This is a genomic window from Arthrobacter sp. SLBN-112 (genome assembly GCF_006715225.1).
Taxonomy (GTDB): Bacteria; Actinomycetota; Actinomycetes; order Actinomycetales; family Micrococcaceae; genus Arthrobacter.
Map to the genome: position 1 here is coordinate 2,745,932 of NZ_VFMU01000001.1, position 57,671 is coordinate 2,803,602.

Here is a 57,671-nt window from a genome sequence, read left to right on the forward strand (position 1 = left end):
ACCCCTTGTGGGAGGGAGCTGTCGAAGGTGGGACTGGCGATTGGGACTAAGTCGTAACAAGGTAGCCGTACCGGAAGGTGCGGCTGGATCACCTCCTTTCTAAGGAGCACCTCCAACCTTTTCCTGTCCTGGTGGATGCCGGGGTGGGGGGTTGTCAGGAAGCAAGCCCGCAGCATGGACGTTTGTTCCGTGGCGGGTGCTCATGGGTGGAATATCAACGAATAGGTGCCTGGTGGCACGAATCATTTGTGCTAGTACGGGCCGGCTCCTTTGTGGGTTGGTTCAGGAACGTTGTGTGGTTTGTTCTGCTGGGTAGTGTTTGGCACACTGTTGGGTCCTGAGGCAACAGGACCGTTTGGGGGCCTTCGGCTTTCCTGGACGGGAGTGTTTGTTTCTGGTTTCCCTGCCATGACGTCCCGTGCATGCTAACCCTTTTGGGGGTTGTGTGCGGGGGTGTGTGGTGTGGGGTTGTTGTTTGAGAACTACATAGTGGACGCGAGCATCTTGTATAAGAAGCAATTTCCAAGATTAATGAACCTGGATCTGGCTGCGCTGTTGATGCCCTTTTTTGGGGTGTTGGGGTGTGGTTGGTTTTCGTGGTTCTCTCGAAAATGTTTTTGATCTTTGTGGTCAAGTTTTTAAGAGCACACGGTGGATGCCTTGGCATTAGGAGCCGAAGAAGGACGTAGGAATCTGCGATAAGCCTGGGGGAGTCGATAACCGGACTGTGATCCCAGGGTGTCCGAATGGGGAAACCCCGCCAAGCGCGCGAGTGACTTGGTGACCCGTACCTGAACACATAGGGTGCGTGGGGGGAACGCGGGGAAGTGAAACATCTCAGTACCCGCAGGAAGAGAAAACAATAGTGATTCCGTTAGTAGTGGCGAGCGAACGCGGATCAGGCTAAACCGTTCCATGTGTGATAGCCGGCGGGCGTTGCATGGTCGGGGTTGTGGGACTTTCCATACCAGTTCTGCCGGGCTGGTGGGGTGTGATGTGCGCGCATAGGTGAACGGTTTTGAAAGGCCGGCCAGAGAGGGTGTTAGTCCCGTAACCGTAATGTGTTTGTACCGCCTGTGAGAGTATCCCAAGTAGTACGGGGCCCGAGAAATCCCGTGCGAATCTGTCAGGACCACCTGATAAGCCTAAATACTCCCTAATGACCGATAGCGGACCAGTACCGTGAGGGAAAGGTGAAAAGTACCCCGGGAGGGGAGTGAAACAGTACCTGAAACCGTGTGCTTACAATCCGTCGGAGCCAGTCTGATTCTGGTGACGGCGTGCCTTTTGAAGAATGAGCCTGCGAGTTAGTGTTACGTCGCGAGGTTAACCCGTGTGGGGCAGCCGTAGCGAAAGCGAGTCTGAATAGGGCGTTGCAGTGGCGTGATCTAGACCCGAAGCGAAGTGATCTACCCATGGCCAGGTTGAAGCGACGGTAAGACGTCGTGGAGGACCGAACCCACTTCAGTTGAAAATGGAGGGGATGAGCTGTGGGTAGGGGTGAAAGGCCAATCAAACTTCGTGATAGCTGGTTCTCCCCGAAATGCATTTAGGTGCAGCGTTGCGTGTTTCTTGCTGGAGGTAGAGCTACTGGATGGCTAATGGGCCCTACAAGGTTACTGACGTCAGCCAAACTCCGAATGCCGGTAAGTGAGAGCGCAGCAGTGAGACTGTGGGGGATAAGCTTCATAGTCGAGAGGGAAACAGCCCAGACCACCAACTAAGGCCCCTAAGCGTGTGCTAAGTGGGAAAGGATGTGGAGTTGCGAAGACAACCAGGAGGTTGGCTTAGAAGCAGCCACCCTTAAAAGAGTGCGTAATAGCTCACTGGTCAAGTGATTCCGCGCCGACAATGTAGCGGGGCTCAAGTACACCGCCGAAGTTGTGGATTTCGGATTTTAGCTAAGCCGCCCCTTGTGGGTTGGTTCAGGCGTCCGGAGTGGTAGGGGAGCGTCGTGTGGGCGGTGAAGTCGCGGTGTAAACCAGCGGTGGAGCCTACACGAGTGAGAATGCAGGCATGAGTAGCGAAAGACGGGTGAGAAACCCGTCCGCCGAATGATCAAGGGTTCCAGGGTCAAGCTAATCTGCCCTGGGTAAGTCGGGACCTAAGGCGAGGCCGACAGGCGTAGTCGATGGACAACGGGTTGATATTCCCGTACCGGCGAAAAACCGCCCATGCTGAGCGGGGGATACTAACTGCCCGAAACCTGCCCGACCGTCCTTTGGATGGAAGGGTTTTGGTGGAGCGCAGGACCTGATCCCGGGAGGCAAGCGTATTAACAGGTGTGACGCAGGAAGGTAGCCGAGCCGGGCGATGGTTGTCCCGGTCTAAGGATGTAGGGCGAGTGGTAGGCAAATCCGCCACTCACGTGCCTGAGATCTGATGGGACCCCCGTTTGGGGGGATTTGGTGATCCTATGCTGCCGAGAAAAGCATCGACGCGAGGTTTTAGCCGCCCGTACCCCAAACCGACACAGGTGATCAGGTAGAGAATACCAAGGCGATCGAGAGAATTATGGTTAAGGAACTCGGCAAAATGCCCCCGTAACTTCGGGAGAAGGGGGGCCCCAACCTTGATGGACACTTGCTGTCCGGAGGGGATCGGGGCCGCAGAGACCAGGGGGAAGCGACTGTTTACTAAAAACACAGGTCCGTGCGAAGTCGCAAGACGATGTATACGGACTGACTCCTGCCCGGTGCTGGAAGGTTAAGAGGACCGGTTAGCCGCAAGGCGAAGCTGAGAATTTAAGCCCCAGTAAACGGCGGTGGTAACTATAACCATCCTAAGGTAGCGAAATTCCTTGTCGGGTAAGTTCCGACCTGCACGAATGGAGTAACGACTTCCCCGCTGTCTCAACCATAAACTCGGCGAAATTGCAGTACGAGTAAAGATGCTCGTTACGCGCAGCAGGACGGAAAGACCCCGAGACCTTTACTATAGTTTGGTATTGGTGTTCGGAGTGGCTTGTGTAGGATAGGTGGGAGACGTTGAAGCCCGGACGCCAGTTCGGGTGGAGTCATCGTTGAAATACCACTCTGGTCACTTTGGACATCTAACTTCGGCCCGTAATCCGGGTCAGGGACAGTGCCTGATGGGTAGTTTAACTGGGGCGGTTGCCTCCTAAAAAGTAACGGAGGCGCCCAAAGGTTCCCTCAGCCTGGTTGGCAATCAGGTGTCGAGTGTAAGTGCACAAGGGAGCTTGACTGTGAGAGAGACATCTCGAGCAGGGACGAAAGTCGGGACTAGTGATCCGGCGGTACATTGTGGAATGGCCGTCGCTCAACGGATAAAAGGTACCTCGGGGATAACAGGCTGATCTTGCCCAAGAGTCCATATCGACGGCATGGTTTGGCACCTCGATGTCGGCTCGTCGCATCCTGGGGCTGGAGTAGGTCCCAAGGGTTGGGCTGTTCGCCCATTAAAGCGGTACGCGAGCTGGGTTTAGAACGTCGTGAGACAGTTCGGTCCCTATCCGCTGCGCGCGCAGGAAATTTGAGAAGGGCTGTCCTTAGTACGAGAGGACCGGGACGGACGAACCTCTGGTGTGTCAGTTGTACTGCCAAGTGCACCGCTGATTAGCTACGTTCGGATGGGATAACCGCTGAAAGCATCTAAGCGGGAAGCTCGCTTCGAGATGAGATTTCCATACACCCTCGGGTGTGAGAGGCCCCCAGCCAGACCACTGGGTTGATAGGCCGGATGTGGAAGCGAGGACTAACGACTCGTGAAGCTGACCGGTACTAATAGGCCAACAACTTACACCACACAGATATATACAAAACTCTGCTTGCGTCCACTATGTGGTTCCCAACCAACAACCCGCCACGGGAAACGTGTTGAACGGAACCAACAACTAAATACACAACACCACAATGTTGTAACCACAAGATTTCCCACACCCACCAAAACACCGGGGGTGACGGGTAAAAGGGTTACGGCGGTCATAGCGTGGGGGAAACGCCCGGTCCCATTCCGAACCCGGAAGCTAAGACCCACAGCGCCGATGGTACTGCACCCGGGAGGGTGTGGGAGAGTAGGTCACCGCCGGACACACATTAATGGTCGAGGCTCCAACCACACGGTTGGGGCCTCCCACATTTAACAGCCCAGGACCCGAAGGACCACCCAACACATCCCCCACACCGCAACCCAGGAAACCAGCAGGAGCTGATGGGGCGTGCTTGCGAAACCTGTCAAAGGTGGGTGGGCGCCGCTGTGAAGATGGCCACGATACCGCCGCCAGGGCTTGCACTGTCCCGCGGGATATTGTGGCTCCACTAGAATTGATGAAGATGTACGGACTTCGAAGCGCTTGATTTCGGGTTGCGTAGGAAACGAAACGAGCGGCTGCAGTTGCGCCAGTGGTCGGCTCACAACAGGAGGAATCCATATGGCCGAGCACAACGGGGGCAACCGCGGCAACGACCGTGGCGCGTTCCGCGGCAACAACAACTCCGGTGGGGATCCCCGCGGATTCCGGTCCCGGTCCGACCGCGACGGCGACAACTTCTCCCGTGGTGGTGCTGCCGGCGGTGAGCGGAAGCCGTTCGGTGACCGGGATCGTAAGCCGTTTGGTGATCGTCCGCGCCGTGATGGCGAGGGTGACCGGCGTGGTTTTGGTGGTGGTGCTGCCGCCGGTGACCGGAAGCCGTTCGGTGACCGGGATCGTAAGCCGTTTGGTGATCGTCCGCGCCGTGATGGCGAGGGTGACCGGCGTGGCTTTGGCGGCGGTGACCGTGACCGGAAGCCGTATGGTGACCGTCCGCGCCGTGACGGTGAGGGTGACCGGCGTGGCTTTGGCGGCGGTGACCGTGACCGGAAGCCGTATGGCGACCGCCCCCGCCGTGACGGTGAGGGTGACCGCCGAGGTTTTGGTGGCGGAGCCGGTGGCGGTGAGCGGAAGCCGTTCAGTGACCGTGACCGTAAGCCGTTTGGTGATCGTCCGCGCCGTGACGGTGAGGGTGACCGCCGTGGCTTTGGTGGCGGTGACCGTGACCGTAAGCCGTTTGGTGACCGGCCACGCCGTGACGGTGAGGGTGACCGCCGTGGCTTTGGTGGCGGTGACCGTGACCGTAAGCCGTTTGGTGACCGCCCCCGCCGTGACGGCGAGGGTGACCGCCGTGGCTTTGGTGGCGGTGACCGTGACCGTAAGCCGTTTGGTGAGCGCCCCCGCCGTGACGGCGAAGGCGACCGCCGCGGTTTCGGCGGCGAGAACCGCAAGCCGTTCGGAGACCGGCAGGACCGGGCGCCGCGCAGCTTTGACCGCGGTGACGCACGTGGCGAATCCGGCCGTGGCGGCTCCGGCCCCCGTGGCTTTGGCCGGGACCGCCAGGAGGAGCGCCCTGTCCGGGTGCCCAACGCCGCCGACCTTCGCAGCGCCAACCGTCCTGACCGGGAACGCTCACCAGAGATTGATGAGGACGTCACGGGCAAGGAACTGGACCGCGCCACGCACCACCAGATCAAGACCCTTGAGCCCAAGAGTGCAGAGTGGGTGGCCCGCCACTTGGTGATGGCCGGCCGCCTCATTGATGACGAGCCCGAGCTTGCCTTCCAGCACGCTCTTGCGGCCAGCCGCCGCGGTGGAAGACTCGCTGCCGTCCGTGAGGCCGTTGGCCTGACTGCGTATGCTGCCGGCCACTACGGCGAGGCGCTCCGCGAGTTCCGCACCTTCCGCCGGATCAGCGGTTCCAATGTGCACCTGCCCGTGATGGCCGACTGTGAACGCGGCCTGGGGCGCCCGGACCGCGCCCTCGATGTTGCCCGCTCGGAGGAAGCCCAGGACCTTGACGCTCCCGGCAAGGTGGAACTGGCCATTGTAGCGGCCGGTGCCCGGACCGATCTCGGCCAGCTGGACGCGGCAGTGGCCGAACTTGAAATCCCGCAGCTGGACATGAACCGTGCCTTCTCCTACAGCCCCCGCCTCTTCCGCGCCTACGCCGATGCACTGGCAGCGGTAGGACGCCAGGAAGAATCGGAGAAGTGGAGCCGCCAGGCCGTAGTGGCAGAGAACGCCTTGGGCCAAGGTGCGGACCAGGAACCCGAAATCATCGACCTCGGCTGGGACGAGGAAGAAGAGGCGCGGGAAGAGGCTGAACGGCGCAGGATGCTGGAGCATGCCTCCACAGCTGCCGGGACAGACGCAGCCGCCGAAGCCACTGCAGCAGCTGAACCTGAAAACACCCGCGCCACCGAAGCGGCCGCAGTACAGGACAGCAACCTCGATGACCAGGACGCCGACTACTTCGTCTCGGACGACGCCGAATCGGACCAGGACTCCGTGGAACTCGACGAGCCCGGGACTGCAGCCACTGAGGACGCCGACGCGGAGGGTACCGCTGACGCCCACCACGATGAAGAGCGCCGGGAAGACTGAACAGTCATGAGTGAGGTTTCTCTGGTCTCGCGCTTCGATGCGCTCCTCGCCGACCTGGACGGCGTGGTCTATGCCGGGCCCAACGCCATTCCAGGAGCCGTGGATTCGCTGCAGCAGCTCTCCGGTCTGGGGATCGGCCTCGGCTACGTGACCAACAACGCCTCCCGCTCCCCGGGAGAGGTTGCAGCACATCTCCGCGAGCTGGGTGCGCCTGCCCAGGACGACCAGGTGGTCAGCTCCTCCCAGGCGGCGGCCGAGCTGCTCGCCTCGCTGCTGGCACCCGGGTCAAGGATCCTCATCACGGGCAGCCCGGCGCTTGCCCGGGAAATCGAGCTCGTGGGCCTGGTGCCCGTGGGCAGCCAGGCGGAGGACCCAGTGGCGGTGGTCCAGGGGTTCAGCCCCGCCATTGGCTGGAAGGACCTGGCGGAAGCCACCTATGTGGTGTCTGCTGGGGCGCTGTGGGTGGCCACCAACACGGACATGTCCATTCCCCAGGCGCGGGGCATCGCTCCGGGTAACGGCACCCTGGTCGCCGCCGTCGCTGCTGCCACCGGCCAACAGCCCCGGGTTGCCGGAAAGCCGGAGGCGCCGCTGTTCCACTCGGCCGCCAAGCGCCTCGGAGCCGAGCGTCCCCTGGTGGTGGGCGACCGGCTGGACACGGACATCCTGGGCGGCAACAATGCCGGCTTTGCCACCGTGGCTGTCCTGACCGGCGTCGACACGCGCGAAACCATCCTCGCCGCAAGGGCGGCGGAACGGCCCAACTACATCATCGGAAACCTGACGGACCTGCACCGGCCGTACCCGCAAGTGACGCACGACGACGGCACCTACCTGTGCGGCCAGTCAACGGCGCGCGTGGCCAACGGAGCGGTGGGCATCATTGGCAGCAAGGATCACCTCGACTCCTGGCGTGCCGCATGCGCGGCCTGGTGGGCGGAGACGCCCGATGCCGCAGCCCCCCAGGCGCCCAAGCTGGTGTGGCTGGATCACTAGACTGGTTCAATGACTGAGCTGACCGAACCGGACGACGCCCCAGCCCGGCCGGCACCCGAGTGGCCGCAGCCAGGCGGGCAGGACATCACCGATCCGGAGGTGGCGCAGGCCATCGCCGGGCTTTTCGACCTGCCCGGGCTACCTGTCGAGGACCACGAGACCGTCTACAACGGGCTTCATGATGAACTGCTGGCCGCCCTCAACAGCGATCCCGCAGAGTCCGGTCCCGCCGGGGGTGCAGCCTGATGCCGGTGCGCCTCGACCAGGCACTGGTGGCGCGCGGACTGGCGAGGTCCCGCACGCATGCCGCGTCGCTGATCGGCGAAGGCAAGGTCAGTTCCGGCGGCGAGGTCCTCAGCAAAGCGTCGCTTCAGGTGGACGACAGCCGGGACCTTGCCGTCGAGCACGATGAGCAGGACACCTATGCCAGCCGCGCCGGCCACAAGCTGGCCGGCGCCCTCGACGCCTTCCCCGACGTCTCGGTGGAGGGCAAAAGGTGCCTCGATGCCGGCGCCTCCACCGGGGGCTTCACTGACGTCCTCCTCCGGCGGGGCGCCGCGCACGTGGTGGCGGTCGACGTCGGACACGGCCAGTTGGTGCCGCACCTCCGCAGCGACCCGCGCGTGGACGTCCATGAAGGCATGAACGTCAGGTACATGGCGTCGGCCGACATCGGCGGCCCCGCAGCACTGACGGTGGCTGACCTGTCCTTTATTTCCCTCACCCTCGTAGTCCAGCCGCTGGCGGACTGCACGGAACCCGGCGGCGACCTGGTGCTGATGGTCAAGCCCCAGTTCGAAATCGGCAAGGACCGCCTGGGCCGGACCGGCGTGGTCACGTCGGAGCGCGAGCGGCGGATGGCAGTGGAGAAAGTGGCAAGGGCAGCGCTCGACGCCGGGCTGGACCTGTGCGGCCTGGCGGCTAGTCCACTGCCCGGACAGGACGGAAACGTCGAATACTTCCTGTGGATAAAACGCAGGATCAGCAAAGACTTGCCTAAGATCGAAGAGCGAGAGGCAGCAGCCGCTGCGTTGCTCGGACAAATCTGGCCGAACCACTAGAGAGCGGAACCTGATGAGCAGGCGTGTACTGGTCCTTGCCCATACCGGCCGCGAGGAGTCGCTGAAAGCTGCCTGGGAAGCCTGCGCCCTGCTGCACGCCTCGGGCATGGTTCCCGTGATGCAGGAGTCCGAGCTGGGGGACATGGAACGGTTCTTCGGGCACCTGGCCCAGCCGGTGGAGGTCCTCCACGACCATGTCCAGCTGCCCGATGTGGAACTGGTCATGGTTCTCGGCGGTGACGGCACCATCCTGCGGGCCGCCGAACTGGTCCGCGAAGTGGACGTGCCGCTGCTGGGCGTCAACCTGGGCCACGTGGGTTTCCTGGCCGAAAGCGAACGCGCGGACCTTGCCCAGACCGTCGAATGGATTGCCAGCCGCGAGTACACGGTTGAAGAACGCATGACCATCGATGTGCAGGTGTGGGTCCGGGGCCAGAAGATTTGGCACACCTGGGCTTTAAACGAGGCCGCCATCGAGAAGGCCAACCGCGAACGCATGCTCGAGGTCGTGACCGAAGTGGATGAGCGCCCGCTGACGTCCTTCGGTTCCGACGGCATCGTGCTGGCCACCCCCACCGGATCCACGGCATACGCGTTTTCGGCGGGCGGGCCGGTGGTCTGGCCGGAGGTGGAGGCCCTGGTCATTGTGCCGATCAGCGCCCATGCGCTCTTCGCCAAGCCCCTCGTGGTGTCGCCGCGGTCAAAGCTCGCCGTGGAGGTCCTGGGCCGTACGGACGCCCAGGGCGTGCTGTGGTGTGATGGCCGGCGCTCGGTGGACCTGCCGCCCGGCGCCCGCGTGGAAGTGACCAAGTCCACCACTCCCGTCCGGCTGGCCCGCACGCACCAGACACCCTTCTCGGCCCGCCTGGTCCGCAAGTTCGAGCTGCCCATCCACGGCTGGCGGGGGCCGGTGCCCAAGTCCGATGCCGTGCATACTGGCCCTATTCCCATTGTGCGCACGCCACGGCCCATGCCGCCGCTGCCGGTACCGCATGCGGAGAACCCCGGCAGCGATCCCGATCCGTCGACTGCGAAGTGAATCCATGCTTGAAGAACTGAGAATCCGCGATCTCGGCGTCATCACCGACGCAACGCTTCCGCTCGGCCCGGGACTGAGCGTGGTGACCGGTGAAACCGGCGCGGGCAAGACCATGGTGGTCACCGCCGTCGGGCTGCTCCTGGGTGCCCGTTCGGATGCCGGGGCGGTCCGCAGCGGCGCCAAGAGCGCCACCGCCGAGGCGGTGCTGAAGCTCGACGCCGGGCACCCGGCCATCGCCCGTGCCCTTGATGCCGGTGCTGAGGTGGAGGAGTTCGACGGCGGCGCGGAGCTGATCCTGGCCCGCCGGCTGGGTGCGGACGGACGCAGCCGTGCGTTCCTGGGTGGCCGGGCTGCCCCCGTGGGCGTGCTGGCTGAGATCGGTGAGTCATTGGTGGTGGTGCATGGCCAGTCGGACCAGATCAGGCTCAAAAGCGCCACGGCGCAGCGTGAAGCGCTGGACAAGTTCGCCGGCGACGCCCTGGCTGGCCCGCTGGCCAGTTACCAGGAGCTGTACAGCCACTGGAAATCCAGCCAGGCAGAGCTGGCCACACTGCGCAGCGCAGCACGGGACAGGCTCCGGGAAGCAGAATCGCTCGAGGCGGCCCTGGCGGAGATCGACGGGGTGGATCCGCAGCCGGGGGAGGACGAGCTGCTGAAGGCCGAGGCCGTGAAGCTTGCCAACGTGGAGGAGCTGCGGATCGCCGCCAGCACCGCACATCAGGCACTCATCGCCGAGGACTTCGGCGAAACCGGGGACGCCACCACGCTGGTGGATTCCGCCAAGCGCACACTGGAACACGTGGCGGAGCATGATGCGGAGCTGGGTTCCGCAGCGGCCCGGCTGGCCGAGGTGGGTTTCCTGCTCAACGACATCGCCACCGAACTGGCCAGCTACCAGGCCGGCCTGGATTCCGAGGGACCGGAACGGCTCGCCGAAATCGAGGACCGGCGCGCCGCCCTGGCCAAGCTGGTCCGCAAGTACGCCCCCACCATCGACGAAGTGCTGGAGTGGGCGGAAAAGGCGCGGATCCGCTTCGATGAGCTGCAGGACGATTCATCCCGGATCGAGGCCCTGGATGCGGAAGTGGTCCGTGCAGAAGCAGAACTGAAGAAGCAGTCAGCTGCCATCAGCAAGATCCGCGCCAGGGCCGCCAAGGACCTGTCCGGCCGCGTCAGCGCGGAGCTCAAGGCCCTGGCCATGGCCGACGCCACCCTGGTGATCAACATTGAGCCGGCCGGGCAGCTGGGCCCGCACGGCGCAGACGAGATCAGTTTCCTGCTGCAGCCGCATTCCGGTGCCCCGGCCCGGCCGCTGGGCAAGGGCGCGTCCGGCGGCGAACTGTCCCGCGTCATGCTGGCCATCGAAGTGGTGCTTGCCGCCGTCGACCCCGTCCCCACGTTCGTCTTCGACGAGGTGGACGCGGGCGTTGGCGGCCGGGCAGCCGTCGAGATCGGCCGCCGCCTGGCCATGCTGGCACGCCACGTGCAGGTGCTGGTGGTCACGCACCTTCCGCAGGTGGCCGCCTTCGCGGACCAGCACATCACCGTGACCAAAACCTCAGTCAGGGGAGCCGGCGGCAAAACGGCCACCGGGTTCACCTCAAGCGACGTCCGGCTGTTGGACGGCCCGGAGCGGGTGCGTGAGCTGGCCCGGATGCTGGCGGGCCAGGAAGACTCGGAATCGGCCCGGGCGCACGCCCAGGAACTGCTGGACGACGCCAAGCTCCTGCCGCAGCGGGCCTGACGGAACAGCCACGGGAAGGCGCAATTGATGATAGGCTCGAATTCCGTGGTGCAGCGATCAAATTCCCGTGTAAATTCCCGGTTCCCGGGCTCCTCCAAGACGACCAAGCACATCTTCGTCACCGGCGGTGTGGCGTCCTCGCTCGGCAAGGGACTGACGGCGTCCAGCCTTGGTCATCTGCTGCGGGCACGCGGCCTGTCCGTCACGATGCAGAAGCTCGATCCCTACCTGAACGTGGATCCGGGCACAATGAACCCGTTCCAGCACGGCGAGGTCTTCGTCACAGACGATGGCGCGGAGACGGACCTGGATATCGGGCACTACGAGCGCTTCCTTGACGAAAACCTCGAAGGTTCCGCCAACGTGACCACCGGGCAGGTGTACTCCACGGTGATAGCCAAGGAGCGCCGCGGCGAGTACCTGGGAGACACCGTCCAGGTCATCCCGCACATCACGGACGAGATCAAGCGCCGCATGCGCCTGCCTGCGGAGGGCAAGAATGCACCGGACGTCATCATCACCGAAATCGGCGGCACCGTGGGCGACATCGAGTCCCAGCCGTTCCTCGAGTCCGCGCGCCAGGTCCGCCAGGACATCGGCCGCGGAAACGTGTTCTTCCTGCACGTCTCGCTGGTTCCCTACATCGGCCCGTCGCAGGAACTGAAGACCAAGCCCACCCAGCACTCCGTGGCTGCACTGCGCTCCATCGGCATCCAGCCCGAGGCAATCGTGATCCGCTCGGACCGCGAAGTGCCCGAGGCCATGCGGGAAAAGATCGGCCGCATGTGCGACGTCGACATCGACGCCGTGGTGAACGCCGCCGACGCCCCGAGCATTTACGACATCCCCAAGACCCTGCACAGCCAGGGCCTGGACTCCTACATCGTCCGCGCCTTGGACCTGCCGTTCAAGGACGTGGACTGGACCAGCTGGGACAAACTGCTTGAAGCGGTCCACAACCCCAAGCACCATGTAGAGATCGCCCTGGTGGGCAAGTACATCGACCTCCCGGACGCCTACCTGTCGGTGACCGAAGCGCTGCGCGCCGGCGGTTTTGCCAACGAGGCCAAGGTCAAGATCCGCTGGGTCCCGTCCGATGAATGCGAGACCCGCGAAGGCGCCATCAAGGCGCTCGATGGTGTCGATGGGATCTGCGTGCCCGGCGGTTTCGGCATCCGCGGCCTCGAGGGCAAGCTCGGCGCCCTGAAGTTCGCCCGCGAAACCAAGCTGCCCGTGCTGGGCCTCTGCCTTGGCCTGCAGTGCATGGTGATCGAGTACGCCCGCAACGTTGTGGGCCTGGAGGGCGCCTCCTCCAGCGAGTTCGAGCCGGACTCCAAGTACCCGGTCATCGCCACCATGGAAGAGCAGCTGGAGTACGTTGAAGGCCGCGGCGACCTGGGCGGCACCATGCGCCTTGGCCTGTACGAAGCCAAACTCGACGAAGGCTCGGTCATCGCCGGAACGTACGGCAAGACCACCGTCAGCGAACGCCACCGGCACCGCTACGAAGTCAACAACAAGTACCGCCAGCAGATTGCCGACAAGGGCCTGGTCTTCTCCGGCACCTCCCCGGACGGCAAGCTCGTGGAATTCGTTGAACTGCCGGCCGACGTCCACCCGTATTACGTAGCCACGCAGGCGCACCCCGAGCTCAGCTCGCGGCCCACCCGCCCGCACCCGCTGTTCGCCGGCCTGGTCCAGGCTGCCCTGAACCACCAGACAGCAAACCACCCGAACGCAGGGCAGGCCAGCGCTGCCGACACGGCTGTTCCCGCGGCCGGGGAGCCTGCGGCATCGGGTACCGTTACCGCTAAGTAGTCAAGAGAACAAAAAGGACGGCGCGATGCCTGGTACACCTGAAGCCACCCCTGCCAAACAGGTTTCGGATGCACCAAGCCCGCGCCGTCTTTTGTCTACCGAGAAGGTCTACCAGGGCCGGATCTGGGACGTCGTCAGCGACACTTTCCAGCTCTCTGATTCCGGCAACGCGCTCACCCGCGATTACATCGACCACCCCGGCGCAGTCGCGGTCCTGCCCATGAATGACGAAGGCCAGGTCCTGCTGCTAAAGCAGTACCGGCATCCGGTGGGCATGGACCTCTGGGAGATCCCTGCGGGCCTGCTGGACGTTGAAGGCGAAGACTTCGTGGTGGGGGCAGCGCGGGAACTCGCTGAGGAAGCGGACCTGGCCGCAGGCACCTGGAACGTCCTGGCGGATGTCTTCAACTCCCCAGGTTCCTCCAGTGAGGCCATCCGCATCTACCTTGCCCGTGACCTTACCGAGGTCCCGCACCACGAACGCCACGAACGGACGGACGAGGAATCGGAGATCGAGTTCCACTGGATCGGCCTGGACGATGCCGTTGCGTCCGTCCTGGCCGGGCGCCTGCACAACCCGTCCGCCGTCGTCGGGATCCTTGCGGCTGCTGCCGCCCGCGCCGCCAACTTTGAAGGACTTCGCCCCGCCGACGCCCCCTGGCCCGCGCACCCCAGCCAGCGCTGATGGCAGGTGCTTCGGTAAGCGCGGATCCTTCGGCTGAAGCGGCGTCTGCGGCTGAACCGGTTCCAGGCGAGGGAACCGCTGCCGCTGTCCCCGGGCCGGTGCCTCCCGCGATCGAGCGTGGAATCACCGACTACCTCCAGCACATGGGGGTGGAACGGGGACTGGCCGCGAACACCCTGGCCGCGTACCGTCGCGACCTGGCCCGGTACGCCCGCTACCTGGCAGCGGCCGGTTGCGCCCGGCCGGAGGACATCACCCGGCACCATGTGACCGGTTATGTCCGCGCCCTTTCGGACGGTTCCGACGGCGGCTCCACCCTGGGTGTCCGGTCCGCGGCCCGGACGGTGGTGGCGGTCCGCGGCCTGCATAAGTTCTGGGCCCTTGAGGGCTACACCGCGGCCGATCCCGCCCGCGACGTCCATCCCCCCATGGCCGGTAAGCGGCTGCCCAAGGCCATCAGCGTTGATGAGGTGACCCGCATCCTTGAGGCGGCAGGAACCGACACCGCCGCCGGACTGCGGGACCGCGCCCTGCTCGAATTCCTCTATTCCACTGGTGCCAGGATCAGCGAAGCAGTGGGACTGGATGTAGACGATATCTCCCTCGCAGGGCCGGAAGCCGGGCCCGCCATTGTCCGGCTGTTCGGCAAGGGATCGAAGGAACGGCTGGTGCCGCTGGGCTCCTACGGCGCCCGCGCCCTGGACGCCTACCTGGTCCGCGGCCGGCCGCTGCTCGCTGCCAAAGGCAAAGGCACTCCGGCCCTGTTCCTGAATGCCCGCGGCGGCAGGATCAGCCGGCAGAGCGCCTGGACCATCCTGAAGGCGGCGGCGGAGAAGGCCAACATCATGCGGGACGTCTCACCACATACGCTGCGGCACTCCTTCGCCACGCACCTGCTCGAAGGCGGCGCGGACGTTCGGGTGGTCCAGGAACTCCTGGGACACGCATCCGTGACCACCACCCAGGTGTACACACTGGTCACAGCCGATACGCTCCGGGAGATCTACGCGGCCGCCCATCCCCGGGCGCTCGGCTGAAGTTCTAGAACAGCGCCTCGATGGTCAGTTCCACGGGGCCCAGCAGGAAAGCCAGTACGGAGGTGCCCATACCGGCGAGCAGCATCAATCCCGGGTGTGCCAGGCCAAGCACCACCCGGCGCAGCCGTGGCCGGCCGCGGAGGAACGATTTCGGTACCCGCGAGAGCGTGGGCACCTGCCGCCAGCCGCGAAGCCTCCGCAGGAACCAGGCGCACCTGGCAACAAACGCCAGCCACAGGACGGCCACCACCAGCGGGACCAGGGCCGCCATCAGGGTGAAGCCCAGGGCGGTGACCTCACGCTCGGAGTCACCCGCCACGGCCTGGATGGTGGTTGAGATGGAGGCACTCAGCACCACCGAGATGGCCCAGACCATGAATGCCGCAATGAGGGCCAGGAAACGTAAGAAGAACAGGCCCAAGACCGACTCCCTGGCAGACTTCACCTGCTGCCGGGGCGTCACGTGGAGCACGGCCAGGGTGCTGAGCAGCGTGGGGAGGGCAGCGGCAGCCACCAGCAGGTACCAAGTCCATCCTGCCAGGTTCACGAATTCATCGATGACAATGAGCGCCGTCCAGACACAGGCCCAGGCCCAGCCCCAGTACAAAGGGTTGCGTACCAGCCACTCCGGCAGGCGGGCGTCAACGGTCGAGTTGCGGGCCGGCCGTATCCCGTGTGCTGTTTCGGGAGTCACACGTAGAGCTTGGCATGTCCGCCGCCCAATGGCGCGTCCCGCTGGCAACTTCCGGACCCCTTAGGCTTGAACGCATGACTGCAGCCCGGGTTACTCTTTGCTTCCTGCTCCGCGACGGCGCCGGCGGAACCGAAGTGCTCCTTGGGCTGAAGCAAACCGGTTTCGGCCGCGGCAAGATCGTGGGCGTCGGCGGCCACGTGGAACCGGGGGAGTCAGACGCCCAGGCCGTCATCCGGGAGGTCCTGGAAGAAACCGGCGTAGTCCTGCGGGTCGAGGACCTGGCGGACGCCGGATCGGTCCACTTCGTCTTTCCGGCCCGGCCGGAATGGGATATGCATACAAGGCTCTTCACCGCCCGGACATGGCAGGGCGAGCCCGCACCCAGCGAGGAGATCCTGCCTGAATGGTTCCGCGTGGATACGCTGCCGGTGGACCGCATGTGGCAGGACGCGGACCACTGGCTGCCCGTGGTGCTGGAAGGCCGTACGGTCAACGTGGTGGTCACCATGCATGCCGACAACGAGTCTGTCGCCTCGTCCCGGAGCCTGCTGGAATAATCAGGCAACCGCCAAACAACCAAGCAGTTAAACGCCCGACGGCGGCGCGGGCACCGGTCGCATTCACGAGAAAGGTGCCCGGCCGCCGTCGGACGTTCGTGCCAAAGCTAGGGAAGGTGCCGCTCCTCCGGACCGATGTACTCGCTCAGCGGCCTGATCAGTGAGTTGGCGTCCAGCTGCTCCATGATGTGAGCGGTCCAGCCCGTGATCCGGCTGGCCACGAACAGGGGAGTGAACGTAGGTGTATCAAAACCCATCAGGTGGTAGGTGGGTCCGGCCGGGTAGTCGAGGTTCGGCTTGATGGCTTTCGCCTCATCCATCGCCGACTCCAGGCCGTTGTACAGCCCCAGCAGTTCGGGCCGGCCGTAGTGGGCAATCATTTTGTCCAGTGCGGCCTTCATGGTGGGGACCCTGGAGTCGCCATGCTTGTAGACGCGGTGTCCGAAGCCCATGACCTTCTTCTTCTGCGCCAGGGCGTCTTCCATCCACGCCTTGGCCCGGGCGGCTGCTTCCTCCAGTGACTCCTCCTGCCGGATGCCAATTTCGTCGAACGTGTGCATGACGGCTTCGTTCGCGCCGCCGTGCAACGGGCCCTTCAGGGCCCCGATGGCACCGGTCACGGCGGAATGCAGGTCCGAGAGCGTGGAGGTGATGACCCGGGCCGTGAAGGTGGACGCGTTGAAGGAGTGCTCGGCATAAAGGATCATCGAGACGTTGAAAGCCTCCACCACCTCCGGCACCTGTTCCTCGCCAAAGGCCATCCACAGGAAGTTCGCCGAGTAGCCAAGGTCTTCGCGGGGTTCCACCACATCCTGCCCATGGCGGCGGCGCTGGTCGTAGGCCACTACCGCCGGCATGGCGGCGAAGAGGTCAACGGCCTTGGCCATGTTCGCTTCCCGGGAGGAATCCTCAGCCAACGGGTGCCGTGCCCCCATCACGGAGGCGGCCGTCCGGCAGACGTCCATCGGGTGCGAGGTGACGGGCAGGGCATCAATAACCTGTTTTACCACCGGATCAAGGGCGCGGCCGGCGCGTTCCCGTGCCGTGAACTCCGCAAGCTGGTCCTTGGTAGGCAATTCGCCGTTCCAGAGCAGGTACGCCACTTCCTCGAAGCTGCACCTGGCGGCCAGCTCCTGGACGGGGTAGCCGCGGTAGAGCAGGGAGTTGGTGTCCGGGTTGACCTTGGAAACGGCGGTGTAGTCCACCACCACGCCGGCAAGGCCCTTTTTGATCTCATTTTCAGCCATGCTGAAACTCCTTTGTTCCTAAAGCCTGTTGGTCCGGCCGGAGCCGGGTTTCCGGTTGGATGTCAGGTGCCGGGGATCTGGAAATTGAACACGCCGGTGTCAAAGCGGTTGTAGGCCTCATAATCGACGAGGTCGTAGAGCCTGGCACGGGTCAGCATGCTTGGAACCTGTGCCTCCTGGGTGCCGTCGGATTTGATCGATTCCAGAGTACGCTCAGCAGCGCCCATGGCACTACGGAGCAGCGTGACAGGGTAAATCACCATGTTCACGCCCACCCCGGCCAGCTCGTCCACCGTGAAGAGGTCACTTCTGCCGAACTCGGTCATGTTGGCCAGGATCGGGACGTCTACGGCGTCCCGGATGGCGCGGAACTCGCTGAGGTCCCGCATGGCTTCGGGGAAGATCGCGTCCGCGCCTGCGTCCACGAGTGCCTTGGCCCGCTGCTGCGCGGCTTCCAGTCCGTCCGTGGCGCGGATGTCGGTACGGGCCATGATCAGGAAGTTCTGGTCGCGGCGGGCGTCGGCGGCGGCACGGATGCGTTTGGTGGCGGTGTCCAGGTCCACCACGTTCTTGCCGTCCAGGTGGCCGCAGCGTTTCGGGTTGAACTGGTCCTCGATATGGCAGCCGGCAAGGCCCGCGTTCTCGAGTTCCTGGACGGTGCGCGCCACGTTCATGGGTTCACCGAAGCCGGTGTCGGCGTCGACAATCGAGGGTAGGTCCGTCATGCGGGCAATCTGACCGGCCCGGGTTGCCACCTCGGTGAGCGTGGTCAGCCCGATGTCCGGCAGGCCAAGGTCATTGGCCAGGACGGCGCCGGAGATGTACACCCCGGCGAAGCCCTTCTCCTCGATCAGCCGCGCCGAGAGCGGATTGAACGCGCCCGGGAACTGCTGGATGGTCCCGGAGGCAAGCAGTTCCCGGAACCGGACCCGCTTCTGCTCGGGAGTGGTCTTGGAATACAGCATTTAGAACAGTCCCTTCGGCGCGGCCGAGAGGTCGATGACGCCGGGAGCGGCGGTGATGTTCAGCTGGTCCAGTTCCCCGGCCTTCAGGTGGGGGAGGCGTTCGACGGCGGCAAGGAACCTTTCGATTTCGGCGTCCTCCACGAGCCCGGCGGCGAGGGTGCGGAACTTGTCGACGTACTGTTCCCGGGCAAACGGGCGGGCACCGAGCGGGTGGGCGTCGGCAACGGCGATTTCATCGGTGATGACGGAGCCGTCCTTGAGCGTGATTTCCACGGAGCCGCCGAAGGCCTTTTCGGCGATGTCCAGGGAGTGGTAGCGGCGGGTCCATTCCGGGTCCTCCACGGTTGTCACCTTGTGCCACAGCTCCACGGTGTCCTGGCGTGCGGCGCGCTGCGGGGCGTAGGAGTCCACGTGGTGCCAGGCTCCGTCCTGCAGGGCCACGGTGAAGATGTACGGGATGGAGTGGTCCAGGGTTTCCCGGGACGCCGTGGGGCTGTATTTCTGGGGGTCGTTGGCGCCGGAGCCGATCACGTAGTGCGTGTGGTGGCTGGTCTTGATCAGCACGGATTCGACGTTGGCCGGGTTGGTGACCTCGGGGTGTTCGCGGTGCAGCTTGCGGGCAAGGTCGATCCAGGCCTGGGCCTGGTATTCGGCCGAGTGTTCCTTGGTGTAGGTATCCAGGATGGCGCGCTTGGCTTCGCCGGGGGTGGGGAGCGGGACCAGGTAGGACGCGTCGGGGCCGTCGAGCATCCAGGCGATGACGCCGTCTTCACCTTCGTAGATGGGCACGGGGGAGGTCTGGCCGCGCATGGCCCGGTCGGCGGATTCGATGGCCATCTTGCCCGCAAATGCCGGGGCGTGTGCCTTCCAGGTGGAGATCTCGCCCTTGCGGGACTGGCGGGTGGCGGTGGTGGTGTGCAGCGCCTGGCCCACGGACTGGAAGATGGTTTCGACGTCGAGGCCCAGCAGGGTGCCGATGCCTGCGGCTGCGGAAGGCCCAAGGTGGGCTACGTGGTCGATCTTGTGCTTGTGCAGGCAGATGGCCTTGACCAGGTTGACCTGGATCTCGTACCCGGTGGCGATGCCGCGGATCAGGTCGTGGCCGTTGGCGCCAACGTGCTGTGCGACGGCAAGGATCGGCGGGATGTTATCGCCCGGGTGGGAGTAATCGGCAGCGAGGAAGGTGTCGTGGTAGTCCAGTTCCCGGACAGCCACGCCGTTGGCCCAGGCAGCCCATTCCGGTGCCACCCGTTCCTCGATGCCGAAGACTTTGGAGCCCTTGCCGCCGGTGGTGGGGCCATGGGTCAGTGCCTGGGCACGGGCAGCGACGATGGGAGCCCGGTTCAAGGAGGCGATGGCCACCGAGGCATTGTCGATGACGCGGTTGATCACCATGTCAGTCACTTCGTCAGACACAGCCACAGGGTCCGCCGCAACCTGGGCGATCTTGTACGCGAGCTGGTCCTCACGCGGGAGGTTTTCTTCGCTCCGATAGACGCGGACGTGGTGTTCCTTAACCATGATGCTCCTTTGGGTGGGATGTGTGGGTTGCTTTGACGTGGGAGAGGCTTCGGTGCAGGTGGACGATGGTGGCCGCCTCGGCAAGCCTTGGGTTGCCGGCCGCGATGGCTTCCGCGATGGCGGCATGCTCGGCGGCGGCGGCGGTGAGGCGGCAGGCGTCATCGGCGGCCAGCCGGCGGATGCGGACCAGGTGCACGCGCAGGCTCCGCATGGCCTGGGCCAGGTAGGAGTTGGAGATGGCTGCGTCGATGGCTGCATCCAGCCGGCCCACCAGTTCGTAGTATTCATGCAGGGCAGGGTGGTCGCCGCCGATCAATTCCGGAGCCCGGAGAAGTTCATGCTGCAGGTGCTCGAAGGTATGGGCGTCGCCGCGGCGTGCGGCCAAGGCCGCCGCCCTGCCTTCGAGGGTTTCGCGAAGCTCGAACAGTTCGTCGATGTCTTCCAGGGAAATGTCGCTGACCACCACGCCGCGGCCGCCCGCCGTCGTCAGTCCTTCCGCCGTAAGGCGGCCCAGGGCTTCCCGCAGCGGTGTTCTTGAGACGCCAAGGCGCTCGGACTGTTCCACCTCGGCAAGGACCGTCCCCGGGGCCAGGCGCCATTCGATGATGTCGTCGCGCAGGGCGGCATAGGCTTTGTCGCTGGCGCGCATGCCCGTCTCCTTCCTCGGCTGAGGGCTCCAGTGTATACACAAGTGCAGTTGTTTTGGGAAGAAGCAGGAAAAAAGCGTGAAAGGAGGCTTTTTTGTATACAGAACCTCTTGTTAGCCGCGGAGGGGCCAGCTACCATGAGCTGCATCACAATGTCGTGGACGGGATTACGTTATGGTCAGCAACAGCTATCGGGACACCTACCGGCGCAGCATTGAAGAGCCGGAAGATTTCTGGCTGGAGGCGGCGGAAAAGATCCACTGGAGCGCTGCTCCTGCCCGGGCACTGGACTCCAGCCGGGCGCCGCTCTACAGCTGGTTTCCGGACGGCGCACTGAATACCTGCTACAACGCCCTGGACCGGCACGTCGCCGAAGGCCGGGGGGAGCAGGATGCGCTGATCCATGACTCCGCCATGCTGGGAACCCGGCAGCGTTTCACCTATGCCGAACTGACCGGCCTCGTGGCGCGCTTCGCCGGCGTGCTGCGCCGCCACGGCGTGGGCAAGGGGGACCGCGTGGTCATCTACATGCCGATGATCCCGGAAGCCGCCATTGCCATGCTGGCAACCGCCAGGCTGGGCGCTGTCCATTCCGTGGTCTTTGGCGGGTTTGCGCCCAAGGAGCTCGCGGCCAGGATCCGGGACGCGGCGCCTGCTGCGGTGGTCACCGCCTCAGGCGGGATCGAACCCACGCGCCGCGTCGAGTACCTGCCGGCCGTCGCGGAGGCGCTGGAGCTGGCAGGCGCCCGGGACATTCCCGTGCTGGTCAAGGAGCGGGACGGTTTCGCGTCCAAGGCGGACCGGGCCGGGTGGCTGGACTGGGATATGGAAATGGCTTCTGCGCAGCCGGCCGCTCCCGTTGACGTAAAGGCCACCGATCCGCTTTACATCCTCTACACATCGGGGACCACCGGCACCCCCAAGGGGGTGGTCCGGGACAATGGCGGCCACGCCGTCGCGCTGCGCTGGACGCTGGAGAATATTTACGACGTCGGTCCGGGCGACGTGATGTGGACTGCCTCGGATGTGGGCTGGGTGGTGGGACATTCCTACATCGTCTACGGGCCGCTGCTCGCCGGCGCCACCACGGTGATGTACGAAGGCAAACCGGTTGGTACCCCGGATGCGGGTGCATTCTGGCGCGTGGTCAAGGACCACAAGGTCAACGTGCTCTTTACGGCCCCCACGGCGCTGCGGGCCATCCGCAAGGCCGATCCGGAGGCATCGCTGTTGGGCGGGTATGACATCTCCAGCCTGCGGACCCTGTTCACTGCCGGCGAGCGGCTGGACACTGACACGTTCCTCTGGGCCTCCCGTGTCCTTGGCGTGCCGGTGGTGGACCATTGGTGGCAGACGGAGACCGGCTGGGCCATCTGTGCCAACCCGCGCGGCCTGGAGCCCCTGCCCATCAAGGCCGGTTCGCCGAGCGTTCCGATGCCCGGGTACCGGCTCCGGATTCTCGACGGGACCGGCGGCGGGGTGGCACCCGGCGCCGAAGGCAACATTGTGCTGGGGCTGCCATTGCCGCCTGGCACGCTGGCCACTCTGTGGGGAAACGACGAACGCTTTATCTCCTCTTACCTGACCGCTTTCGATGGCTGCTACGCCACCGGCGATTCGGGCTACCAGGACCAGGACGGGTACCTCTTTGTCATGGGCCGCACCGACGACATCATCAACATCGCCGGACACCGGCTTTCCACCGGCGCGATCGAACAAGTCATCGGCCAGCACCCTGCCGTGGCCGAGTGCGCGGTGATCGGCCTCGCCGATTCCCTCAAGGGCCAGCGCCCCAGTGGCTACGTAGTGCTCAAGTCCGGTGTCGACATTCCTGAAGACGTCTTGGCCAAGGACCTGGTGGCATTGGTGCGCCGGGACATTGGTGCGGTTGCGGACTTTAAGCAGGTGACGGTGGTGGATGCCCTGCCGAAGACGCGGTCCGGGAAGATCCTCCGCAAGACCATGCGCCAGATAGCCGACGGCGAGGAGTACACCGTGCCTTCCACCATTGAGGATCCAGGGGTCATCGACCAGTTGATCGGAGCACTTCGGGTGGGCGGACCGGAAGCCGGCTGAAGGGGAATCCAAGGGCCGTCCAACCCCGATTCAGTTCAGCGGGGGTTCCAGCGGTATTCGTTTTCCGGCCTGCCGGGGGTGCCATAGCGGGCGGTCCGCGAAACAGTGCCGGCATCGGCAAGGTATTCGAGGTAGCGCCGCGCCGTCACGCGTGACATGCCCAGGGCGTCCATGACTTCAGTGGCAGACACTGCTTCCGGCTGCCGGCGAAGAAACTCCTGGACGGAGCCCAGGGTCGAGGTGGAAAGGCCCTTGGGAAGCGGGAGTTCGGACGGCGCCCTGAGGCTGGCAAAGGCCCTGTCCACTTCACTTTGGGACGCACCGCCCTTGCCGGGACCGCCGCTGGAACCACCCAGTTGCTGGCGGAACAGCCGGTAGTTTTCGAGCTTGTCGGAGAACGTGGCGAACGTGAAGGGCTTGATCAGGTACTGCACCACGCCGATTGCCACCGCGCTGCGGACGATCGCCAGTTCACGCACAGCGGTGATGGCGATGATGTCCGCGAGGATCCCCGCCGAACGCATCCGCCGGGCGATGTCCAGGCCATGCAGGTCTGGCAGGTTCATGTCCAGCAGGACCAGTTCCACAGGCTGTCCCGCGGCCACGAATTCGTTCAGCAGCCGCAGGGCAGACTGGCCGTCCGGGGCAGTTCCGGCCAGCTCGAATCCTTCCAGCCTCCCCACATAAGCGGCGTGGGCTGCCGAAGCGATGGCCTCGTCTTCTACGACGAGGACCCGGATGTTGCTCACTGTCTCTGCTCCTTCTCCGCGGACGCTGCGGGCAGGAATACTTCGAACTTGGCGCCGCGCCGGCCGTTGATGGCCAGCGTACCGCCCAAACGCTGCACAGCCTGCCGGACCAGCGCAAGGCCGATGCCCCGGCCTCCGGGCCCCGCCGGCTTCGTGCTGAATCCGTGCCGAAAGATCTTTTCCGTATCGGCGGGGTCGATGGGCGTCCCGGAATCGTTAACGGCGATGTCCAGGCCTTCGTCGTCGGCCTCCAGGGTCAGTTCCACACGCCGGGGCGGCGGTGAATCAGCGGCGGCGTCGATAGCATTGTCCAGCAGGTTGCCCAGGATGGTCACCAGGTCCTGGACGGCCACCCCGGGTGCCGTGCCGGAACCCAGAGTGGACACGTTCAACTGGACGCCGCGTTCGTGCGCTTCGGCCACCTTCCCCATGACCAGTGCGCCCACCACCGGTTCATCGATCGAGCTCACCATGTCATCCGTCAACTGCTGGCTCAGGGCCAGGTCCTGGGTGGCAAAGTCCAGGGCCTCCCCGGTCCTTCCCAGTTCCAGGAGCGAAACCATCGTGTGCAGCCGGTTGGCGTGTTCGTGGGTCTGGGCGCGCAGGGCGTCGGACAGGGTCCGCATGGTCTGCAGTTCATTGCCCAGCGCTTCGATCTCAGTCCGGTCCCGGAGGGTGGCCACGGTGCCGTACACGGGGACTTTTCCGCGCGTCCCGTGGGACTCAGGCCCCCGGGCCGGTCCCTGGTTGACCACCAGCACGCGGGAATCGGTCAGGACCATCTCGTCCTTGGTGGTCCGTCCGGATTCGAACAGGCTGCGCAGTTCCTCGTCCAGGGGAAGGTCCGCCAGCGATGGGGGCCGGGTGGGGTCATTGCTGCCCGTGTCCGCCAGGCCCAGCAGTTCGGCGGCCTGGTCGTTGTACATCACCACGCGCTTGCGCGCATCGATGAGGATCAGTCCTTCACGGACCGAGTGCAGCACGGATTCGTAGTAGGCGAACAGCTGCGCCAGCTGCTCAGGACCCCAGCCCCTGGTTACCCGCCGCAGGTACCTGCCCAGCAGCCACGACGCCAGGGAACCGCCTACCAGGAGGGCTATGCCAACGGCCAGCAGGACGGGAAGACGCCCGGCGAAGGCAATATCGACGCTGCGGACGGTGACACCCACCGCCACGAGCGCCTTGACCGTCCCGGCGGAATCCTTGACCGGGACAATCGTCCGAACGGACGGGCCCAGCGTCCCGGCCGTGACTTCGGTGAATGGCTGGCCCCGGAGCGCGGTGTCAATCGATCCGATGTACGGCCGGCCCAGCTCCTCGTCCCTGGGGTGGGTCCAGCGGGTACGGTCGGGGGCCATGATGGTGACGAAGTCGACGTGGGCCGCGGTGGTCACATCCCTGGCATACGGCTGCAGGAGGGTGGACGGGTCCGGTGTGGCGGCAGCCTGGAGCACCAGGGGATTGGCGGCGATGGAAGCGGCAACTCCTTCCATCCGGCGGCCGGCCTCGTCATAGGTCCGGTCCCGGGCATCCACGTAGGCGGCGGTTCCCACAATGGCGATAAAGGACACGACGATCAGCAGGTTGGCCAGGAACAGCCGGCGGGCGATACTCCAGCGGTGGATCATGCCTGCCTCTCGTTGTCCCTGCGGATGCCGCGACCAATATGAACGCAACGGTGAGCTGGATCACGGCGTAGCCAATGATGGATATCACACCGCAAGGACGTGATGAGCCCAGAGACTGTGCCCCAGCGTCTATCAGATTATCCATAAGGAGACACATCATGGCTTCTCAACGAGGAGAGTCCCTTGACACCGTGAAGACGCGGCGCAAAGGCCTGGACAAATCGCACTACCTTTACATTGCCGTCATCGTCGCCGTGATCCTGGGTGCAGCCGTCGGCCTGCTGTTCCCGGAAGTCGGCAAGTCCCTCAAGCCCCTGGGTGACGGGTTCATCAAGCTCATCAAGATGATGATCGCCCCGGTCATTTTCTGCACCATCGTCCTGGGCATCGGCTCCATCGCCAAGGCGGCCACCGTCGGTAAGGTCGGCGGTTTGGCCCTGGGCTACTTCGTCGTCATGTCCACCTTCGCCCTGGCCATCGGCCTTGTGGTGGGAAACATCATCCACCCGGGTGAGGGCCTGAAGCTGACGCCGTACGACCCCAACAAGAAGGCCGCCACGGACAGCACCGTGGACTTCCTGCTGGGAATCATTCCCGGCGACGTTCCCGTCCTGCCCACCCTGCTTGCAGCTATCCTGGTTGGCTTCGCACTGCAGAAGATGGGCGCCCAGGGTGCCCCCATCCTCAAGGCCGTCAGCTACGGCCAGGCTCTCGTATTCCGCATCCTGATCATGATCATGTGGCTGGCCCCGGTAGGCGCCTTCGGTGCCATCGCCGCCGTCGTCGGTGCAACGGGCTTCCAGGCAATCATCAGCATGTTCACCCTCATGATTGCCTTCTACATCACCTGCGCACTGTTCATCGTGGTCATCCTCGGCGGACTGCTTCAGGTAGTGGCCGGCGTCAACATCTTCAAGCTCATGAAGTACCTGGCCCGCGAATACCTCCTCATCTTCTCCACCTCATCCTCCGAAGCTGCCCTGCCCCGCCTGATCGCAAAGATGGAACACCTGGGCGTCTCCAAGCCCGTCGTCGGCGTCACCGTCCCCACCGGCTACTCCTTCAACCTTGACGGTACGGCCATCTACCTGACCATGGCCTCGCTCTTCGTCGCCAACGCCATGGGAACCCCGCTGGACCTCGGCGCGCAGATCTCGCTGCTGATCTTCATGATCATCGCCTCCAAGGGCGCCGCCGGCGTGACCGGTGCCGGCCTGGCAACCCTCGCAGCCGGCCTGCAGGCCCACCGTCCCGAGCTGCTGGGCGGCGTGGGCATGATCGTCGGCATTGACCGGTTCATGTCCGAGGCCCGCGCCCTGACCAACTTCACGGGCAACGCGGTGGCCACCGTCCTGATCGGCACCTGGGTCAAGGAGATCGACGGCGGCCAGGTGGGCCGGGTGCTCTCCGGCGAAGAACCCTTCGACGAAGCAACCATGATGGTCCACCACCACGGCGAGATGGCTCCCAAGGAAGAGGGCGCACGCGAGGCCGCAAAGGCCTAGCCACCACCCGCACACCTCACCAAACCGCCCCTGCAGCCATGCTGCGGGGGCGGTTTCGCGTTCCCCGCCACATCAACCTTCGACCTCAGCTAGAGGGTCAAGGCTCAACATTCGCGGAAAGTCAAGTTCCGTCGAATACCGTGTCGGGCGCTGTAACCTAGGGAGCAGAACGAACGGCGCTGGTGAGCCAGCGGCAGGAAATCACCGTCATCGAAAGTGTGGACAGATACGTGAGCAGCGAACAGGGTTCAGCAACTCTGGAGGGCACGGAATTCGACCTGGAAAACGCGGTGATGGGGCCCACCGGGCGCCCATACCGGGAGTTCCCGGAACCCGCGCCGCTGCCCTCCCACGGTCCGGCCCGCGTGATCGCCATGGTCAACCAGAAGGGCGGCGTGGGGAAGACCACCTCCACCATTAATCTCGCCGCAGCGCTCGCCGAGTACGGCCGCCGTGTCCTGCTGGTGGACTTCGACCCCCAGGGTGCGCTCTCGGCCGGCCTGGGCGTCAACCCGCATGAACTGGACCTCACCGTGTACAACGTCCTGATGGACCGCAAGGTGGATATCCGCGACGCCATCCACCACACCGGCGTGGAGAACGTGGACCTGCTGCCGGCCAACATCGACCTCTCCGCCGCGGAAGTCCAGCTGGTCAACGAGGTTGCGCGCGAACAGGTCCTGGACCGTGCGCTCAAGAAAGTCGAAGACGATTACGACGTCGTCCTCATCGACTGCCAGCCCTCCCTGGGCCTCCTGACCGTGAACGCCCTCACGGCAGCCCACGGCGTCATCATCCCGCTCATATGCGAGTTCTTCGCCCTCCGCGCCGTGGCGCTGCTGGTGGAAACCATCGACAAGGTCCAGGACCGGCTGAACCCGCGGCTGCAGGTGGATGGCGTGCTGGCCACCATGTACGACGCACGGACATTGCACAGCCGCGAAGTGATCACCCGGCTGGTGGAGGCGTTCGGCGACAAGGTCTTCGAAACCGTCATCAAGCGCTCCATCAAGTTCGCAGACGCCACGGTGGCCGCGGAGCCCATCACCAGCTATGCCGGAAACCACGTGGGCGCCGATGCCTACCGCCGGCTGGCCAAGGAGCTGATCTCCCGCGGCGGCGCACCCTAAGCACGCCGTGGCCGAATCCAAACCCGGCTTCGAGGTGCGGCTGGCCAACTTCACGGGTCCGTTCGACCTCCTCCTGGGACTGATCGCCAAACACCAGCTGGACATCACCGAAGTGGCCATCGCCACCGTCACGGATGAATTCATCAAGTACATCCGGAAACTGCAGCAGCTCGGCGAGGAATGGGCACTGGACGAGGCGAGCGAGTTCCTGGTGATTGCCGCAACTTTGCTGGACCTCAAGGCAGCGCGGCTCCTTCCAGCCGGCGAAGTGGAGGACGACGAGGACATCGCCTTGCTGGAGGCGCGGGATCTCCTCTTTGCCCGGTTGCTGCAGTACAAGGCCTTCAAGCAGGTGGCCGGAATCCTGGGTGAAACCCTGCACCAGGAAGGCCGGCGCTTTCCGCGGCAGGTGGCCCTGGAGGAGCACTTCGCGGCGATGCTCCCCGAACTGGTCTGGAAGCACACACCGGAGCAGTTCGCCGCGCTGGCCGAGGCCGCGCTCCGGCCTAAAGCGCCTGCCCAGCCGCCCCAGGTGGCACTCGGACACCTGCACGGCAGCACCGTCAGCGTCAAGGAAGAAGGGAGGATGCTGGGGCTTCGCCTTCAACGGGAGTCGCCCCAGACTTTCCGTTCCCTGATTGCCGACGCCGATTCAACCCTGGTGGTGGTGGCCCGGTTCCTGGCCCTTCTGGAACTGTTCCGGGACCGGGCCGTCGCGTTCGACCAGCTGTCCCCACTGGCCGAGCTTGCCATCCACTGGACTGCCGAAGGCCGGGACTGGTCTGCAGAAAACCTGAGCGAAGAGTATGAGGAGCAGCCATGAACCCCAAGCCGCAGGAAGGGGCGCCCCTGGAGGACCTGGACCACGGGAGCGACTTTGACGATCTCCCGGGCGGAGCCAAGGCTGCCCTCGAAGCTGTCCTCATGGTCCTTGACGAACCAGCCACCGAGGAGGAGCTGGCTGCGGGAGTGGGGCTGACGGTCGATAGCGTCCGCTCGCTTCTGGCAGAACTGCAGCGTGAGTATAACGGCTATACTGTTAAAGCCCCGGAGATGGAGGATGCCAGCCACGCCGGCATTGGTTCCAGCCCCCGGGGTTTTGAATTGCGGAACATCGCCGGTGGCTGGCGGATCTACTCGCGCACTGAGTTTGCCGACATTGTTGGCAAATATGTGCTTGAAGGGCAGACGGCCAGGCTTACCCAGGCGGCGTTGGAAACACTGGCAGTCATCGCGTACCGCCAGCCCGTCTCCCGGGCCAGGGTGTCTGCAATTCGCGGTGTCAATGTTGATTCCGTCGTACGGACGCTGGCCCAGCGCGGGCTGATCGAGGACGCGGGAATCGATCCCGAGTCCGGCGCAATCCTCTACCGGACCACCTCCTATTTCCTCGAACGGATGGGAATCAGTTCTGTGGGGGACCTGCCCCAGCTGTCGCCGCACCTTCCGGGGCTCGACGGGATCGCAGAGTTCTACGACGCCGGGACGATGTAGGCAGGCGCCCTGCCGGCACCTGTCCCATCAGCAGGTTTTATCAGGTTTTTTATCAGGGCAGACGAAGTCTGCACGGCTGGCTAGGGTTGTCCTTGGACATCTTTGCCGGCCAAAACACATTGAAGGACGGGTCATGACACAGGCGGGACGCCAGGGTTCACCACGTAACGGTTCGGGACGCGGCGGGAACGAACGCAGCAATTCCCAGCAGCGCAGCACACAGGGCGGCGGCTTCAGCGGAGGCTCCCGCGGCGGAACAGGCAAGCGCGGTGCAGGTTTCGGCGCGGACCGGCCGCACCGCAGCCCCAAGCCGCGCGAGGAACGCTTCATCGACCCCGATCTCGCGGGGGACCAGCCGGGACGTCCAGCTGAGGATGCCCGCGGCGCCAAGCCGTCGTCGCGGAAGCCCGCTGCCCGGAAACCCGGCGCCAAGAAGGCTCCTGGAACTCCCGGCGCCCTCAAGCCCAAGCCCCGTACCGGCACTCCCGGGGCAGCCGCTTCGCGTGCCTTTGGCAGCGAACGCTTCGGCCAGAACCTGGGCCCGGTCCGCAAGCCAGGCCGGAAGAAGGGTCCGCGCGGCAATGTTCCGCAGTCAGAACTCCACGATGCCGACGGCGTGCGCCTCCAGAAGGTCATGGCGTCCGCAGGAGTGGCGTCCCGGCGCGTCTGTGAAGAGATGATCGCCGAGGGCCGCGTCGAGGTGGACGGCCAGGTGGTCACGGAACTCGGCATGCGCGTGGACCCCAAGACCGCCGTCATCCACGTTGACGGCCTGCGGATCCAGCTGGACGAGAACCTGGTCTACATGGTGTTCAACAAGCCCAAGGGCGTGGTGTCCACCATGGAGGACCCCGAGGGCCGGCCCTGCATCAGCGACTTCCTGAAGAGCAACAAGAACACCGGCGAACGCCTCTTCCACGTGGGCCGGCTCGACGTCGCCACCGAAGGCCTGCTGCTGCTGACCAACGACGGCGAACTCGCCAACAGGCTGACTCACCCGTCCTACGAAGTCCCCAAGACCTACCTGGTGCAGGTGCGCGGGCCGTTCCCGCAGGGCGTCGGCGCCCAGCTGAAGTCCGGCGTGGAACTGGAGGATGGCTTCGCGAACGTCGACTCCTTCCGCCTGGTGGACTCCACCCCGGGCCACGTGCTGATCGAGGTTGTGCTCCACTCGGGCAAGAACCGGATTGTCCGCCGCCTCTTCGACGCCGTCGGTTTCCCGGTCCAGCGGCTGGTCCGCGTCAAGGTGGGCCCCATCGGCCTCGGTGACCAGCGCCAGGGCAGCATCCGCAACCTGGGCAAGCAGGAAGTCGGCCATCTGCTGGCATCCGTAGGACTCTGACGCATGTCGGCGTTCAAAAGCCAGGGCCGCGGCCACCTGGATGGGCCGGTGGTGGTGATTGGCACCGGGCTGCTGGGCACCAGCATCGGGCTGGGCCTGCGCGGGCGTGGCGTACCGGTCTTCCTTTCCGACCCCTCACCCACCAACCAGGCGGTGGCGGTGGACATCGGTGCCGGGCGTCCCTTGGCCGACCTCGGGGACGCCAAGCCCCAGCTTGTAGTGGTCGCCGCTCCGCCGGATGTCACCGCGGACGTCGTGTACAAGGCGCTCGCTGATTACCCGGCCGCCGTCGTGGTGGACATTGCCAGCGTCAAGGCGGACATCCTGGCCCGGCTGCGCAGCCTCGGTGCCGACCTCACGCGCTACGTGGGCACCCACCCAATGGCCGGGCGGGAAAAGTCGGGTCCGGTAGCCGCGCGCGGCGAGCTGTTCACCTCCATGCCGTGGGTGCTCTGCCCATCGGAGGAAACCTCCGGCGCTGCCCTTCAGGTGGCACGGTCGCTCGCCTCGGACCTGGGGGCAGTGGTCTCGCAGTTCACGGCGGACGAACATGATGAGGCGGTCGCCCTGGTGTCGCACCTTCCCCAGGTCATGTCGTCCCTGCTGGCCAGCCGGCTCCAGGGAACGCCGCTGCATGCCCTGTCGCTGGCCGGCAACGGCCTGCGCGACGTCACCAGGATCGCCGCGAGCGACCCCACCCTGTGGGTGCAGATCCTGGGCGGGAATGCGGCCAAGGTCGTCGGGATCCTTTACGGCGTCCGCGAGGACCTGAACCGCCTCATCGGAACGTTGGAACAGCCCACGGCACCGGGAGCCCGGCTGGACCTGGCGCAGCTGATCAGTGAGGGCAACGCGGGGCAGGCCCGGATCCCCGGCAAGCACGGCGGGCCGCCGCAGGCATACTCCTGGCTCACCGTCCTGGTGGATGACAAGCCCGGCCAGATCGCGCAGCTGCTCACCGAAATCGGTGAAATCGGCGTGAACGTCGAAGACCTTCGGCTGGACCATTCCTCCGGACAGAACGTTGGCATGGTGGAATTGTCTGTGTTGCCGAACAAGCACGACCACCTGATCGAAGCTCTCAACGACCGCGGATGGCGGGTACTTCAGTAATGACACAGGAACTCCTCGAAACCATGCGCGCGTTGCGCATCGGGCGGCCGCTGGTGGTCGCCATCGACGGACCGTCAGGTTCCGGTAAATCCAGCGTGAGCAAGGAGGTCGCCCGCAGGCTGCGGCTGGCCTACCTTGACACCGGAGCGATGTACCGCGCCCTTACCTGGTACTGCGTAACGCAGGGCATCGACCTTGATGACGGCGCGGCCGTGGAACAAGCGTCCAGGGACTTTGTGCTGGAATTGAGCACCAGCCCGCAGGAGGAATACGTCCGGGTGGGCGGCGTGGACGTCACCGACGCCATCCGTGAGCCGGAAATTTCCTCCGCGGTCAGCTCCGTGGCCACCACCCTTGGTGCCCGCACGGAACTCATCCGCCGGCAGCGGGACCTCATCGAAAAGCACCACCGCCGCATGGTGGTGGAAGGCAGGGACATCACTACCGTCGTCGCGCCCGGAGCCGAGGTTCGCATGCTCCTCACCGCCAGCGAGGAAGCCCGCCTTCGCCGCCGGGGCATCCAGCTGGGCGGGACGCAGAACGCCGAGCAGCTGGCAGCCCAGGTGACCCACCGGGATGCCAGGGACTCAACCGTGGTGAACTTCACCCAGGCCGCTTCCGGGGTGGTGACGCTGGACTCCTCGGACCTGGACTTCGAGCAGACCGTCAACGCCGCGCTCGTGATCGTCACCAAGGTGCTCAACCGTGACTGACGCCGGGGCGGCCCTGCCGTCCGGCCTGACCATGGCGTGGAGCAGGCCGGTGGGCTGGATCCTGGACCACCTGGTCTACCGGACCACCGTGACGGGCAGGAGCAACGTTCCCACCGGCGGGCCGGTAATCTTCGCCGCCAACCACATCAGCTTCCTGGACGGGCCGGTCATGTTTGGTGCGGCACCGCGGCCCATGCACATCCTGGTGAAACAGGAGATGTTCAAGGGTTTCCTGGGCCGGGTGCTCACCGCTTCCGGGCAGCTTCCCGTGGACCGGCGGGGGGACCGGGCGGCGCTGCAGCGCTGCAAGGACATGCTCGACGCCGGACGCTGCGTTGGGATTCTTCCCGAAGGGACGCGGGGGAGCGGCTCAGCGGCGGACATCAACGGCGGCGTGGCCTGGCTGGCATTGAACTCCGGGGCCCCCGTTGTTCCGGTCGCCATCCTGGGTACCCGGCAGGGCAATGAGCACCTGGACTTCGTTCCGCGGCCCGGGCGGCGCTTCCACGTCAGCTTCGGATCAGCCCTTACCCTGGCCCGCCGGGCCGGCGAAAGCGGGCGTGCTTCAATGGACAGGGCGGCGCAGGACATCCGTGCAGCGCTGGCAGGGCACGTCCAGGACACCATCCAACTCAGCGGGCAGCCACTGCCCTTCGCTGACCACAACGACTTGACAGCAGTAGCCGGGGACGCCGGCAGATGACCACTAAGGACAGTGCAATGAGCGACACCACCCAGACTTCCGGGCATTCCGGCGCCGAGGACGAATACACTCCCACAGGCGCGGACCAGGTTGCCGAACGGCTGGCGGCAATTGGCGACGACGAAGCGGAGCTGCGTGCCGCCTCGCTCCGGGCCGGCCTCGAGGACTACGAGCTTGACGAGGACGATGCCGCGCTGCTGAGCGGGGAGTACGGCGACGAGGACTTTGACGGCCCGGTCAAGCTTGATCCCGTCCTGGCGATCATCGGGCGGCCGAACGTGGGCAAGTCCACCTTGGTTAACCGCATCCTGGGCCGCCGCGAAGCCGTGGTGGAGGACACCCCGGGCGTCACCCGCGACCGTGTCATGTACCCAGCCAACTGGAACGGCCGCAACTTCACCCTGGTGGACACGGGCGGGTGGGAACACGACGCCCGCGGCATCCACGCCCGGGTTGCCGAGCAGGCCGAGATGGCCGTGGAACTCGCCGACGCCGTGCTCTTCGTGGTGGACTCCGCCGTTGGCGCCACCGCCACCGATGAAGGCGTCATGAAGATGCTGCGCCGCAGCAAGAAGCCGGTCATCATGGTGGCCAACAAGGTGGACGACTTTGCCCAGGAAGCCGACAGCGCGGCCCTGTGGGGCCTCGGTTTCGGCGAGCCCTACCCGGTCTCGGCACTGCACGGCCGCGGGGTGGCCGACCTCCTGGACCACGTCATGGAGGTGCTGCCGGAGTTCTCCACCATCGAGGGAACCGACCGTTCCGGCGGTCCCCGCCGCATTGCCCTCATTGGCCGGCCCAACGTGGGCAAGTCCTCCCTGCTGAACAAGCTTGCGGGATCCGAACGGGTGGTGGTGGACAACACCGCCGGAACCACCCGCGACCCTGTGGACGAATTCATCGAACTCGGCGGCCGCACCTGGCGGTTCGTGGACACTGCCGGCATCCGCCGGCGCCAGCACATGGCCCAGGGCGCCGACTACTACGCCTCGCTCCGGACCCAGTCCGCCCTCGAAAAGGCTGAGGTCGCCGTGGTGCTCCTCGCCGTGGACGAGGTCCTCAGCGAACAGGACGTCCGCATCCTGCAGCTGGCCATCGAGTCCGGCCGCGCGCTGGTCCTGGCCTTCAACAAGTGGGACCTGCTGGACGACGAACGCCGCCGCTACCTGGAGCGCGAAATCGAGCAGGACCTGGCACACGTCGAATGGGCGCCGCGGGTCAACATTTCGGCGAAGACCGGCTGGCACAAGGACCGCCTGGTCCCTGCCCTGGACCTTGCCCTGGAGAACTGGGACAAGCGCATCGCAACCGGCCGCCTCAACGCCTTCCTGGGCGAGCTCGTGGCTGCGCACCCCCACCCGGTCCGCGGCGGCAAGCAGCCGCGCATCCTCTTCGGCACCCAGGCCTCCAGCCGGCCGCCGAAGTTCGTGCTCTTCACCACGGGCTTCCTGGACCCGGGCTACCGCCGGTTCATCACCCGCCGCCTGCGCGAGACCTTCGGATTCGAAGGCACGCCGATCGAGGTCAGCATGCGTGTGCGCGAGAAGCGCGGCCGGAAGCGTTAATTGCGACACACCTTGGGGCTGATCGCCGGAAAGTGTCACAGGCACCGCTCCGGATCGTGTAAGCTCTTCTAGGTGGTTCGGCCGGACTGCTGATGAAAACCCTAGGGTTGAGTTCAGCGGAGAACGGCGGAACCAACGGGCTGTAGCGCAGCTTGGTAGCGCACTTGACTGGGGGTCAAGGGGTCGCAGGTTCAAATCCTGTCAGCCCGACCAAAAAGCCGCGGAAACTCAAGGGTTTCCGCGGCTTTTGCGTTTCTGGAATTTGTACCAGCCAGCGAAAACCCATCAAAAACCGTATGTTCCCCGTGGTTGCCCGGTTAGCCGAGGGCGGCGTCGAGGGTGACGAAGCCGTAGCCTGCCGCCCGGAGCTGGGAGATCACCTCCGGGAGGGCCGCGGCGTCGAGCGTAGAACCGTCGTCGGGGTTCGAGCCGAGGTGCATCAGGACGATCTCCCCGGGCTGCGCGGACGCCATGACTCGCTGGACGATGAAGCCCGGGCCCCGCGTTCCGTTCATGGTGCCTTGCCAGCCCAGGGTGTCAACGGTCCACCGGATCGGAACGTAGCCGGCGGCGTTGGCGTCTGCGATCGTGCGGGAATCGCGGGCGCCGAACGGGAAGCGGAAGAACGGGAGGGGGTCGCCTCCAGCGGCCTCGATGGTCCTCTGCGCGCTGCTGATCTCGGCCATGATCTGGGCGTCGGTCAGGGTCGTGAAGTCTGGGTGGGTCATGGAGTGATTGCCGATCCGATTCCCCGAGTTGTAGATCAGCGCGGGGTCGGAGGGGAACTGGTTGACCCAGTTTCCGGTGAGGAAGAACGTGCCTGGGACGCCGTTGGCTGCGAGGGTGGCGAGGATCGATCGGAGGCCGGCGTCGTTGGCGCCGGCGTCGAACGTGAGTGCGACAACCTTCTGGGTGGTTGGAATGCGCTCGAGGTCCACGCCCAGGAGCGCCGCTGGGATGCTGGTGTAGATGACCTCGGTCCTGCCGCTGGCCGCGTGCCACAGGATGGAACCGTGCTGGAAGTCGTTACGGCGCCCGCCCGTGATGCCGTACTCGTCGGTGAGCGGGAATCCGAGTACGCCAGACGATCCGCCGAGCTCCAGATAACGTCCTTGGATCGAGCCGTGCACCTCGTGCGCTCCGCTGGCGGGGCTCCAGTAGATCGTGCCGCCGGCGAAGTTGTTGTACCGGCCCGGGGCGCCGGGGGTGGTGGTCTCGTCGGTGAGCGGGAAGCCCAGGAAGCCGGCCGGGCCGCCGAGCGCGAGATAGTGTCCGTGGATCGAGCCGTGTACCTCGTGCGCTCCGGTGGCGGGGCTCCAGTAGATCGTGCCGCCGGCGAAGTTGTTGTACCGGCCCGGGGCGCCGGGGGTGGTGGTCTCGTCGGTGAGCGGGAAGCCCAGGAAGCCGGCCGGGCCGCCGAGCGCGAGATAGTGTCCGTGGATCGAGCCGTGTACCTCGTGGGCTCCGGTGGCGGGGCTCCAGTAGATCGTGCCTCCGGCGAAGTTGTTGTACCGGCCCGGGGCGCCGGGGGTGGTGGTCTCGTCGGTGAGCGGGAAGCCCAGGAAGCCTGCGGGGCCGCCGAGCGCGAGATAGTGTCCGTGGATCGCACCGTGTACCTCGTGGGCTCCGGTGGCGGGGCTCCAGTAGATCGTGCCGCGAGCGAAGTTGTTGTAGCGGCCCGGGGCGCCGGGGGTGGTGGTCTCGTCGGTGAGCGGGAAGCCCAGGAAGCCTGCGGGGCCGCCGAGCGCGAGATAGTGTCCCCGGATCGCACCGTGTACCTCGTGCGCTCCGGTGCCGGGGCTCCAGTAGATCGTGCCGCCGGTGTAGTCCTGGGCGCGGCCCCCGGCGATGTCGTACGCGCTGCCGACTGGCGTGCCGAGGAACGACCCGCTGCCGCCGAGCTGCTCATAGTGCTGGACGATCGTGTCGTCGCCGGCCTGCTCGACCACCATCGGCGCCGGAACGCTTCGCTGCGCAGCCACCGCTGATGCGGCGGCCGCGGGCGGTCCCAGTGCTGTGCCCCCGAGGCCACTGCCAAGGGCGAGTGCCAAGGCCATTCCGAGGACGGCGGGTCGAGAGTAGCGCATTGTGACCCCTTGGTGCTGATCGAGAGATGCGAGCCTTGGCTAAGACGCTACGCCCCAGGGGCATGCCCGGGTAGGACCGGAAGTCCCGACCGCAATCCGATCACCCGCGGCGCTGCCGCGGGACTACGTGGGTATGCCGGATCTTCCTACTTCAGGAATTTGGACGTTCTTCGGTCCGCCAGGATCTTGCCTTTCGTCTGGCAGGTGGGGCAGTACTGCAGGGCAGTGTCCGCGAATGAGACTTCCCGTACCGTGTCGGCGCAGATGGGGCAGGGCTGTCCGGTCCGGGCATGAACCCGCATATGGCTGCGCTTAACGTCCTTGAGGTCCTTGGGCGGCTTGCCGGCTGCCTCCGCCAGTGCTTCGCCCAGCACGCTGTGGATGGCGTCGTACAGTACCTGCACCGTCTCCCGGTCGAGGGATTTTGCGATGGCGAAAGGCGAGATCCGGGCGGCGTGCAGGATCTCGTCGCTGTAGGCGTTGCCGATGCCGGCAATGACGCTCTGGCTGCGCAGGAGTCCCTTGATTTGCTGGGAACTGGCGGCGAGGATCTCACCCAGCATGTCGACGTCGAACGCTTCAGTGAACGGGTCCGGACCCAGGGTGGCGATGCCGGGGACCTCCTGGGGGTCCCGCACGATGTAGACGGCGAGGCTCTTCTTGGTGCCCGCTTCCGTCAAGTCCAGGCCACGCGGCCCCTCCGGACCGGAGAAGGCAGCGCGGACCGCGATGAGGCCCTTGCCCATCCGGAGCTGGCTGCCGGCGGGGGAGTCCGTAAAGCGCACCCAACCCGCGCGTGCCAGGTGGAACACCAGGGAAATGCCGTCCGTGTCGATGCTGATGAACTTTCCGAACCGGCGGACGCCGGCCACGGTACGGCCTTCGATGGCGTTGAAGGGCGGGTCGGCGGTCTTGAGCACTGCAAAGGAGACAATCTGCAGCTTCGACACAACGCAACCCCGGAGCTGTTCGTCAAGGAACGCGGCCAGGCCGGCGACTTCAGGCAGTTCCGGCATGGCCTACCTGCCCTGTCCCCGCGATGCCGCACCAGTGCTTGCACTCATGGGTCCCATCTTGTCAGAAGGGCCCGTGCCCGCCCCGGCACATGTGCCTATACTTTCAGCGGCGGCCCGTTTTGCGGGCCCCTTTTGACCTTTGCGCGTACCCCGATGAAAGGCCCCCCATGAGCAACATTCCCGAAGACCTGTCCTACACCGCCGAACACGAGTGGGTCACGGCCCCCAATGCCGACGGCGTGGTCCGCGTGGGAATCACCGATTTTGCCCAGGACGCCCTCGGAGATGTCGTTTACGCCCAGATGCCCGAAGTCGGCACGAAGATTACGGCAAACGAAGTGGTGGGTGAAGTTGAGTCCACCAAGAGCGTGAGCGACATCTACGCACCCGTTTCCGGCGAAGTGGTGGCCCGGAACGACTCCCTGGACAGCGATTCGGCCCTGATCAACACTGATCCGTACGGCGACGGCTGGCTCATCGAGGTCAAACTCGCCGAACCTGACGCCGTTGAGTCCCTGCTCAGTGCATCGGAGTACGAACAACAGGTAGGCTAAAGCCAACCGGTATTTCCGGTCCGGCCCCGCGCCGCAGGCAAAGCGTCTTCGCACGTCAGCCCCGGATCGGGTGCCGGTGCCGGACCTGCTGGCAGGGCCGGAAAGCAAACGTTGGTTGCGGGTTGACGCCCGCAGCGTCAAAGAGGAGGAATCCATGGCTGGCCACAGACACAACCCTGCCGATGGGGATTACGGCACGGGTGCGGCTAAGGCGTCGGAGACCACCTCGATCCATCTCACCCCCGTCACCGATGAACCCACCATCGCGCCCAGGCTGTCCTCGGACGAGCGCAACTCGGTGGAAGCCCTGCCTGCCGGGTCGGCCCTGCTTGTGGCCCACAGCGGTCCGAATGCCGGCGCCCGATTCCTGCTGGATTCGGACGTGACCACCGCGGGCCGCCACCCGGACGCGGACATCTTCCTGGACGATGTCACTGTTTCGCGCCGCCACGTCGAATTCCGGCGCACGGCGCGCAGCTTCGAAGTCGTGGACAAGAACAGCCTCAACGGCACTTACGTCAACCATGACCGCGTGGACCGCGTGGAGTTGAAGTCCGGCAGCGAAGTCCAGATCGGCAAGTTCCGCCTCACCTTCTACCTGAGCCCTGCCACGGCTGCAGGCCGCAGCTGAACCGGGGACCGCTGCCTGTGGCAATGGCACAACCGGAACGCCGGGGCCCCCAGGTCCTGAACATTGGCGAAGTCCTCGCCCAGCTGAGCGCCGACTTCCCGGGCATGAGTGCGTCGAAGATCCGGTTCCTCGAGGAAAAGGGACTGATCAACCCCCGCCGCACCCCGGCTGGCTACCGCCAGTATTCCGATGGCGACGTGGAGCGGCTGCGCTTCGTGCTGGCCCTGCAGCGGGATCAGTACCTGCCCCTGAAAGTCATCAAGGACTACCTTGATGCCATCGACAGGGGAGAGCGGCCGGAGAACCTGCCGCCCGGCGTCGTGGTTTCCCCGCGTATCGTCTCTGACGAGCTGGCCGCTGAGCTGCAGAACCGCGGCCGGAAGCTGAGCGAGGAACAGCTGCGCACCGAATCCGGCGCCAGCGTGACTCTGCTGCAGTCACTGCTGAGCTTCGGCCTCATCAGCCACAGCAACGGCCAGTTCGACGAACACGCCCTCCAGGTTGCCCGCGCCTGCGTCCAGCTGGAAAGCCACGGCCTGGAACCCCGGCACCTGCGGCCCTTCCAGGCAGCGGCCGAACGTGAATTCGGCCTGGTGGAACGTGCTGTGGCACCGCTCGCCTCGCGCAAGGACTCTGCATCACAGGCGCGCGCGGCCGAAGCCGCCCGGGAGATCAGCGACCTTTGCCTCACCCTGCACCGGGCCCTGGTGCAGGACCACATCTCACGCATGGACATCTGATGATCGAAGTCGAGATTGTAGGCGTTCGCATCGAACTGCCTTCCAACCAGCCGCTGGTCCTGCTCAAGGAGATGCATGGGGAACGCCACGTCCCCATTTGGATCGGCACCCCGGAAGCCAGCGCCATAGCCCTTGCCCAGCAGGGGGTGGTGCCGCCCCGGCCCATGACGCATGATCTCCTGGTGGACGTCGTGGAGTCGTTGGGCCACTCGGTGGTCAGTGTCAACATTGTGGCAGTGGAGGACAACATCTTCTACGGGCAGCTGCAGTTTGAGAACGGAACCACTGTGAGCTCCCGGGCTTCGGACGCGCTTGCGGTGGCGCTGCGCGCAAAGTGCCGGATCTGGTGCGCCGATTCCGTGATGGATGAGGCCGGCGTCCGCATTACCGAGCACGATGAGGGCGAGGACGCGGAGCCGGGCCCCACCGTGGATGAAGAGCGCGAACTGCGCCGCTTCCGCGAGTTCCTGGACGACGTGGAACCCGAGGATTTCGACGGCTGAGGTCACGTTAAGGTTAAAGTTAAGCCTGAAAGTTTCGACACGCCTCTTCCAAGCCCCCAAGGTCTTTGACCTGGGGACCCGCCGGGCCTAACGTCGAAGTATCAAGTTCCCTTGCTTACGGCAGCCGCGCAAGTCACACTGGAAAGTGCGCCCCGCGGAAAAATTACACGCATGGTCTTCATGCCAAGGCTGCCGTATCAGTTCCCGGGAGCGTACGACAAGGAGGATCCAGGTGAGTCCCAAAGGCGAAGCAGGCGGGCTGAAACAGCCCACGGCTGGTGTTGCTGTGCCCGTGAGCGGTGCCCAGGGCCTCCTGTTCACCGAGGACCTGCCCGTACTGGACGAGGACGCCGGCTACCGTGGTCCTACAGCCTGCAAGGCAGCAGGCATCACCTACCGCCAGCTTGATTACTGGGCCCGTACGGGGCTGGTTGAGCCCGCCGTCCGCGGTGCTGCAGGATCCGGCTCCCAGAGGCTGTACGGATTCCGGGACATCCTTGTGCTCAAGGTGGTCAAGCGGCTCCTGGACACCGGCGTATCCCTCCAACAGATCCGGACGGCCGTTGAACACCTGCGGGAGCGGGGTGTCGAGGACCTGGCCCAGATCACGCTCATGAGCGACGGCGCCAGTGTCTACGAGTGCACGTCCGCCGACGAAGTCATTGACCTTGTCCAGGGCGGCCAGGGCGTGTTCGGCATTGCCGTGGGACGGGTGTGGCGCGAGGTGGAAGGCAGCCTGGCCTCCCTTCCCAGCGAGCATGCCGCAGAACAGTCCTTTCCGGACGACGAATTAAGCAAGCGGCGGGCCGCGCGGAAGATCAGCTGAGCCGTACAGATAACTTAATCAAAGGGCCGCCCTCCAGCTGGAGGGCGGCCCTTTGTTGTTCTACGCGTTTCAGCGGGTGCGGCTGCGCAGGCCCTTGCCGGCTGCCATGAGATTGGACAGCAGTTCATCGAACAGTCCGGCCGCGGACTTCGCCGAATCCCCGGGCCAGTGGTGAACGGGGTGGGCAGCCCCCTGGATCTGTTGCCAGTTGGCCTGTTCGGGGATGCGCGGGCTCAGCAGGAGTTCGCCGAACATGGATTCCATCTCCGCCAGGCGGTAGGTGTGCTCGGACGAGCCGCTGCGGACGCGGTTGGCCACGATGCCTGCCGGTGACAGATTGGGAGCGAACTCCTGCTTGAACAGCTGGATGGCCCGCATGGTGCGTTCCGTACCCGCAACCGAGAACAGGCCGGGTTCGGCGACCAGGGCAACCTTGTCGCTGGAAGCCCACGCCATGCGCGTCAGGCCGTTCAGCGACGGCGGGCAGTCAATGAGGACCAGCTGGTAATCGTCGGCGCCGGCGAGCACGACGGAAAGCCGGCGAAGGTCGCGCCGACCAAGGTCCGGCCGGTCATAGATTCCCGTGTAGGCAGAGCCGACGGCGACATCCAGTACGGCAGGCCCGGCACCGTTTGACGGGGTGCGGTCAGCCCAGCTGCTGCGCACCACGTTCTCGGCCAGTTTCGCCCGGCGCGGGCTCTTCAGCATCCTGCCGATATCCAAGTGGTCGCCCGGCTGTACGCCGAGGGCCGTGGTGGCGTCGGCGTGCGGATCCAGGTCCACCACCAGCGTGCGTACTCCGGCGGCCAGCGCCGCAGACGCCAATCCTGTGGTGACGGAAGTCTTGCCGACTCCACCCTTGAGGCTGCTGATGCTGACTACTTGCACTTGAGAGACCAAAACCTAACGCCGGATGCCGTGTTGGGAGTAATGTTTGCCTCGGCAGAGCCGAAGCCGGACGGTCCTGCCGCCCTACTCATCATATGTTGATGCGTCGGCGAATCCTGCTTTACCGGGCGTCGGCATGGCACCGACCGTGCTGCCGGGGCGGTTTCCGCCAGCCAGGCTGAAAGCGATCGGGACATGACGGGAAAATCTGTGACTGTTGCCACAAAGATTTGTGTTTGTCCTTGTAGGTCCTAGACACTGTGACCACTCATCGATCCACCCCGCAATGATGCAGGAGAAGCATGTTTTCCAAAATTCTGGTGGCCAACCGCGGTGAAATCGCGATCAGGGCCTTCCGCGCCGGCTACGAGCTTGGCGCCAAGACCGTTGCCGTTTTTCCCCAAGAGGACCGAAACTCGATCCACCGCCAGAAAGCGGACGAGGCGTACCTGATTGGCGAGGAAGGCCATCCCGTCCGGGCCTACCTCGACGTGGCGGAGGTAGTACGGGTTGCCAAGGAATCCGGAGCGGACGCCATCTACCCGGGCTACGGTTTCCTGTCGGAAAACCCCGACCTGGCACGGGCAGCAAAGGAAGCCGGAATCACCTTCGTGGGTCCCCCCGCCGAGGTGCTGGAGCTCGCAGGCAACAAAGTCGCAGCCCTCAAAGCCGCCCGCGAAGCGGGTGTGCCGGTCCTGAAGTCCAGCCAGCCGTCCAAGGACCTGGACGAGCTCCTGGCCGCCGCCGATGAGATCGGATTCCCCATCTTCGCCAAGGCTGTGGCAGGCGGCGGCGGCCGCGGCATGCGCCGGGTGGATACCCGCGAAGCCCTGCCCGAAGCCCTTAAGTCAGCCATGCGTGAAGCGGATGCGGCGTTCGGTGACCCCACCATGTTCCTGGAGCAGGCAGTCCTGCGCCCGCGGCACATCGAAGTGCAGATCCTCGCGGACGCCGAGGGCAACGTCATGCACCTTTTCGAGCGTGACTGTTCAATCCAGCGGCGGCACCAGAAAGTCATCGAGATCGCTCCGGCCCCCAACCTTGATGAGGGCATCCGCCAGGCCCTTTACCGCGATGCGGTGAAGTTCGCCACGGCGCTCAATTACGTCAACGCCGGCACCGTCGAGTTCCTGGTCGACACCGAGGGCGAGCGGGCAGGCCAGCACGTGTTCATCGAAATGAACCCGCGCATCCAGGTGGAGCACACGGTCACCGAGGAAGTCACGGACGTGGACCTGGTCCAGGCCCAGATGCGGATTGCCTCCGGCGAGACCCTCGCCGACCTTGGCCTCTCCCAGGACTCCGTCAAGCTGCGCGGCGCAGCCCTGCAGAGCCGCATCACCACGGAAGATCCGGCCAACGGGTTCCGGCCCGACGTCGGGAAGATCACCGGCTACCGCTCGGCAGGCGGCGCAGGTGTGCGGCTGGACGGCGGTACGGTCTACTCCGGCGCCGAAATCAGCCCGCACTTCGACTCCATGCTGGTTAAGCTCACCTGCCGCGGCAGGGACTACCCGGCCGCCGTGGCCCGCGCCCGCCGCGCCCTGGCCGAATTCCGCATCCGCGGCGTCTCCACCAACATCGCCTTCCTCCAGGCCGTACTCGATGATCCGGACTTCATTGCCGGGGATGTGGCCACCAACTTCATTGACCAGCGCCCCGAACTGCTCAAGGCCCGTGTCTCGGCCGACCGCGGCACCAAGCTCCTCACCTGGCTGGCCGACGTCACCGTCAACAAGCCCAACGGCGAACTGACAGTGCACTCCAACCCCGCCCACAAGCTGCCCGATGTCAAAGGCAAGCAGCCGGCACCGGGTTCACGCCAGAAACTCCTTGAGCTCGGCCCGGAAGGCTTCGCCAGGGCGCTGCGTGAACAGACCGCCGTCGCCGTCACCGACACCACCTTCCGTGATGCGCACCAGTCCCTGCTGGCCACCCGTGTCCGCACGCGGGACCTGGTTGCCGCAGGACCCGCCGTCACGGCCCTGCTTCCGCAGCTGCTGTCCGTGGAGGCTTGGGGCGGGGCAACCTATGACGTGGCTCTGCGCTTCCTGGGGGAGGACCCCTGGGACCGGCTTGCTGCCCTTCGCGCCGCAATGCCCAACGTCTGCATTCAGATGCTGCTGCGCGGTCGGAACACCGTTGGCTACACGCCGTACCCCGAAGAGGTCACCGAGGCGTTCGTCAATGAGGCCGCAGCCACTGGCATCGACATCTTCCGTATCTTCGACGCCCTGAACGACGTGAGCCAGATGGCACCGGCCATCCGCGCCGTCCGGGCCACCGGCACCGCCGTCGCCGAGGTGGCGCTTTGCTACACCGGGGACATGCTGGACCCGGAGGAGAAGCTCTACACCCTGGACTACTACCTGGGGCTGGCGCAGAAGATCGTCGACGCCGGCGCCCACATCCTGGCCATCAAGGACATGGCCGGCCTCCTCCGCCCTGCAGCTGCCGCCAAGCTGGTCGCAGCCCTCCGCGAACGGTTCGACCTGCCGGTCCACCTGCACACCCACGACACTGCGGGCGGCCAGCTGGCCACGCTCCTGGCAGCCGTCGACGCCGGTGTGGACGCCGTGGATGTTGCCTCGGCGTCCCTGGCCGGCACCACAAGCCAGCCCTCGGCGTCGGCCCTTGTTGCCGCCCTGGCCCACACTCCGCGGGACACGGGCCTCAGCCTGGACGCGGTCAGCTCCCTCGAGCCGTACTGGGAGGCCGTACGCCGCGTCTACGCCCCGTTCGAGTCGGGCCTGCCCGGCCCCACCGGCCGCGTGTACAAGCATGAGATCCCGGGCGGCCAGCTGTCCAACCTGCGCCAGCAGGCCATGGCCCTGGGCCTGGGGGAGCGCTTCGAAGCCATCGAGGACATGTACACCGCAGCCGACCGCATCCTGGGCCACCTGGTCAAGGTGACGCCGTCCTCCAAGGTGGTGGGCGACCTCGCCCTCCACCTGGTGGGCCTCAACGCCGATCCCGCAGATTTTGAGGCGAACCCGCAGAACTATGACATCCCCGACTCCGTGATCGGGTTCCTGTCCGGCGAGCTCGGTGATCCTCCCGGAGGCTGGCCGGAGCCCTTCCGCACCAAAGCCCTTCAGGGCCGGAGCGTGAAGGTCCGCGACGTGGAACTCAGCGCCGAGGACAGCGCCGCGCTGAAGTCCGATTCGAAGACCCGCCAGCACACGCTGAACCGGCTGCTCTTCGACGGGCCCACCAAGGACTACCTGAAGAGCGTTGAGACGTACGGCAACATCTCCGTACTGGATACCCGTGATTACCTCTACGGTCTGCAGCGCGGCCAGGAGCACGAGATCCAGCTGGAGAAGGGCGTGCGCCTGATCGCGTCCCTCGAAGCGGTGTCCGAGCCTGATGAGAAGGGCATGCGAACCGTCATGTGCACCCTCAACGGCCAGTCCCGGCCGGTCATGGTGCGCGACCGTTCCGTCGTGAGCAACGTCAAGGCCGCCGAGAAGGCCGATCCCGCCCAGCCCGGCCACGTTGCCGCGCCGTTCGCAGGCGCCGTCACCGTCACGGTCAAGCCCGGCGATGAGGTGAAAGCGGGCGACACGGTGGCAACCATCGAGGCAATGAAGATGGAGGCATCGATTACGACGCCGGTGGGCGGCAAGGTTGCCCGCCTCGCCATCTCCTCGGTGGAGCAGGTCCAGGGCGGAGACCTGCTGCTGGTCATCGAACAGTAACAGCCGGCACAACGACGAGAGGGCCGCTCCGCACACGGGAAGCGGCCCTCTCGCTGTTCCTGTCTGCGGGGGTAGGAGGCAGGCCCGATCCTCTGCGTGCTATTCCCCACGCCCCGCTAAGGCCGCTTCGCGGCGAGCGGGGGCGCGGGGCCCCTTTTACGCACGCTGCCGGATCAGGCCTGCCTCCTGCTGGTGGCTGGCTAGGAGCGCGGGGCCGAGTACATTTCCTCGATCACGGTTTCAAAGTCCTTCATCACCTGCGCGCGCTTCACCTTCATGGAGGGCGTCAGGTGCCCGGAGGCCTCGGTGAAGTCCGCCGGGACGATGCGGAAGGACTTGATGGCCTCGGCCTGGGAAACCGATGTGTTTGCCGCCGTGATCAGGTCCTGCACTGCTGCCTTGACCACCGGATTCGCGGCAGCCTGCTCCAGGGTGGTGCCGGCTGGAAGTCCGTGGCGCTGGAGCCAGCCCGGGAGGGCTTCCTGGTCGAGGGTCACCAGGGCCCCGATGAAGGGCCTGTTGTCGCCCACCACCAGGACCTGCGACACGAGTGCGTCGGCGCGGATCTGGTCTTCCAGCAACGCGGGGATGACGTTCTTGCCCCCGGCGGTGACGATGATCTCCTTCTTGCGGCCGGTGATCCAGACAAAGCCATCGTCGTCCACCCGGCCGATGTCACCGGTATGGAACCAGCCATCGGTGAACGCCTCCGCCGTGAGGTCTTCCCGCCGGTAGTAGCCCCGCATGACGCAGACTCCCTTGGCGAGGATCTCGCCGTCGTCGGCAATCTTCACGGCGTTCCCCGGCAGGGGCTTGCCCACCGAGCCGATCTTGATCCGTGACGGCGTGTTGACCGTGATGGGTGCGGTGGTTTCGGTGAGGCCGTACCCCTCCAGCACCTGCAGTCCGATGCCCTGGAAAAAGTGTCCCAGCCGCTCACCCAGGGGGCCGCCGCCGGACACCGCGTGGGCAACGTGCCCGCCCATGGCGGCCCGCAGCTTGCCATACACCAGTTTGTCGAACAGGGCGTGCCGGAGCTTCAGCCCCAGCCCCACCCGTCCATCCTGGCGGGCTTTGGAAAACGCGATGGCAGTTTCGGTGGCGCGGTGGAAGATGGCGCCCTTGCCGCCGTCCTCCGCCTTGGTCAGGGCTGAGTTGTAGACCTTTTCGAAGACCCTGGGCACCGCCAGGATGAATGTCGGCTCGTAGCTTTGCAGGTCGGCCAGGAGGTTCTTAATGTCCGGTGTGTGGGCCACGGTGGTTCCCGCAGCCATGGCCAGCACCGAGATAAAGCGGGCAAAGACGTGGGCCAGCGGCAGGAACATGATGGTCTTGGCGTTCTCGTGGACGATTTCGCCGATGATGGCCAGTGCGTTGTCCGAGAGTTCAACGAAGTTGCCGTGCGTGAGTTCACAGCCCTTGGGGCGCCCGGTGGTTCCGGACGTGTAAATGATCGTGGCAACGTCTTGGAGGCCGGCTGCACTTCTGCGTGACTCCAGTTCTTCGTCACTGACATCGCGGCCTGCCTCGCGGAGGCTGTCCAGGCCTTGGCCCTCGAGTTGCCACACATGCTGCACTGCCGTAAGTCCTTCGGCTGTGACGGCCTGGCGGATGACGTTCTCGTGGTGGGCGGACTCGCCGAAGGCGGCCACAGCGCCGGAATCGCCAAGGTTCCAGGCAACCTGGGAAGGGGAGGAGGTTTCGTAAATGGGCACCGACACGGCCCCGGCGAACCAGATGGAGAAGTCGACGAGAGCCCACTCGTAACGGGTCCGGGACATGATGCCGACGCGGTCACCTGCTCCGACTCCGCTGGCAATGAGCCCCTTGGCCAGTGTCTTCACGTCGGCGAGGAACTCGGTGGCAGGCACATCGCGCCACGAGCCTGCGGCATCCAGCCGGGAAAACAGTGCCGGGTTGCTGGGCTTGGCCGCCTGCCGCAACACCAGATCGGTGATGTTGGTTTCGGGTGGGACAACAACCAGGGGCGGAACACTGAATTCGCGCACTATAGCTCCTTTGATATCTGAAGTCCCGCGCAGGGGTTTGCCTAAAGACTAGTACCCCTGCAGGAACTGTGCAGTACACAAACCTACTGGCGAGTAACTTAGTCGTCAATGGGCGCGGCATGCAGGGTCGATATGTCAAGACAATCCCGCGGCCCGCCTAGAATGGTGCACTATGTACGGACCCTCGTCCGGCGATAAGGCCGGCCCCCTCAAAAGACCAGCGCCCTGGCGCCGCCGTCCCGCCACGCACCGGGCCGGGCAGCTGCACGGTGGTGTCGGCGGGCACCTTCGCCTTGGCCGCAAGGGACTTGCCATCGGGATCGACATCGGGGGAACGAAGGTGGCCGCCGGCGTGGTGGACGCCGAAGGCAGGATCCTCAATGAGGCACGGCGGTCCACTCCAGGGACGGATCCACGCGCGGTGGAGCAGGTCATCGTCGAACTGGTGGAGGAGCTGGGCCGGGGGCACCGCATCTGGTCAGTGGGCATTGGTGCTGCCGGGTGGATGGACCTTGCCGGTGGAACCGTGCTCTTCAGCCCGCACCTTGCCTGGCGCAATGAACCGCTGCGCGAGAACCTCCAGCGGCTCCTGCGCCGTCCGGTGCTGCTGACCAACGACGCCGATGCTGCCGCCTGGGCCGAGTGGCGCTTCGGCGCGGGGCAGGGGGAGGACCGGCTGGTCTGCATCACGCTGGGCACCGGCATTGGGGGCGCCATGGTGATGGACGGCAGGGTGGAACGCGGCCGGTTCGGCGTGGCAGGGGAGTTCGGCCACCAGATCATTGTGCCCGGCGGTCACCGGTGCGAGTGCGGCAACCGCGGATGCTGGGAACAGTACGCATCCGGCAACGCCCTGGGCCGGGAAGCCAGGCTCCTCGCCCGGTCCAATTCGCCGATGGCCCAGGACCTGCTGGCAGCCGTGGGCGGACATCCCGACGCCATCACCGGAGCCGTCGTTACCGAACTGGCCTTGGCGGGAGATCCCGCATCACGGGAGCTGATCGAGGAAGTAGGCGAATGGCTGGGCCTGGGGCTGGCCAACCTCGCGGCCGCGCTGGACCCGGGCCTCTTCGTTATCGGCGGCGGGCTGTGCTCAGCCGGTGACCTGCTGGTGGAGCCGGCCCGCAAAGCGTTCGCCCGGAACCTGACGGGCCGCGGCTTCCGCCCGGCCGCAGGAATAGAGTTGGCGGCACTTGGCCCCAACGCGGGGCTTATCGGTGCAGCCGACCTGTCGCGGGTCAGCAGCCGCGTCCGCAATTGAGGACGGCGGCAGGTCAGCGGGAAGGACGTTAAACCCTGGCGCCGTCGTCGTCCCCGTTCTTCTCCTCCGGCAGTTTCATGATCAGGTACACGGTCCCAAGCACGAACGCCGCAACAATGCCGACGATGGCCATCAGGGGCGCGGCGCGCCAGAACATGGCCGACAGCAGCAGTGCCACCGGTCCGCCCACCGCCCCAAGCCAGGCCAGCATGGTCAGCGGATCGGTGCCGGCCAGGCTGGGCGGCTCCTCCGGCACGAACTCCTCGCCGTCGTCGTCCACCTCATAGTCCCGCGGTCCCTCTGGGGTTTCGCGCGCGGCATCCTGCCCGCCCGCTGCCGTCTGGCGCTGCGCCGCGGATAATTCGGCGGGCGGTGCCGCCAGGCCCAGGGGGTCGAAATCGCGGAAGGAGGACTGCGCCGGCCTTTCCGGTGCGGCGGGTTCCGTCCCCGCCGCCAACTGTTCCCCGGGGTCCGGGGAATCGGGGCGAAGGGCCACCGTATCCGATTCGAGCCGTGCCACCAGGTCCAGCCACACGGCGTCGTCCTGGTTGGCACCCTGGTCCGGCTGCTCCGAGTCAGGCCTGTTCACTGCGGACCTCCCGTCCCGGACCCGCCGGCCCGGACTCCAGCACGCGCCGGACAAAGTCCACGGATCCTTCAAAAATCCGGTCGGCGTCGTTGTCCAGTGTGGCGACGTGGTAGCTGTTCTCAAGCCGGACCACCTCCAGTGGGGCGTTGGCCAGCCCGCGCCGCAGGACATCCATGCTGGCATCGGACACCACGTGGTCCACAGTGGAGCGGTACACCTGGACAGGTGCTGTAACGCGGGGGAGGAGCCGGACGGTGTCCTTGAACATCTTGTTGAGCTCGTGGGCTGCGGCTACAGGGGTGCGGGCATACGCGCCCTCGTCCACCCCGGCTTTGAGGATGTCATTGCCAATGGACGGGGTGCTCTTCAGCACCAGCTTGAGGAGTGCGGCAAGCGATGCACGGGGATCATCAATCACGAGGCCGGGATTAACCAGGAGCACCCCGGCGACGGAGCGGGTAGCGGCGAGGCGCAAGGCCAGCGCTCCGCCCATGCTCAGGCCTGCCGCGAAGACCTGGTCGCACTCGGCATCCAGTTCCAGGAAGGCGTCGTCCAGGGCGCCGTGCCATTGCTGCCAGCGCGTCCGGGCGAGGTCCTGCCACCTGGTCCCGTGGCCAGGCAACAGCGGCATCCGGACGGCGAAACCGGCCGCGGCGAATGCCATGGCCCAGGCACGCAGGCCGTGGGGGCTTCCCGTGAAGCCATGGGAGAGGACAACGCCGGTGCGGGCCCCTTCGCCGTTGAAGGCGCTGCTGAAGGGGCTGTGGTCCGGGCCGGACGTCATGTCGTCTCCAAAGTGCTGGTTCGGCGGGCATGGGCGGCGACGAAATCTGCCGACCCGGCGAAAATTGCGGGCGCGTCAACGTCCAGAGTAGCCACATGACCGCTGCTGGCAAGGTCGGTCACGTCTGAGAGGTTCGCGCCCAGGCCTTTGCGCAGCAGCGCCAGCGACGTAGGCGGAACAACGGCATCGGTGCGCGACTTGAAGACCTGCACGGGGGCGTCCACGCGGGGCAGTCCGCGTACGGCTGCCCCGAAGAGTTTCTTGAGCTCATGCACGGCAGCCAGCGGAGTCAATGAATAGTCGCCGTCGTCCGTCGCTGGTGCCCCGGTCTGGTCCTCCTGGATCGGGACGGTGGTCCGCTGGAAGTACTTCAGGAGGCCGATGATCCGCACCCGCCGGTCATAAAAGCTCAGGCCCGGGTTGACTACGCTCACCCCGGCGACTGGGTGGCGGGACGCCGCGAGCAGTGCGATGGCACCGCCCATCGACAGGCCGGCGGTGAAGCAGGTGTCGGTCCGCCCTGCCAGCTCCAGGAGCGCCGCTTCGTAGCTGCGGTACCAGTCCTTCCAGCCGGTCCGGGCAAGCTGGCGCCAGTCTGTGCCGTGGCCGGGCAACAGGGGGACGGACACGGCATACCCCAGCTCCGCCAGGTGCTGCGCCCACGGCATGATGCTCAGCGGGCTGCCAGTGAATCCGTGGCACATGGCCACGCCGATGCGGGCATTGGCGCCGTGGCCTGGATAGCTGAAAGCGGCCGGACGGGACGGGGTGCTGCTTTCAGTCATGACTCCATCGTGTCACTGTTCCAGCCAAATCTCACTAGAGTAGGGTTGCATTGAATCGCTGGCCAGGCCCGATGCAGGGCCTGGGGGCTGCCTTCCGGAGAGGTTCACCACGTGTTCTATTGGGTCATGAAAAGGATCTTCCTCGGTCCGGTGATCAAGCTGCTGTTCCGGCCCTGGGTCAAGGGCCTGGACAATATTCCGGCCCAGGGGGCCGCCATCATCGCCTCCAACCACCTGTCGTTTTCCGACTCCATCTTCATGCCGCTCATGGTGCGGCGGCCCGTGGTCTTCCTGGCAAAGTCCGAATACTTCACGGGCACGGGAATCAAGGGCAGGCTGACGGCGGCGTTCTTCCGCCTCACCAACCAGTTGCCCATGGACCGGTCCGGAGGCGCTGCCTCAGCCGCATCCCTGAACGCCGGCATGGAAGTCCTCAACGCAGGCGGCCTGCTGGGCATCTACCCCGAGGGCACCCGCAGCCCCGACGCGCGCTTATACCGCGGCAAGGTGGGCGTGGCCAGGCTGGCCCTGGAGGCCGGGGTCCCGGTGATTCCGGTTGCCATGATCGGCACCGACAAGGTCCAGCCCATCGGCAAGCGGCTGCCCAACATCCGAAGGATCGGGATGATCTTCGGTGAACCGCTGGATTTCAGCCAGTACCGGGAGCAGGCGGAGGACAGGACGGTCCAGCGCAAGGTCACCGATGACATCATGACGCACCTGATGAAGCTGTCCGGGCAGGAATACGTGGACGAATACGCCGCCGTGGTGAAGCTCCGGCTCGCCGGCAAGCATGGAGAACCCGTGGCTACTGCCGAGCCGCTTGCCGCCCCCGTGGCGTCCGAAGGCAGGTTTGTCCAGGACGCCGGTTCCGGCAGTCCGGCCACCGGGCACTCCGGTGCAAAAGACGGCGCAGGGGAGGACGACGCCGGCACGTCAGCGGCAGGGTAGCGGAACCTTCCGCGGGACGCGCCACGGTTGTGACGGCGACAGCGGGCAGCGTGACGGCCCGGTGCCCGGCGGTGCCGCCCTGCCGTTAGTCTTAGAGGGTGACTGAGCTATCTGCAAAACCCGTCTTTTCGCTGTCCAGCACCGCCCAGAGTGGAGCCGCCAACTATCCCGGACTGGACCACTGGCGGGACCTTCCCATCTCCCAGCAGCCCAGTTGGCAGGACCGGGATGTTTTCGAGGCGTCGGTAAAGGAACTGTCCGCCCTCCCGCCGCTGGTGTTTGCCGGCGAAGTGGACGTCCTGCGTGAGCGCCTGGCTGCTGCTGCCCAGGGCAAGGCGTTCCTGCTGCAGGGCGGTGACTGCGCCGAAACCTTCGAGGCCGCCACGGCTGACAAGATCAGCGCCCGCGTCAAGACCATCCTCCAGATGGCGGTGGTGCTCACCTACGGCGCAGCGATGCCCGTCATCAAGATGGGCCGGATGGCAGGCCAGTTCGCCAAGCCCCGCTCCTCCAATGACGAAACCCGTGACGGGGTTACCCTGCCCGCCTACCGCGGCGACATCGTCAACGGCTACGACTTCACCCCCGAGTCACGGGGGCACGACGCATCCAGGATGCTGCGCGCCTACCACACCTCCGCGTCCACGCTGAACCTGATCCGGGCCTTCACGCAGGGTGGCTTTGCGGACCTGCGCTCCGTGCACCAGTGGAACAAGGGCTTCACCGAAAACCCGGCCCACGCCCGCTACGAGTCCCTGGCGCGGGACATCGACCGGGCCATCAAGTTCATGGCGTCCTGCGGTGCCGATTTCGAAGCACTCAAGCGGGTGGAGTTCTTCGCAAGCCACGAGGCCCTGCTGCTCGATTACGAACGCGCCCTGACCCGCATCGACTCCCGCACCGGCTTCCCCTACGACACCTCGGCGCACTTCCTCTGGATCGGGGAGCGCACCCGCGAGCTGGACCACGCCCACGTCGATTTCCTGTCACGGGTGCGAAACCCCATCGGCGTCAAGCTCGGGCCCTCCACCACCGGTGATGACGCCCTCCGCCTCATTGACAAGCTGGACCCGGAGCGCGAACCCGGCCGGCTCACCTTCATTACCCGCATGGGCGCCGGCAACATCCGCGAAAAGCTGCCGGCCGTCGTCGAAAAGGTCACCGCTTCCGGCGCCCAGGTCCTCTGGGTCACGGACCCCATGCACGGCAACACCGTCACGTCGCCCAACGGGTACAAGACGCGCAATTTCGACGACGTCATTGACGAGGTGCGCGGCTTCTTCGAGGTGCACCACGGGCTGGGGACGGTGCCGGGCGGCCTGCACGTTGAGATGACCGGTGACGACGTCGCCGAGTGCCTGGGCGGCGCGGACCCGATCGACCAGGAGGCCTTCCTGGACCGCTACGAGTCGGTCTGCGATCCCCGCCTGAACCACATGCAGTCGCTTGAGATGGCGTTCCTGGTGGCCGGCGCCCTCGCCAAGCACTAGGACCGGAGCAACACACCGGGAAAGGGTGGGCCGGCGCTGCCGGCCCACCCTTTCCTGCAGGACCCGGGGCTACACCACGGTGATGGTGATGACGGAGCCTTCCGGAACTTCCTTGTTCACCGGCGATTGGTCCCGGACCGTGCCGAAGAAGCCGCCCAGGATGTTGTTAACCCGCACCTCGAAGCCCAGGGCTTCCAGCGCCTTGCGGGCTTCACCTGCCTGCTTGCCGATGTAGCTCGGTACCGCCACCATCTTGGGGCCCTTGGAAACGGTCAGGGTGACGGTGCCGCCACGGGTCAGTGTTCCGTTGGCAGGGGACTGGCTGACGACGGCGCCCGCCGGGATCTTCCGGTCGAATACTCTGTCCGGGGCGACTTCGGCCGTGAGGCCTGCTGCCTTGACAGCGGCCACCGCGTCATCGGCGGACTTCCCGACCACCGAAGGGACCGGGATGGGCTGCGGGCCTTTGGAAACAACAATCGCCACGGGCGTGCCATGCCGGGCAGGGGTGCCGGCAGCAGGATCCTGCGACAGCACGGTGCCCGCTGCTGCCTTGTCATCGAACTGTTCCGTGACAGTGCCTAATGCCATCTGGTCGGCGTTGAGGGAGTTCTTCGCCTCTGCCAGCGTTCCGCCGGTGAGTTTGGGCAAGGGGAAGAGCTGGGGACCCTTTGAAACCAGCAGGGAGACGGGCTGGAACTTCCGGATTTCCGTGCCGGCAGCGGGATCCGTGCCTACCACCAGTCCTGTGGGCACCTGGTCGTCGAACACGTCGCTCGTGGTGGACCGGAAGCCCACCCCGACCAGCAACTGCTGGGCCTGCGCCACCGTCTTGTTGGCGACGGCCGGTACAGCGGCAGCAGCCCCCGGGCCCATTCCGAAGAACCACCCGGCACCCGTGGCCAGGAGGGCAGCGATGATGAGGGCCAGGACCCACAGGACGCCACGGCGGCGGGGATTTCCTTCGTGCAGCGTACGCGCCGGCGTGGCAGCCGCCGTGGCCCGGAGTTTCTCGCTTTCCTTATCCGCCCTGCGCTGGGCCCGCTTTCCCAGCCGGGGCGGCGGGGGAGACCATCCGCTGTCAGCATCGTCGTCGTCGGGCAATGCCAGCCCGGGACGCTGATGGTGGTCCACCTGGGCGGAAGGCCCCGCCGCTCCCGGCCCGGCCGCTGCGCCCGGATGCCGTCCCGGCGGGTAGGCAGGCGCCGCGGGCCGGGAGGGAGGCATCAGCGTGGTGGGGTTGCTGCGGGGGGCCAGGACCTCCGTTTGGTGTTGGGCCGCGGCGGCCGCGGCGGCAGGAGGCTGCAGGTCCAGTTCGGCATCAGTGAGGTTGGTCCGGATGTGGCGCAGTTCCTGCAGCAGCGCGATACCGTCCACCGGCCGTTTCTCCGGATCGTTGGCAGTGCACCACTGCACCAGTTCGTCCACTTCCGCCGCCAGGCCGGGCACCAGGGCCGATGGCGGGCCCACGGTTCCGTTAACGTGCTGGTAGGCCACCTGGATGGGCACTTCGCCCTCGAACGGCTGCCTGCCGGTCAGCATCTCGTACAGCATGATGCCCACGGAATAGACGTCGCTGCGCGCGTCCGCCGGCTTGCCCAGCACCAGTTCCGGCGAGATGTAGGCAACGGTTCCGATCAGTGCCCCGGTGCTGGTTGAGCTGGTGACGGCACGCGCCAGGCCAAAGTCACCGATTTTGATTCTGCCGTCATCGGCGATCAGGACGTTTTCGGGCTTCACGTCCCGGTGGATGAAACCCGCGGCGTGTGCTGCACCGAGCCCCTCCACCACCGGATCGATCAGCGCCAGTGCCAGCCGCGGCGGCAGGGCACCCCTGTCCCTGAGGACGTCCCTCAGGGTGTGGCCCTTGATGTACTCCATGACGAGGTAGGCGGTGGTGCCGTCGTTGCCCTGGTCCAGGACACCCACGACGTGCGGATGGGACAACCGGGCGGCAGCCTTCGCCTCCCGGCCCAGCCTGTCCAGGAAGTTTTCGTCAGCAGCGAGGTGGGGATGCAGCACCTTCAGTGCCACTTCGCGGTCCAGCCGTTGGTCTACGGCCAGGTAGACAGTGGACATTCCCCCGCGGGCAAGCCGGGAGGTGACTGCGTAGCGGTTGTCCACCAGCGTCCCTGCAACTGGGTCTGACACGTGTTCCTGCACCTTACGATCCTAATCCCGCAGCAAAACGGCGTCCGACACGAAAACGGGTCCGAACCGGTAACGGTTCGGACCCGCGCTCAGGAACCAGCCAGTGGCAGGCTCAGCTGAAGTTCTTCTGGTGCGCCTTGATGGCGGCGAGGTAGGCCTTGGTGTCGTCGTACATGCCGTACTTGCTCACCGAGTACTGGCCCTGGTAGTAACCCGCAATAGCGGTGTCCTGGTCCTTGCTGGTTGCCAGCAGCTGCCGGATGATGGCCACGCCGGCTGTGGCGTTGTCGTACGGGTCCAAGAGGTTCAGCTTCCGTCCCACCAGGTCTGATGCCCATTGCCCGGAACTGGGGATGACCTGCATGGTGCCGATGGCGTTGGCCGGTGACACGGCACGCTGGTTGAAACCCGATTCCTGGAAGGCGAAGGCAAGGGCCAGGGAAGGATCCACACCCATCCGGCGTGCGGTGTCGGCCACGATGTTCTTCATTTCCTCACGGGAGGGAACGGGCGAGGCATTCAGCAGCGCCTTGTTTTCATTGGCCGAGCTGACCACGGCGGCCGGGTAGCTGAAGCCCAGGAAGGAGCTGGGGACCAGGGGCGCGGCGGGAGCCTGCGGCGCCGCAGGAGCCGGCTGGGCGGAGGCGCCGGGAATCACCAGCTTGCTGCCGGGATAGATGATGCTGGTCATGCCCAGCTTGTTTGCGGAGAGCAGGTCCGGGAGCTTCACCCCGTTCCGGGAAGCAATTGCCGAGAGCGTGTCGCCGGCTTTGATGGTGTAGGAACCCGCTGCCGGTGCTGAGGTGGCTGCCAGCGGTGCCGGCGCGGCAGGGGCGGGGGCGGGAGCTGCCGGGGCAGGGGCCGGGTCGCCGCCACCCACCTTGATCTTCTGCCCCGGGTAAATGATGGAGCGCATCGAGAGGTTGTTCCAGGCGAATACGTCGGAAAGGGCCACGTTGTGCTTTGCAGCGATGGCCCCCAGGGTGTCGCCCGCTTTCACCGTGTAGGTTGCGCCACCGGCAGGGGAAGGAGCTGCCGGGGCAGCCGTGGGTGCAGGAGCGGCCGCAGCTGCAGCCGGTTGGGCCGAGCCGGAAAGCTTGAGCTTCTGGCCCGGGTAGATGATGGTGTTGGCCTGCAGGTTGTTCAGTTTGAGGATTTCTCCGGTGTCCAGGCCGAAGCGGCCGGCGATGGCACTTACCGTGTCGCCACGGACAATCGTGTACTCCGCTGGAGCCGCCGGCTGCGCGGGCTGAAAGGCCGCCGGAATGGTGGTGGACACGACAGCAGCGGGGATGACTGTTCCGGCCGCCTTTGCTGCGGCCTGGGCCTTCATTGCTGCTGCCAGGCTGCTGGGGATGTTCCGGGCCGGCTGCTGAGCCGCGGCAGGCTGGGCAAGGGCCAAGGATGACAATACGACCGCTGGCAGTGCCGCCGTGGTGGCGGCAATCATGGGCAGACTCGGCTTGGGGGGCTGCTTGGGCGAGCGGGACATCGTCATCGGAAGGAATCCTCTTCTCAACTGCGGGTGCGGACGCGGACGGGGATGCCGCTGTCAATCTTGATACTACTGTGACTTAAGTTATTAGTGTTACAACTGTGATGAATGTGAATCTCTCACGAATTTCGGATTAGCACAACAATTTTCGGATTCCGCGTAATGCCCCCTTTATCGGAGTGTCCGCAGGCCAAGGGCGGAATCAATTGCCCCGACTAGGCGCGGGGGCGCGCCGCGTGGCAACCTTGATCCGTGAATAACGTAGAAAACCTGGTGGGCGAGTGGTTGCCGCTGCCCGACGTAGCCCGTTTATTGGATGTTTCCGTCACCAAGGTCCACAGCCTGATTGACGAACACGCCCTCGCCGCATTGCGCGTTGGGGAACGGAAGATCCGGTCGGTTCCCGCGGAATTCATCCAGGACGGCCAGGTAGTGGACAGCCTCAAGGGGACCATCGTGGTGCTGGCAGATGCCGGTTATTCGGACGAGGACCTTATCGTGTGGCTTTTTACCGCCGACGAATCACTGCGCGGGCGCCCTATTGATGCCCTCCGGGAAGGCCGCAAGACCGAAATCAGGCGCAGGGCCCAGACCTTGGCCTGGTAACCGCCGGGTTCAGGAGGCTCGGCTGACGGTCGCTTCAGCCAGCCTCCGCAGGGCGGTCTTAGGCAACTCTTCCAACTCAAGTCCGTCAAGGGCATCAAATGCTGCCGCGCCGAATTCATTAATAAGGACTTCGGTGGCCTGCAGTGCCCCGGACTCCTCGATAATCCGGCGGATTTCGACGATGTCTGATTCGGACAGG

The 57,671-nt window shown here is 65.5% G+C and carries 46 protein-coding genes, 1 tRNA gene, 3 rRNA genes and 1 pseudogene (2 of these 51 running past the window's edge); 34 read left to right on the forward strand and 17 right to left on the reverse strand.

Going from position 1 to position 57,671, the window contains the following annotated elements; genetic code table 11:
• The 12 genes from FBY33_RS12715 to xerD all read left to right on the forward strand — a co-directional run.
• Positions 1 to 99 (forward strand): 16S ribosomal RNA (locus FBY33_RS12715); it begins 1,423 nt to the left of the window's first position.
• Positions 100 to 628: 529 nt separating this feature from the next.
• Positions 629 to 3,765 (forward strand): 23S ribosomal RNA (locus FBY33_RS12720).
• 168 nt (positions 3,766 to 3,933) lie between these two features.
• A 5S ribosomal RNA gene (rrf, locus tag FBY33_RS12725) occupies positions 3,934 to 4,050 on the forward strand.
• Together the 16S, 23S and 5S rRNA genes form the textbook arrangement of a ribosomal RNA operon.
• Before the next feature lie 340 nt (positions 4,051 to 4,390).
• A complete protein-coding gene (locus FBY33_RS12730) occupies positions 4,391 to 6,376 on the forward strand; it encodes a tetratricopeptide repeat protein (protein ID WP_142030881.1) in 1,986 nt (661 codons plus the stop codon).
• Between the two features lie 6 nt (positions 6,377 to 6,382).
• Complete coding sequence (locus tag FBY33_RS12735) at positions 6,383 to 7,372, forward strand: HAD-IIA family hydrolase (RefSeq protein WP_142030882.1); 990 nt, start codon at positions 6,383 to 6,385, stop codon at positions 7,370 to 7,372.
• A gap of 9 nt (positions 7,373 to 7,381) precedes the next feature.
• Positions 7,382 to 7,618, forward strand: coding sequence for a hypothetical protein (locus tag FBY33_RS12740; protein WP_142030883.1), 237 nt, complete (start codon positions 7,382 to 7,384; stop codon positions 7,616 to 7,618).
• Positions 7,618 to 8,433, forward strand: a complete 816-nt coding sequence (locus FBY33_RS12745) for a TlyA family RNA methyltransferase (RefSeq protein ID WP_142030884.1) — start codon at positions 7,618 to 7,620, stop codon at positions 8,431 to 8,433. The genes FBY33_RS12740 and FBY33_RS12745 overlap by 1 nt, the downstream gene beginning before the upstream one ends.
• 13 nt (positions 8,434 to 8,446) lie before the next feature.
• Positions 8,447 to 9,472 carry an NAD kinase gene (locus FBY33_RS12750; RefSeq protein WP_142030885.1) on the forward strand — a complete coding sequence of 342 codons (1,026 nt, stop codon included), beginning with the start codon at positions 8,447 to 8,449 and terminating at the stop codon, positions 9,470 to 9,472.
• Between the two features lie 4 nt (positions 9,473 to 9,476).
• Entirely contained in the window at positions 9,477 to 11,216 is a 1,740-nt protein-coding gene (gene recN, locus FBY33_RS12755; protein ID WP_142030886.1) for a DNA repair protein RecN, read from the forward strand.
• Between the two features lie 27 nt (positions 11,217 to 11,243).
• The gene (locus FBY33_RS12760; protein ID WP_142030887.1) at positions 11,244 to 13,034 is read left to right on the forward strand and encodes a CTP synthase; all 1,791 of its coding nucleotides are present in this window, start codon (positions 11,244 to 11,246) and stop codon (positions 13,032 to 13,034) included.
• 25 nt (positions 13,035 to 13,059) lie between these two features.
• Positions 13,060 to 13,719, forward strand: a complete 660-nt coding sequence (locus FBY33_RS12765; protein WP_142030888.1) for an NUDIX domain-containing protein — start codon at positions 13,060 to 13,062, stop codon at positions 13,717 to 13,719.
• Entirely contained in the window at positions 13,719 to 14,756 is a 1,038-nt protein-coding gene (gene xerD, locus FBY33_RS12770; protein WP_200831376.1) for a site-specific tyrosine recombinase XerD, read from the forward strand. The genes FBY33_RS12765 and xerD overlap by 1 nt, the downstream gene beginning before the upstream one ends.
• A gap of 4 nt (positions 14,757 to 14,760) precedes the next feature.
• Here the strand turns inward: xerD and FBY33_RS12775 are convergent, their stop codons facing one another.
• Positions 14,761 to 15,450, reverse strand: coding sequence for a hypothetical protein (locus tag FBY33_RS12775; protein WP_235010557.1), 690 nt, complete (start codon positions 15,448 to 15,450; stop codon positions 14,761 to 14,763).
• Between the two features lie 74 nt (positions 15,451 to 15,524).
• On the opposite strand from FBY33_RS12775, the gene FBY33_RS12780 reads away from it, so the two are divergent.
• On the forward strand, positions 15,525 to 16,007 hold the full coding sequence (locus FBY33_RS12780; RefSeq protein ID WP_142030889.1) for an 8-oxo-dGTP diphosphatase: 483 nt from the start codon (positions 15,525 to 15,527) through the stop codon (positions 16,005 to 16,007).
• Positions 16,008 to 16,114: 107 nt separating this feature from the next.
• Here the strand turns inward: FBY33_RS12780 and FBY33_RS12785 are convergent, their stop codons facing one another.
• From FBY33_RS12785 to FBY33_RS12800, 4 genes are all read right to left on the reverse strand, one after another.
• Positions 16,115 to 17,254 (reverse strand): bifunctional 2-methylcitrate synthase/citrate synthase, encoded by a 1,140-nt coding sequence (locus FBY33_RS12785; protein ID WP_142030890.1) that lies wholly within the window; start codon positions 17,252 to 17,254, stop codon positions 16,115 to 16,117.
• Positions 17,255 to 17,316: 62 nt separating this feature from the next.
• On the reverse strand, positions 17,317 to 18,219 hold the full coding sequence (prpB, locus tag FBY33_RS12790; RefSeq protein WP_142030891.1) for a methylisocitrate lyase: 903 nt from the start codon (positions 18,217 to 18,219) through the stop codon (positions 17,317 to 17,319).
• Positions 18,220 to 19,740, reverse strand: coding sequence for an MmgE/PrpD family protein (locus FBY33_RS12795; protein ID WP_142030892.1), 1,521 nt, complete (start codon positions 19,738 to 19,740; stop codon positions 18,220 to 18,222).
• A complete protein-coding gene (locus FBY33_RS12800) occupies positions 19,733 to 20,389 on the reverse strand; it encodes a GntR family transcriptional regulator (RefSeq protein WP_142030893.1) in 657 nt (218 codons plus the stop codon). Before FBY33_RS12800 ends, FBY33_RS12795 begins: the two co-directional genes overlap by 8 nt.
• Positions 20,390 to 20,561: 172 nt before the next feature.
• On the opposite strand from FBY33_RS12800, the gene FBY33_RS12805 reads away from it, so the two are divergent.
• A complete protein-coding gene (locus tag FBY33_RS12805; RefSeq protein WP_142030894.1) occupies positions 20,562 to 22,463 on the forward strand; it encodes a propionyl-CoA synthetase in 1,902 nt (633 codons plus the stop codon).
• A 35-nt stretch (positions 22,464 to 22,498) separates the two neighbouring features.
• On the opposite strand, the gene FBY33_RS12810 is transcribed toward FBY33_RS12805, so the two are convergent.
• Together FBY33_RS12810 and FBY33_RS12815 are read right to left on the reverse strand one after the other, a co-directional pair.
• Complete coding sequence (locus tag FBY33_RS12810; protein ID WP_142030895.1) at positions 22,499 to 23,212, reverse strand: response regulator; 714 nt, start codon at positions 23,210 to 23,212, stop codon at positions 22,499 to 22,501.
• Positions 23,209 to 24,840 carry a sensor histidine kinase gene (locus FBY33_RS12815; RefSeq protein WP_142030896.1) on the reverse strand — a complete coding sequence of 544 codons (1,632 nt, stop codon included), beginning with the start codon at positions 24,838 to 24,840 and terminating at the stop codon, positions 23,209 to 23,211. The genes FBY33_RS12810 and FBY33_RS12815 overlap by 4 nt, the downstream gene beginning before the upstream one ends.
• A 158-nt stretch (positions 24,841 to 24,998) precedes the next feature.
• Between FBY33_RS12815 and FBY33_RS12820 the strand changes: the two genes are divergently transcribed.
• From FBY33_RS12820 to FBY33_RS12865, 10 genes and pseudogenes are all read left to right on the forward strand, one after another.
• Entirely contained in the window at positions 24,999 to 26,345 is a 1,347-nt protein-coding gene (locus FBY33_RS12820) for a cation:dicarboxylate symporter family transporter (protein ID WP_142030897.1), read from the forward strand.
• 230 nt (positions 26,346 to 26,575) lie between these two features.
• Positions 26,576 to 27,475, forward strand: coding sequence for a ParA family protein (locus FBY33_RS12825; protein ID WP_142030898.1), 900 nt, complete (start codon positions 26,576 to 26,578; stop codon positions 27,473 to 27,475).
• A gap of 7 nt (positions 27,476 to 27,482) precedes the next feature.
• Positions 27,483 to 28,298: a segregation and condensation protein A gene (locus FBY33_RS12830; RefSeq protein WP_142030899.1), complete on the forward strand. Its 816-nt coding sequence runs from the start codon at positions 27,483 to 27,485 to the stop codon at positions 28,296 to 28,298.
• Entirely contained in the window at positions 28,295 to 28,969 is a 675-nt protein-coding gene (scpB, locus tag FBY33_RS12835; protein WP_142030900.1) for an SMC-Scp complex subunit ScpB, read from the forward strand. The genes FBY33_RS12830 and scpB overlap by 4 nt, the downstream gene beginning before the upstream one ends.
• 133 nt (positions 28,970 to 29,102) lie before the next feature.
• A complete protein-coding gene (locus FBY33_RS12840) occupies positions 29,103 to 30,311 on the forward strand; it encodes a pseudouridine synthase (RefSeq protein WP_142030901.1) in 1,209 nt (402 codons plus the stop codon).
• A gap of 3 nt (positions 30,312 to 30,314) precedes the next feature.
• Positions 30,315 to 31,424, forward strand: coding sequence for a prephenate dehydrogenase (locus FBY33_RS12845; RefSeq protein ID WP_142030902.1), 1,110 nt, complete (start codon positions 30,315 to 30,317; stop codon positions 31,422 to 31,424).
• On the forward strand, positions 31,424 to 32,137 hold the full coding sequence (gene cmk, locus FBY33_RS12850; protein ID WP_142030903.1) for a (d)CMP kinase: 714 nt from the start codon (positions 31,424 to 31,426) through the stop codon (positions 32,135 to 32,137). The genes FBY33_RS12845 and cmk overlap by 1 nt, the downstream gene beginning before the upstream one ends.
• A gap of 31 nt (positions 32,138 to 32,168) precedes the next feature.
• A pseudogene (locus FBY33_RS12855) lies at positions 32,169 to 32,847 on the forward strand (lysophospholipid acyltransferase family protein).
• A 10-nt stretch (positions 32,848 to 32,857) separates the two neighbouring features.
• On the forward strand, positions 32,858 to 34,405 hold the full coding sequence (der, locus tag FBY33_RS12860; RefSeq protein ID WP_142030904.1) for a ribosome biogenesis GTPase Der: 1,548 nt from the start codon (positions 32,858 to 32,860) through the stop codon (positions 34,403 to 34,405).
• A gap of 136 nt (positions 34,406 to 34,541) precedes the next feature.
• Positions 34,542 to 34,618: transfer RNA gene (locus FBY33_RS12865), tRNA-Pro, on the forward strand.
• A 104-nt stretch (positions 34,619 to 34,722) separates the two neighbouring features.
• Here FBY33_RS12865 and FBY33_RS12870 read toward each other — a convergent pair.
• The gene (locus FBY33_RS12870; protein WP_142030905.1) at positions 34,723 to 36,492 is read right to left on the reverse strand and encodes a polysaccharide deacetylase family protein; all 1,770 of its coding nucleotides are present in this window, start codon (positions 36,490 to 36,492) and stop codon (positions 34,723 to 34,725) included.
• Positions 36,493 to 36,638: 146 nt separating this feature from the next.
• Positions 36,639 to 37,508 carry an Fpg/Nei family DNA glycosylase gene (locus tag FBY33_RS12875; RefSeq protein ID WP_142030906.1) on the reverse strand — a complete coding sequence of 290 codons (870 nt, stop codon included), beginning with the start codon at positions 37,506 to 37,508 and terminating at the stop codon, positions 36,639 to 36,641.
• Between the two features lie 167 nt (positions 37,509 to 37,675).
• On the opposite strand from FBY33_RS12875, the gene gcvH reads away from it, so the two are divergent.
• The 5 genes from gcvH (at position 37,676) to FBY33_RS12900 (ending at position 40,762) form a co-directional block, all read left to right on the forward strand.
• A complete protein-coding gene (gcvH, locus tag FBY33_RS12880) occupies positions 37,676 to 38,062 on the forward strand; it encodes a glycine cleavage system protein GcvH (RefSeq protein ID WP_018763524.1) in 387 nt (128 codons plus the stop codon).
• Between the two features lie 154 nt (positions 38,063 to 38,216).
• On the forward strand, positions 38,217 to 38,693 hold the full coding sequence (locus FBY33_RS12885; RefSeq protein ID WP_056331792.1) for an FHA domain-containing protein: 477 nt from the start codon (positions 38,217 to 38,219) through the stop codon (positions 38,691 to 38,693).
• 23 nt (positions 38,694 to 38,716) lie between these two features.
• Positions 38,717 to 39,433, forward strand: a complete 717-nt coding sequence (ftsR, locus tag FBY33_RS12890; protein ID WP_142030907.1) for a transcriptional regulator FtsR — start codon at positions 38,717 to 38,719, stop codon at positions 39,431 to 39,433.
• On the forward strand, positions 39,433 to 39,936 hold the full coding sequence (locus tag FBY33_RS12895; RefSeq protein WP_056331728.1) for a bifunctional nuclease family protein: 504 nt from the start codon (positions 39,433 to 39,435) through the stop codon (positions 39,934 to 39,936). Before ftsR ends, FBY33_RS12895 begins: the two co-directional genes overlap by 1 nt.
• 232 nt (positions 39,937 to 40,168) lie before the next feature.
• On the forward strand, positions 40,169 to 40,762 hold the full coding sequence (locus tag FBY33_RS12900; protein ID WP_018763528.1) for a MerR family transcriptional regulator: 594 nt from the start codon (positions 40,169 to 40,171) through the stop codon (positions 40,760 to 40,762).
• Positions 40,763 to 40,831: 69 nt separating this feature from the next.
• Here the strand turns inward: FBY33_RS12900 and FBY33_RS12905 are convergent, their stop codons facing one another.
• Complete coding sequence (locus FBY33_RS12905; RefSeq protein WP_142030908.1) at positions 40,832 to 41,650, reverse strand: ParA family protein; 819 nt, start codon at positions 41,648 to 41,650, stop codon at positions 40,832 to 40,834.
• 302 nt (positions 41,651 to 41,952) lie between these two features.
• Between FBY33_RS12905 and FBY33_RS12910 the strand changes: the two genes are divergently transcribed.
• Positions 41,953 to 45,351: a pyruvate carboxylase gene (locus tag FBY33_RS12910; RefSeq protein ID WP_142030909.1), complete on the forward strand. Its 3,399-nt coding sequence runs from the start codon at positions 41,953 to 41,955 to the stop codon at positions 45,349 to 45,351.
• Positions 45,352 to 45,551: 200 nt separating this feature from the next.
• On the opposite strand, the gene FBY33_RS12915 is transcribed toward FBY33_RS12910, so the two are convergent.
• Entirely contained in the window at positions 45,552 to 47,360 is a 1,809-nt protein-coding gene (locus FBY33_RS12915) for an AMP-dependent synthetase/ligase (RefSeq protein WP_142030910.1), read from the reverse strand.
• Positions 47,361 to 47,532: 172 nt separating this feature from the next.
• On the opposite strand from FBY33_RS12915, the gene FBY33_RS12920 reads away from it, so the two are divergent.
• On the forward strand, positions 47,533 to 48,621 hold the full coding sequence (locus FBY33_RS12920) for an ROK family glucokinase (protein WP_235010558.1): 1,089 nt from the start codon (positions 47,533 to 47,535) through the stop codon (positions 48,619 to 48,621).
• A 28-nt stretch (positions 48,622 to 48,649) separates the two neighbouring features.
• On the opposite strand, the gene FBY33_RS12925 is transcribed toward FBY33_RS12920, so the two are convergent.
• The 3 genes from FBY33_RS12925 to FBY33_RS12935 are packed head-to-tail and all read right to left on the reverse strand — an operon-like array spanning position 48,650 to position 50,779.
• Positions 48,650 to 49,210: a hypothetical protein gene (locus FBY33_RS12925; protein ID WP_142030911.1), complete on the reverse strand. Its 561-nt coding sequence runs from the start codon at positions 49,208 to 49,210 to the stop codon at positions 48,650 to 48,652.
• Positions 49,197 to 49,994 carry an alpha/beta hydrolase gene (locus tag FBY33_RS12930; RefSeq protein WP_142030912.1) on the reverse strand — a complete coding sequence of 266 codons (798 nt, stop codon included), beginning with the start codon at positions 49,992 to 49,994 and terminating at the stop codon, positions 49,197 to 49,199. The genes FBY33_RS12925 and FBY33_RS12930 overlap by 14 nt, the downstream gene beginning before the upstream one ends.
• Complete coding sequence (locus tag FBY33_RS12935; protein ID WP_142030913.1) at positions 49,991 to 50,779, reverse strand: alpha/beta hydrolase; 789 nt, start codon at positions 50,777 to 50,779, stop codon at positions 49,991 to 49,993. The genes FBY33_RS12930 and FBY33_RS12935 overlap by 4 nt, the downstream gene beginning before the upstream one ends.
• A 111-nt stretch (positions 50,780 to 50,890) precedes the next feature.
• On the opposite strand from FBY33_RS12935, the gene FBY33_RS12940 reads away from it, so the two are divergent.
• Both FBY33_RS12940 and FBY33_RS12945 read left to right on the forward strand, forming a co-directional pair.
• Complete coding sequence (locus tag FBY33_RS12940; protein WP_142030914.1) at positions 50,891 to 51,730, forward strand: lysophospholipid acyltransferase family protein; 840 nt, start codon at positions 50,891 to 50,893, stop codon at positions 51,728 to 51,730.
• 98 nt (positions 51,731 to 51,828) lie between these two features.
• Positions 51,829 to 53,220: a class II 3-deoxy-7-phosphoheptulonate synthase gene (locus FBY33_RS12945; protein ID WP_142030915.1), complete on the forward strand. Its 1,392-nt coding sequence runs from the start codon at positions 51,829 to 51,831 to the stop codon at positions 53,218 to 53,220.
• Positions 53,221 to 53,289: 69 nt separating this feature from the next.
• Here the strand turns inward: FBY33_RS12945 and pknB are convergent, their stop codons facing one another.
• Positions 53,290 to 55,383 (reverse strand): Stk1 family PASTA domain-containing Ser/Thr kinase, encoded by a 2,094-nt coding sequence (pknB, locus tag FBY33_RS12950; protein WP_142030916.1) that lies wholly within the window; start codon positions 55,381 to 55,383, stop codon positions 53,290 to 53,292.
• A 100-nt stretch (positions 55,384 to 55,483) separates the two neighbouring features.
• A complete protein-coding gene (locus tag FBY33_RS12955; protein WP_142030917.1) occupies positions 55,484 to 56,869 on the reverse strand; it encodes a lytic transglycosylase domain-containing protein in 1,386 nt (461 codons plus the stop codon).
• A 249-nt stretch (positions 56,870 to 57,118) separates the two neighbouring features.
• Between FBY33_RS12955 and FBY33_RS12960 the strand changes: the two genes are divergently transcribed.
• Positions 57,119 to 57,472, forward strand: a complete 354-nt coding sequence (locus FBY33_RS12960; RefSeq protein WP_200830522.1) for an Rv2175c family DNA-binding protein — start codon at positions 57,119 to 57,121, stop codon at positions 57,470 to 57,472.
• A gap of 9 nt (positions 57,473 to 57,481) precedes the next feature.
• On the opposite strand, the gene FBY33_RS12965 is transcribed toward FBY33_RS12960, so the two are convergent.
• Positions 57,482 to 57,671: the end of a polyprenyl synthetase family protein gene (locus FBY33_RS12965; RefSeq protein ID WP_142030918.1), read on the reverse strand. The gene runs 905 nt beyond the window's last position; the window shows 190 of its 1,095 coding nt (coding positions 906-1,095); its start codon lies beyond the right edge, outside the window; the stop codon is at positions 57,482 to 57,484.

Coding starts and splice junctions, on each gene's coding strand:
- FBY33_RS12730 (WP_142030881.1), top strand. CDS start 4,391: ATGGCCGAGCACAACGGGGGCAACCGCGGCAACGACCGTGGCGCGTTC.
- FBY33_RS12735 (WP_142030882.1), top strand. CDS start 6,383: ATGAGTGAGGTTTCTCTGGTCTCGCGCTTCGATGCGCTCCTCGCCGAC.
- FBY33_RS12740 (WP_142030883.1), top strand. CDS start 7,382: ATGACTGAGCTGACCGAACCGGACGACGCCCCAGCCCGGCCGGCACCC.
- FBY33_RS12745 (WP_142030884.1), top strand. CDS start 7,618: ATGCCGGTGCGCCTCGACCAGGCACTGGTGGCGCGCGGACTGGCGAGG.
- FBY33_RS12750 (WP_142030885.1), top strand. CDS start 8,447: ATGAGCAGGCGTGTACTGGTCCTTGCCCATACCGGCCGCGAGGAGTCG.
- recN (WP_142030886.1), top strand. CDS start 9,477: ATGCTTGAAGAACTGAGAATCCGCGATCTCGGCGTCATCACCGACGCA.
- FBY33_RS12760 (WP_142030887.1), top strand. CDS start 11,244: ATGATAGGCTCGAATTCCGTGGTGCAGCGATCAAATTCCCGTGTAAAT.
- FBY33_RS12765 (WP_142030888.1), top strand. CDS start 13,060: ATGCCTGGTACACCTGAAGCCACCCCTGCCAAACAGGTTTCGGATGCA.
- xerD (WP_200831376.1), top strand. CDS start 13,719: ATGGCAGGTGCTTCGGTAAGCGCGGATCCTTCGGCTGAAGCGGCGTCT.
- FBY33_RS12780 (WP_142030889.1), top strand. CDS start 15,525: ATGACTGCAGCCCGGGTTACTCTTTGCTTCCTGCTCCGCGACGGCGCC.
- FBY33_RS12785 (WP_142030890.1), bottom strand. CDS start 17,254: ATGGCTGAAAATGAGATCAAAAAGGGCCTTGCCGGCGTGGTGGTGGAC.
- prpB (WP_142030891.1), bottom strand. CDS start 18,219: ATGCTGTATTCCAAGACCACTCCCGAGCAGAAGCGGGTCCGGTTCCGG.
- FBY33_RS12795 (WP_142030892.1), bottom strand. CDS start 19,740: ATGGTTAAGGAACACCACGTCCGCGTCTATCGGAGCGAAGAAAACCTC.
- FBY33_RS12800 (WP_142030893.1), bottom strand. CDS start 20,389: ATGCGCGCCAGCGACAAAGCCTATGCCGCCCTGCGCGACGACATCATC.
- FBY33_RS12805 (WP_142030894.1), top strand. CDS start 20,562: ATGGTCAGCAACAGCTATCGGGACACCTACCGGCGCAGCATTGAAGAG.
- FBY33_RS12815 (WP_142030896.1), bottom strand. CDS start 24,840: ATGATCCACCGCTGGAGTATCGCCCGCCGGCTGTTCCTGGCCAACCTG.
- FBY33_RS12820 (WP_142030897.1), top strand. CDS start 24,999: ATGGCTTCTCAACGAGGAGAGTCCCTTGACACCGTGAAGACGCGGCGC.
- scpB (WP_142030900.1), top strand. CDS start 28,295: ATGAACCCCAAGCCGCAGGAAGGGGCGCCCCTGGAGGACCTGGACCAC.
- FBY33_RS12840 (WP_142030901.1), top strand. CDS start 29,103: ATGACACAGGCGGGACGCCAGGGTTCACCACGTAACGGTTCGGGACGC.
- FBY33_RS12845 (WP_142030902.1), top strand. CDS start 30,315: ATGTCGGCGTTCAAAAGCCAGGGCCGCGGCCACCTGGATGGGCCGGTG.
- cmk (WP_142030903.1), top strand. CDS start 31,424: ATGACACAGGAACTCCTCGAAACCATGCGCGCGTTGCGCATCGGGCGG.
- der (WP_142030904.1), top strand. CDS start 32,858: ATGAGCGACACCACCCAGACTTCCGGGCATTCCGGCGCCGAGGACGAA.
- FBY33_RS12870 (WP_142030905.1), bottom strand. CDS start 36,492: ATGCGCTACTCTCGACCCGCCGTCCTCGGAATGGCCTTGGCACTCGCC.
- FBY33_RS12875 (WP_142030906.1), bottom strand. CDS start 37,508: ATGCCGGAACTGCCTGAAGTCGCCGGCCTGGCCGCGTTCCTTGACGAA.
- gcvH (WP_018763524.1), top strand. CDS start 37,676: ATGAGCAACATTCCCGAAGACCTGTCCTACACCGCCGAACACGAGTGG.
- FBY33_RS12885 (WP_056331792.1), top strand. CDS start 38,217: ATGGCTGGCCACAGACACAACCCTGCCGATGGGGATTACGGCACGGGT.
- ftsR (WP_142030907.1), top strand. CDS start 38,717: ATGGCACAACCGGAACGCCGGGGCCCCCAGGTCCTGAACATTGGCGAA.
- FBY33_RS12895 (WP_056331728.1), top strand. CDS start 39,433: ATGATCGAAGTCGAGATTGTAGGCGTTCGCATCGAACTGCCTTCCAAC.
- FBY33_RS12910 (WP_142030909.1), top strand. CDS start 41,953: ATGTTTTCCAAAATTCTGGTGGCCAACCGCGGTGAAATCGCGATCAGG.
- FBY33_RS12920 (WP_235010558.1), top strand. CDS start 47,533: ATGTACGGACCCTCGTCCGGCGATAAGGCCGGCCCCCTCAAAAGACCA.
- FBY33_RS12930 (WP_142030912.1), bottom strand. CDS start 49,994: ATGACGTCCGGCCCGGACCACAGCCCCTTCAGCAGCGCCTTCAACGGC.
- FBY33_RS12935 (WP_142030913.1), bottom strand. CDS start 50,779: ATGACTGAAAGCAGCACCCCGTCCCGTCCGGCCGCTTTCAGCTATCCA.
- FBY33_RS12955 (WP_142030917.1), bottom strand. CDS start 56,869: ATGACGATGTCCCGCTCGCCCAAGCAGCCCCCCAAGCCGAGTCTGCCC.